Origin of the sequence: Acerihabitans sp. (assembly GCF_036398755.1) — a bacterium.
In the GTDB taxonomy this organism is placed as follows: domain Bacteria; phylum Pseudomonadota; class Gammaproteobacteria; order Enterobacterales; family Enterobacteriaceae; genus Acerihabitans.
In genome coordinates this window covers 56988-114658 of record NZ_DASWOM010000045.1, presented here as the reverse complement: position 1 = coordinate 114658, position 57671 = coordinate 56988, and the positions used below count along the sequence as shown (strand labels likewise).

Below are 57671 nucleotides of genomic sequence, written 5' to 3'. Positions count from 1 at the left end.
TAACCGCGCGCGGCCTGGGGATTGTCGATCATCGCCTGGACAGTTTTGCGCCGCGCGCCTTTTTCTCCACCCTGACCAACGTCAATTTCGATTCGCCGCGGATCGTGGCTTATGTGCATGAAGCCCTGGCGCTGCGCGACGAGCTGAAAATCCGCTGCCTGCGGGCCGATGCGGCGGCGAACACGGATCACCCGCTGGCGGAGCTGCATTTCGCCGCCCGCGCGCCGGCGGAATTGCAGCTGGAGGCGCAGCGTTTTGCCCTCGACACGGATAAAGACAGGGTAGGCGAGGATATTCACGGCCTGCGCATGCTGTGCCTATATGGACTGAAAGGGGCCGCGGCCTATATGGAGCATGCCCATGTGCTGGGGCAATACGATGATGACATCTATCGCCAGTATCATGAGATCATGGCGTGGCTGGGCACCCGGCCGTCCGACATGGACGAACTGCTGGCGCAGGCCATGCATATCGGCACCATGAATTTTGCCGTAATGGCGATTCTCGATCGCGGCGAAACGGCAACCTACGGCAACCCGGTGCCCACCAGCGTCAACGTCCGTCCGGTGGCGGGCAAGGCTATCCTCATCTCCGGCCACGACCTGAAGGATTTGCATATGCTGCTGGAGCAAACCGAGGGCATGGGCATCAATATCTACACCCACGGGGAAATGCTGCCCGCCCACGGCTATCCCGGCCTGAAAAAATTTACCCATCTGGCCGGCAACTACGGCAGCGGCTGGCAAAACCAGCAGACCGAATTCGCCCGTTTCCCGGGGCCGGTGGTGATGACCTCCAACTGCATTATCGATCCGGGCGTCGGCCAGTATAACGATCGGATCTGGACGCGCAGCATCGTCGGCTGGCCGGGCGTCAAGCATCTCGACGGCGAGGATTTTACCCCGGTTATCGCCCAGGCCCGCGAGATGGCCGGCTTCCCGTTTGATGAAATCGAACACATGATCACCGTTGGTTTCGGTCGCCAGACGCTGCTGGATGCGGCCGACACGGTTATCGATTTGGTGGCGCGCAAAAAACTGCGCCATGTGTTCCTGGTGGGCGGATGCGACGGCAGCCGCGACGAGCGCAGCTATTACACCGATTTTGCCCGCGACGTTCCCGATGATTGCCTGATCATGACGCTTGCCTGCGGCAAATATCGTTTTAACAAACTGGATTTCGGCACGCTGGAAGGGCTGCCGCGCCTGCTGGACGTCGGCCAGTGCAACGACGCGTACGCGGCCATTACGCTTGCGGTGAAGCTGGCGGAAAAACTGGGCTGCGGGGTGAACGATCTGCCGCTGAGCCTGGTGCTGTCCTGGTTTGAGCAAAAGGCGATTGTCATTCTGCTGACCCTGTTGTCGCTTGGGGTAAAAAACATCTATACCGGCCCGACGGCGCCCGGATTCCTGACGGAAAACCTGATGGCTGTCCTTAACCAGCGGTTCGGCATGCGCTCCATTACCACCGCCACCCAGGATTTACATACCATCCTGGCCGCCTGAGCCGCAGATAAGGAGACCCACCCATGGCCACCGCCTCACCGCTGTGCCCGTACCTTATGCAGGTACACCATATCAGCCAGGAAACGCCGGATGTCTGGACGCTTTCGCTTATCAACCACGATTTTTATCCCTATCTGCCCGGGCAGTACGCCCTGGTCGAGGTAAACAACAGCCGGACGGTGCGCGCCTATACGCTGTCCTCCCCGCCCGGCGGCAGCCGCTTTGTCACCCTGACCGTGCGCCGGCTGGCGGACGGTCAGGGTTCAGGCTGGCTGACGCAGCGGGTCAAGCCGGGCGATTACCTATGGCTGTCGGCGGCGCAGGGCGATTTCAGCTGCGTGAATCATGTCGATAACCGCTACCTGTTCCTGGCCGCGGGGTGCGGGGTCACCCCGGTTATCTCCATGTGCCGCTGGCTGGCGGCACACCGTCCGCGGGTGGATGTACAGGTGATCTACTGCGTGCGTTCACCCCGCGATATCATTGCCGCGGCCGCCTGGACGGATTTAGGCCACTGGCTGCGCCTGACGGTATTTGCCGAACAGGACGCCGCGGGCGATATCCGGCCGGGGCGCCTGACGCGCGACGCGCTGCGTTCACTGGCGCCGGATATCGCCGCGCGCACGGTCATGGCCTGTGGTCCCGCGCCCTGGATGGCCCAGCAGGAAACGGACGCGCGCGCGTTGGGCGCCGAGCGCTTTTGGCAGGAGCGTTTCCATACGCCGGCCGCCGAGGCGGATGCCGGCGCCGTCCGGCTGAAGATCAGCCATCCCAGGCTGGTGCAAAGCGTCGACGCGCCGGTTGGCGTATCGCTGCTGGCGTCACTGGAATCCCATGGCGTTGCGGTTAACGCCGCCTGCCGCGCCGGGGTGTGCGGCTGCTGCAAAACCCGCATCGCGCAGGGACCTTACCGCACCACCAGCGCCATGACGCTGAGTGAACAGGAGATAGCCGAAGGCTATGTCCTGGCGTGCAGCTGTTATCCGCTGGGCGATATCGTGGTTGCCTGAGCATCATGCCCGGCGTCGATGCGTCGGGCTTCGCGGTTAAAAACGCCGTCGTTCGCGACGACGACGCCCGCCGCCCCGGCGGTCAAATGGCGCGGCGGTGATACGCGTTTGTTTTGTTGCCCGCATGTTGCGGAAAGTTATCAGTTTGCGAGGCGCATCGCCTAACTCATTGGCGTCAGCGTCTATGCTTAGGGCAAAATCCGATATGGATTGGCAACCGCAATGGAACAGAACATGAAGATAATCGCCCTGGGGGAATTACTGTGGGACTGTTTTCCCGGCGGCCGCGAAATCGGCGGCGCCGCGGGAAACTTTGTTTATCACGCCACGCAGGCCGGCGCCGACGCCAGGCTTATCTCCGCCGTGGGACGGGACCAGGCCGGAGACGCGCTGGTGAGCGAACTGGCGGCGCGCGGCGTGCCCGGCCATATACAGCGCAGCGCGCGTTATCCCACCGGCACGGTGGAGGTGACGCTGGATAAGCGCGGCGTACCGCAATACGACATCATCGGCCCGGTGGCCTGGGACGATATACAATCGGATGTCACGCTGTTTAATCATCTGTTAAGCGCCGATGTGCTCTACTTCGGCAGCCTGGTGCAACGCTACGGCCCCAACCAGCGCCTGCTGAGCCAACTGCTCGGGCTGCTGTCGCCGCAGGCCAAAATCCTGGTGGATATCAACCTGCGCGCCGGCCATTACCAGCCGCCCGCCATCAATTTTTGCCTGCGTCACGCCCATCTGCTCAAGCTTAACGATGAAGAACTGCCGGTGATTGCCGCCTTGACCGGCCTGCCGCGCGATCCCGAAGCGTTCTATCAGCACCTGCGCCGCCATGAACGCCTCGAGATGCTGATGTACACCTGCGGCGATAAAGGCAGCCTGCTGTTGCGCGGCGACGACAGCCACCGGCATCCGGGCCTTAAGGTCACAACGGTGGATACGGTGGGCGCCGGCGACGCCTTTACCGCCGTTGCCGCCGTCATGGCGCTCGCCAACGCGCCGCTGGCGGAGATTAACCAGGCGGCCAACCGGGTGGCGGCCTATGTGTGCACCCGCCAGGGCGCCATGCCGGCGATGCCGGCGCATTTTGACGTCGGCCGGTGACGGGGGAAAGAGGATTAATTCACGGATTTATTAATTTTGGAAAGAAATCACGAAAAGCGGGAAGATACGTTTCTTTAACTGCATGATTGCACGGTGTATAAATTATATGTTTTATATTTGAACGGACTCACAAAATAAAAAAATCACATAAATTACACTTTTCGTAAAGTTGCCGCGTTCGATCCCCTTTTCCGACCGGCATGCCATAGCCGCAACGGTTATTACCCCCAGAGGCGTTAAAATGAAAATAGCGATTGGATGTGATCACGTCGGACTGCTGCTAAAGCCCGAAATTATCCAGTTCCTGCAATCAAAATCCATTGAGGTGATTGATAAAGGAACCCATAGCGCCGATCGCACCGATTATCCCATATACGCCGGGCGGGTGGCCGACGCGGTGCTGTCGAAACAGGCCGATCTGGGCATACTGATTTGCGGATCGGGTATCGGCATCTCCATCGCCGCCAACAAGATCGACGGCATCCGCGCGGTGGTGTGCAGCGAACCCTATTCGGCGAAGCTGTCGCGTGAACATAACGATACCAATATTCTGGCTTTCGGCTCCAGGGTGATAGGCGGCGAACTGGCGAAGATGATTGTCGAGCAATGGCTGGCGGCGGAATTCGCCGGCGGACGTCACCAGAAACGCGTGGATCTGATGAAAAAGCTCGAACATGGCGAAAAGATTGACTAGCGCGGACCCAGTCCACCTTGCGGCGCGGCGGCGTCTACTATCCTTATTAGTTCAGATAACACATATTGAACGCGAGGATCACGATGAGCCAGTTAACCAGCGATTTTTTTGTCGAACGCCTGCGAGCGTGGGGCGTGACGCGCATTTACGGCTATCCCGGCGACGGCATCAACGGGGTGCTCGGCGCGTTGCAGCGCGCCGGTGAAAAAGGCCAGGGCATTGAGTTTATCCAGGTGCGACATGAAGAGATGGCCGCGTTTATGGCCTGCGCCCATGCCAAGTTTACCGGTGAACTGGGAGTCTGCCTTTCCACCGGCGGCCCCGGCGCCACCCACCTGCTTACCGGACTCTACGACGCCAAGATGGATCATATGCCGGTGCTGGCCATCAGCGGCCAGGCGGAGGTCACCGCGCGCGGCTCCAATTACCAGCAAGAGCTTAACCTCGATCGTGTTTTTGCCGACGTGGGCAGTTTTGTGCAGGAAGCCGCGAGCCCCGCGCAGCTGCGCCATCTGGTCGATCGCGGCGTGCGCATTGCCGTGGCCCAAAACGGCGTGACGGTGCTGATATTGCCCAAGGACGTGCAGGACGAGCCTTGGCAAGAACCCAAACAGGCGCACGGATTTACCCGCTCCGGCCCCGGCTACCAGCGCCCGCGCGTGGTGCCTTATCCGGCTGATTTGCAGCGCGCGGCCGAGGTGCTTAACGCGGGTAAAAAGGTGGCCATCCTGATTGGCGCCGGCGCGCGCGCCGCCGCGGTCGAGGTGGTGCAGGCCGCTCATCTTTTGGGGGCGGGGGTGGCGAAAGCCCTGCTCGGCAAGGACGTACTGCCGGACGACGCGCCTTTTGTCACCGGCGCTATTGGCCTGCTTGGCACCAAACCCTCGTGGGATATGATGCAGCAGTGCGATACCCTGCTGATGATTGGCACCGGTTTCCCCTGGGCGGAGTTTTTGCCCAAGGACGGCCAGGCGCGCGCGGTGCAGATTGATATCGACCCGTCGATGCTGGGGCTGCGTTATCCGGTGGAGGTCAACCTGCACGGCGACGCGCTGGAAACGCTGCGGGCCCTGCTGCCGCTGTTGACCCACAAAGAAGATCGCGGCTGGCAGGAGGATATCGCCCGCAATATCAAGCAATGGTGGACCACCCTGGAACAACGCGCCATGGCCAAGGCCAACCCGGTCAATCCCCAGCGCGTGGTGTGGGAAATGTCGCCTTTATTGCCCGACGACGCCATCGTGACCTCCGATTCCGGCTCCTGCGCCAACTGGTACGCGCGCGATTATCGCGTCAAGCAGGGGCAGCGGTCCTCGCTGTCCGGCGGCCTGGCCTGCATGGGCGCGGCGGTGCCTTATGCCATTGCGGCGAAATTTGCCCACCCGACGCGGCCGGTGGTTGCCCTGGTGGGGGACGGCGCCATGCAGATGAACAATATGGCCGAGCTGATAACCATTGAGAAATACTGGCGGGGCTGGCGCGATCCGCGGCTGGTGATTTGCGTGTTTAACAATGAGGATTTAAACCAGGTCACCTGGGAACAACGGGTAATGGAAGGCAATCCCCGCTACCCGGCCACGCAATCGGTGCCGAATGTCGGCTACGCGCAATTTGCCGAGTCGCTGGGGCTGAAAGGGTTGTATGTCGACGATCCCGACGCGCTGGCCGCGGCCTGGTCGGCGGCATTGGCCGCCGACCGTCCGGTGGTGCTGGAGGTAAAAACCGACCCCGAGGTCGCGCCGCTGCCCCCGCATATCACCTGGCAACAGGCCAAGGCGTTTATGTCCTCGATGGCCAAAGGCGATCGCGGCGCGGCACAGGTGATTGCCGACACCGCCCATCAAATCTTCAATGAGCTGCTGCCGGGCAAAAAAACTGACGCCGACTGAGCGCCGATGCCATGGGACCGGCGCAACCGTGGTGGCTCAATGGGCGATCGCCGCGTCCGCGCCGCTTCTGCGCAGCCGGGCGGCCAGTCCCTTCAGGAAATAACGCAGGAACTGGTCGCCGCACGGGCGGAAGTTTTTATGCTCCGGCGCGCGCAGCATGGCGGTCAGTTCCGGTTGGGAAACCTTGAAATCCTGTGACTGCAGAATGGCCTGGATGTCGTCGGTCTTCAGCGCAAAGGCCACGCGCAGCTTTTTCAGGATAATATTGTTATCGATTTTGCGTTCCACTTTCGCCGCCGGCCGGTCGTTGTCCTTGCCCCGTTTATGGATAATCAGGCCATGAAGAAAATAGCCCATCACCACGTCAGGACAGGGCAGGTAGCCCGGTTCGTCGTCCTTTTTCACAAACGCCGCCATCTCCTGCGGCGAAATCACCATCTCCGCCTGGGCCAGGATGGCCAGTAAATGGTCATTATGCAGGTTCAGCATATAGCGCACGCTGCGCAGCACATCGTTGTTCATCATTGCCGGAAATTCCCCGCGCGTTATGTATTATGGCGGCCAGTATAAAGGGATACGCCGGCGAACGCGAAATTGTCGCGTTCGCCGCGATGAGAAGCCGTATTTGCGCCGGGAAATTCGCCCGCCGGCACGCTTGTGACAACGTAACGGAAAAAACGGGCAAAAGCCAGCCCGTCCACGCACATTGTTACAACGTCACGCTCAACGGAACGGCGGCTCGTTAAAGGTGCGCAGCTTGCGTGAATGCAGGCGATCGCCCTCGGCGCGCAGCAGTTCGATGGCGCGGATGCCGATTTGCAGATGTTCGGAAATGGCGCCCTCATAGAAGCGGTTCGCCTGCCCCGGCAGCTTGATTTCGCCGTGCAGGGGTTTATCGGAGACGCACAGCAGCGTGCCGTAAGGCACCCGGAAGCGATATCCCTGCGCGGCAATGGTCGCGCTTTCCATATCCACCGCCACCGCCCGGCTGAGGTTAAAGCGCAGCGCCGAGGCGGAATAACGCAGCTCCCAGTTGCGATCGTCGGTGGTGACCACAGTGCCGGTGCGTAAACGCTGCTTCACTTCCTCGCCCGGCATGCCGCTGACGGTTTTGGTGGCGTCATACAGCGCGCGCTGCACTTCGGCGATGCTGGGGATCGGGATATCGGGCGGCAGTACCGCGTCCAGCACATGATCGTCGCGCAGATAGGCGTGGGCCAGCACGTAATCGCCTATGGTCTGGCTTTCGCGCAGGCCGCCGCAGTGGCCTATCATCAGCCAGGCATGCGGGCGCAGCACCGCCAGGTGGTCGCAGATGGTCTTGGCGTTGGACGGGCCGACGCCGATATTGACAAGCGTAATGCCCCGGCCCTTGCTTGAAACCAGATGATAGGCGGGCATTTGATGGTTTTTCCAGGCCAGGTCCGACACCGCCTGCTCGGGATTGGGCGTGTCGGCGGTAACATAGGTGCCGCCGGCGCACGACAGCGCCTCGTAGGGGGTATTCGCATCGGCAATCTGGCTACAGCCCCAGCGCACGAATTCATCGACATAACGGGTGTAATTGGTAAACAGCACAAAGGGCTGGAAATGTTCCACCGGCGTGCCGGTATAGTGCCGCAGCCGCGCCAGGGAAAAATCGGTACGCAGCGCGTCGAAGTGCGACAGCGGATACACATTGCCGGAGGTAAACAGCCCGTCGGCGGTTTCATCGCCGATTTGCGCCAGCTCGGTGGTGGGAAAATGCTGCGCTATCCCGGCGCTCATCGAGCGGTCCAGCGCCAGGTCCGACCCATCGATAACATACGGAAAGGGGATTTCCAGCCGCGACGGGCCCACCTCGATGGTGGCGGCATATTCCCCCGCCAGCAGGGCCAGCTGCTCCGCCAGATAACGGCGAAACAGCGCGGGGCGGGTAATCGTGGTGCTGTAGCAGCCGGGATGGGTAAAGCGTCCGAAGGCGCGGGCCTTCGGATTGCCGGGAGTGACGCCGTCCCAGGTGACGCGCAGCTCGGGATAGCTGAACGCGCCCCTGGCGCGCGCCTGGTCGTCGGGCAACCTGCCGTGGCCGATATACGCCTTGATGCCCTCGCGCAGCGCCGCCACCGCGCCGTCGTACAATTCATCGAGCTTATCCAGCGCCTGGGAGGCAGTGAGGTTTTTGCCTGTCTCGTTATTATTCACCATGACTCCTTGAGTTTGCGGATGCCCACGCCGGGGCAATACCCTCCATCATAGCATCGCATTGTTGCAGACTGGCGCAAGCCGGTGAAAAGCGTAAGTGAAAACGCATTTCCCATGCCATATGATGATGACGCCATTTTTCTGTTTGTTCACGCCGGGCAATGGCATACCATATACTTCAACTTAATTAGCGTGGTTTATGGATCTCCGATGCGTTACCTGGCTACACTGCTTCCCCTGCTCGCTTTACTTTCCGCCTGTAGCAGCAAGCCGAAGCCTGCGGAAAATCTTCCCATCGGCAGCCCCGCCCAAGGCGGTTTCCTGCTCCGGCCGGAGCATACCGGCCCCCTGCTGGCGGGGGACTTTGCCTCCAACCCGGCCACCGAGGCCTTTATCGATAAAATGGTGCGCGAACACGGCTTCGATCGCCAGCAGTTGCATGACGTCCTGGCGCAGGCCCAGCGCCTGGACTGGGTGCTGCGGCTGATGGACAGACAGGCGCCGGTCGGGCTGCCGCCCTCGGGGCCGAACGGCGCATGGCTGCGTTACCGCGGCAAGTTTATCACCCCGGACAACGTGCAAAACGGCGTGGCGTTCTGGAATCAGTACAGCGATGCGTTGGAACGCGCCCGGCGGGTTTACGGCGTGCCGCCGGAAATTATCGTCGGCATTATCGGCGTGGAAACCCGCTGGGGCCGGGTGATGGGCAAGACGCGCATTATCGACGCCCTGGCCACCCTGGCCTTTGCCTATCCGCGCCGCGCCGATTATTTTGCCGCCGAGCTGGAAACCTTTCTGCTGATGTCCCGTAGCGAAGGCGACGATCCGCTGGCGCTGCGCGGGTCTTACGCCGGCGCCATGGGCTATGGTCAGTTTATGCCCTCGTCGTTCAAGAGCTATGCGGTTGATTTTGACGGCGACGGCCATATCAACCTGTGGGATCCGGTGGACGCCATCGGCAGCGTCGCCAACTATTTCAAGTCCCACGGCTGGGTCGAGGGCGGCGCGGTGGCGGTGCCGGCCAGCGGCCAGGCGCCGTTCCTCGATCAGGGATTCCAGACCCGATATTCCCTGGACACCCTGGCGGCCTCCGGTCTGAGTCCGCAGGGGACCCTGGCGGGTTACCAGGAAGCCAGCCTGCTGCGCCTGGATTTCGGCACGCAATATCAATACTGGTACGGACTGCCTAACTTTTATGCCATCACCCGCTACAATCACAGCACCCATTACGCCATGGCGGTATGGCAGTTGGGCGAGGCGGTCGGCCGGGCGCGGCAGGGCGGCGGGTCGTCCCTGGTTAGCCTGTCGGCAAGATAACCGTCACCCGTCGGCCATGGCGCAACGCCTTTTCCCTTTTAGGGGAAAAGGCGTTGCTTGCCGATCCCAACCCGCGGCCCGCCGTCCGGCGACGTGACTTTATTTAATTACAAATATTGTATTAAAAGCCAAATGCATTATTAATATTGAAATTGTTTAAAGTATATTAGGAATGCATCTTATGACTAAGATGTTAATAATTTATGAAATTATTGATTGGATAGAAGGAAATATCCATCAGCCGCTGTCAATTGACGAAGTCTCCAGGAAGTCCGGCTACACTAAATGGCATCTGCAACGGCTATTTAAACACTATTCCGGTTATAATCTCGCTGAATATATCCGGGCGCGCCGATTATCCGTCGCGGCGCTGGAATTGCGCCTCTGCCATAAACGGGTGTTTGATATTGCGCTGGCGTACGGCTTCGATTCCCTGCAAAGTTTTTCGCGGGCGTTTAAACAGCGCTTTGGTATCAGCCCCAGCCAATACCGTGATCAGCCCGATTGGCATTTGAGCGGCTTATGCCCGCCGTTAAATGTTTCTTTATCCGATATTCCGATCCAGCCGAGCGTGAAAAGCCTGCCTGACCTGTATTTGATGGGGATGAATTTTACTTATGCCTGCAGTTTTGACGACGTGGTCAGCCGCCGTGAACAACCGGGGTTCAGCCTGTGGCAGACCTTATTCAAGGACTTCAGGATTATCCCGCCGGTGGCCTTCGGCCTGAGCCAGGTAAAGTCAACGGCCGAAGGTCAACTGGAGTATCATTATTTTATGGCGGTCGGCCAGCAAGAATCAGCCGAATTACGGCATGCGGAAACCGTGCAATTGGCCGGCGGCACCTATCTGAGTTTTATTTATTGCGGCCAGGCCTCGGCGTTAAAAGATTTCATCAGCTATATTTATCTAAACTATTTACCGACAAAATGTGTTACCCGGCGCGAAGGCCCGGATATTGAATTATTTTATCTTGATCGCGACATGCCGGATAATACCATCACATCCAATCATAATATTAAATGCGACTACCTGATCCCGGTGGTTGATTTTGCATAAACCACGAGGCTATGAATGCCGCCTTGCGGGCATGCCCCCAGGATCGGATGCTGATTTTAATTACTAAAAAAAATTAAGTTATTTAAAATGAGTTGCAGCGAGAATCACAAAATATAACTTGGTTTAGATAATAAAGTTTTTTCCATTTCTACGCAATGCTACATTGCCAATGGGATGCTGCACGGCACCGTTGGCACCCTGAATTTTGTCTTTCTATTTATTTTAATTATTCAATGCGGCCCAAGGCAGGGCAATAAAACATATCTGCATATTAAGCATTTGAGTATTCATTCAATCGTTAATTTAATTATGCGCATTCAACCTGATGCCTAATTATCGACATTTACCTCTGACCAAACAATCATAGCGGGTGAGAAATGAAAAATAATCACGTGGATGAAATTTGCCTTGACGCGCATGTCGGCGATCGCGCGGTACAGCCCTGGTTCCAGCGGGCGCTCGGCTATATGGGCAACACCGAGGTCAGTAACGTGCCCTTGGCGCTCTTTATCGGTATTGCCGCCGTGGTGGCGGTTTCCGCCTGGACCGGCCACCTGCCCAAGAACATGATTGGCGGCCTGGGCGTGATCATGACGCTGGGGTTTGTCCTGGCGCATATGGGGCGCATCATCCCGGTGTTGAAAGAGATCGGCGGTCCGGCGATATTATGCCTGATGGTGCCCTCGGTACTGGTTTATTTTAACCTTTTCCAGGCGCATACGCTGGGGACGGTACAATTGCTGATGAAAGAGGCGAACCTGCTTTATTTTGTCATCGCCTGCCTGGTGGTCGGCAGTATTCTGGGCATGAATCGCATTATCCTGATCCAGGGCATGATGCGTATGTTCGTGCCGCTGGTGATTGGCACCATTGCCGCGGTGGCAAGCGGCCTGGCGGTCGGTTCCCTGTTCGGCTATAGCCTGTATCACAGCTTTTTCTTTATTATCGTGCCGATTATCGGCGGCGGCATCGGCGAAGGCATATTGCCGCTGTCGCTGGCATATTCGGCCATCCTGGGCCAGGCGCCGGATGTGTATGTCGCCCAACTGGCGCCGGCCGCGGTGGTGGGCAATATCTTCGCCATCATCAGCGCCGGCGTTCTGGCGCGTTTGGGCAGCCGCCGCAAGGAATTGAACGGCAACGGCATGTTAATCCGCAGCGCGCGGGACAATGCCCTGTTTGCCGGTGGCGAACAAACGCGGCAAACGGATTTTCATTTGATGGGCGGCGGGCTATTGCTGATTTGCGCTTTTTTTATTGTCGGCGGCCTGCTGGAAAAAGTGGTGCATATCCCCGGGCCGGTGCTGATGATCCTTATCGCCGTACTGTGTAAATACGGCAAGGTGATCCCGGCCAGGATGGAAATCGGCGCGCACAGTTGCTACAAATTTGTCTCGGCCGCCCTGGTATGGCCGCTGATGATAGGCCTGGGGATGCTGTATGTGCCGTTGGAAAGCGTCGTGGCGGTCTTCTCGGTGGGGTATGTGGTGGTATGCGGTTCGGTGGTGTTGTCCATGACGCTGGCCAGTTTTTTTATCGCCCCGTATATCAATATGTATCCGGTCGAAGCCGCCATCGTCACCAGTTGCCATAGCGGCCTGGGCGGCACCGGGGATGTCGCCATTCTGTCCGCGTCCAACCGCATGGCGCTAATGCCGTTTGCCCAGATTGCCACCCGCATCGGCGGCGCCTCGACCGTTATCGCCGCCACCCTGTTGCTGGGCTGGATCGTCTGATCGCCCGCGTCGCGTTATCTGCGCGGGTGCCGGAGAGCGCGACGGGCTGAGCGGGTCGCCGATAGGCGGGATATCGGCGACGGTTAATCAGAATGAAGAGTGTTTGTAGGGCCGGTAGCCCGCCTGCCAGAATTCCGCCGCCAGCGCCTGGCGCAGCGCGTCGTCGGACAGCGGCGGCGCCACGCCGTCGCGCTGCGCGGCGACGGCGACCCCGGCGGCAATCGCGCGCGATACCTGCTGGATATCGGCGATGGCGGGCAGGAGCGCGCCCTGGCCGGTGCAGGCGAGCGGCGACAGGGCGGCAAGGGTTTGACTGGCCGCCAGCAGCATGCCGCCGGTCACCCGGCGCGCTTTTACCGCCAGGATGCCCAATCCCAGCCCGGGGAAAATATAGGCGTTATTGCATTGCGGGATATCATAGCGCCGGTCCTTGAAATAGACGGGCGCGAACGGGCTGCCGGTGGCCATCAACGCTTCCCCCTCGGTCCAGGTAATCACGTCCTGCGGGCGCGCCTCGGCGCGCGAGGTCGGGTTTGACAGCGGCATGATAATGGGATGGTGGCAATAGCGACGCATTTCCCGCACGATCTCCTCGGTAAACAGTCCCGGCTGGCCGGAGACGCCGATCAGGATGGTGGGCCTGGCGTGGCGCACCACATCCAGCAGCGAAATATTCTGCCCATCGCCGGGCCAGGCGTCGATGGCCGCGCGGTGGGTGACCAGCCGGCGCTGGAAATCGAGCAGGTTGGGCATGTCATCGGTTAACAAGCCGAACCGGTCCACCATGAACACCTGGCCGCGCGCGTCCGCGTCGGCGGCGCCTTCGGCCACCATCTGGGCGATGATCTTTTCCGCGATGCCGCAACCGGCGGACCCCGCCCCGAGAAAGGCCACCCGGTGGTCGCTCAGGCGGGTGCCCGCGGCATGGCTGGCCGCGATCAGGCAGCCCAGCGTGACCGCTGCCGTGCCCTGGATGTCATCGTTAAAACAGCAGATTTCATCGCGATAGCGTTCCAGCAGCGGCATGGCGTTGGTCTGGGCGAAATCTTCAAATTGCAGCAGCACCTCGGGCCAGCGCGCTTTTACCGCCTGGACAAAGGTATCGATAAACGCCATATATTCACCGTCGGTGATACGCGGGTGACGCCAGCCCATGTACAACGGGTCGTCAAGCCGCTGGGCGTTATTGGTGCCCACGTCAAGCATGATGGGCAGCGTATTGGCCGGGTTGATGCCGCCACAGGCCGTATACAGCGACAGTTTGCCGATCGGAATGCCCATGCCGCCGATGCCCTGGTCGCCTAAACCGAGGATGCGTTCGCCATCGGTTACCACGATGACGCGGATATCGTTTTTCGAGAAGCTTTGCAGCATTTCATCGATACGATCGCGATCGGGATAGGCAATAAATAATCCGCGCGCGCGGCGATAGATGGCGGAAAAATGCTCGCAGGCCTCGCCTACCGTCGGGGTGTAGATAATAGGCAGCATTTCTTCCAGATGGCTGCTGACCAGGCTATAAAATAATGTTTCATTGGTATCCTGAATATTGCGCAGGTAAACATGCTTGGAGATATCACGTTTAAAAACGCAAAACTGGGACCAGGCGCGTTCGGTTTGTTCATGAATGGTTTCGACCTGACTGGGTAATAACCCCATCAGGTTTAATCCTCGGCGCTCCTCAAGCGTGAAAGCGGAGCCTTTATTCAGCAGCGGATTATCCAATAACATTGAGCCAGTATAATGAGTATAAAGTGGGCGTTGCTGTAACATCGGAGGAACCTCGTTAATTTACCCTATGCCATTGTCATCAATGACACGGACGGCTTATTTGATAGGCATGGTTATTATTTTTTATATCACGCCGATCCTGGGCTGTATGAGTTTTAAACTTATTTAACCGTTTAAATAATTAATCATCAGGCGACAGGTCAATGCACGGCGCGCGCCGCCTTTTGATCGCCGGCGCGCGCCGGCCCGGGCAAACGGATTCATGGCGACCCCGTGCCGCAGACAGTTCGCACGCCCTGGCTGCCGGCGGGCCGCAAGCCGGCGGTTAACATGGCGATAACAACTTTACATACTTTGACAATAAGGCAAAATGATAAAGTCACTCTATACTTTTGACCTATCCGCCCTTTTTGCCGAATGACGCCATTGAACACAAAATCGTCCGCGCTGCTCCTGATCCCGTGGTTACTGTTGCCGGCGGCGGTATGTGTTGCGCAAGCCGCGCCCGCTGAAACCAAAACGCCGGCCCCGGCCGGTGGCCTGCCGGCCGACACGTCCCCATCGACGCTGATGGTGGTCAAACCACGCACCGGCCTATCCGAGCTTGATACCCCGGCGGCGGTCAGCGTGGTCGACGGCCGGGATCTGCGCAACGGCAACCCGCGGGTGAACCTGTCGGAAGGGTTGGGCGGGGTGCCCGGCCTGCAAATCCAGAACCGGCAGAACTATGCCCAGGATCTGCAACTGTCGGTGCGCGGCTTCGGCAGCCGTTCGATGTACGGCGTGCGCGGCGTGCGTATCTATGTGGACGGGATCCCGGCCACCATGCCGGACGGGCAGGGACAGACCTCGAATATCGATATTGATTCGGTGGAGAAGGTTGAGGTGCTGCGCGGCCCGTATTCGGCGCTGTACGGCAACGCATCCGGCGGCGTGGTGAATATCGACACCCAGACCGGTACCCAGCCGGCGACGCTTGAGGCCGGCAGCTACTACGGCAGCTACGGCACCTGGCGCAACGGCGTCAAGGCCACCGGCGCCACCGGCGACGGCACCCAGGCCGGGGACGTGAACTACGCGGTATCCGCCTCGCGTTTTACCACCCATGGTTTTCGCGATCGCAGCGCCACGCAGAAAAACCTGGGCAACGCCCGGGTGGGCGTGCGGCTCGATGACGTCAGCACGCTGACGCTGATGTTGAACAGCGTGTCCGTCGATGCCGGCGATCCGGGCGGTTTGACCGAGGACGAATGGCGGGACAATCCGCGCCAGTCCCCACGCGCGGACCAGTACGATACCCGCAAGACCATTGACCAGACCCAGGCGGGACTGCGCTATCAGCGCGAAATGGGCGCCAATGACCAATTGACCATGACGGCCTATCACGGCGAGCGGCACACTACCCAGTATCAGTCGATCCCCCGGTCGGCGCAGCTCAATCCCAACCACGCCGGCGGCGTCATCGTGCTGGAGCGCAAGTACCAGGGCGTGGACACGCGCTGGCGCCACCAGGATGATGTCGGCCCCGTGCCGGTCGCGTTTACCGGCGGCCTGGATTATGAAACCATGACCGAACGGCGCCAGGGGTTTGAAAACTATGGCTACCACGACGACGGGATTGTCTATGGGGAAAAGGGCGCGCTGCGGCGCAACGAGAAGAACCGTATGTGGAATCTCGATCCCTATTTGCAAACCACCTGGAACCTGACCCCGCGCTGGACGCTGGATGCCGGGCTGCGCTACAGCACGGTCAGCTTCGATTCCCGTGATTATTACATCACCGGCGCCAACGGCGACGATAGCGGCAGCGCGCGCTACCATCGCCTGCTGCCGATGGGATCGCTTAACTATGCCGTCAACCCCGGCTGGAACCTCTACTTTTCCGCCGGGCGCGGTTTTGAAACGCCCACCATCAATGAACTCTCCTACCGCGCCGACGGCCAGCCGGGGCTGAACACCGCGCTTAAGCCGGCCACCAGCGATACGTTTGAATTGGGCAGTAAAACGCGCATCGGCTACGGCCTGCTCACCGCCGCCCTGTTCCAGACCAATACCGACCAGGAACTGGTGGTGGCCGAGAGCAGCGGCGGACGCACCAGCTACGCCAATGCCGGCAAAACCCGCCGCCGCGGCCTGGAGCTGGCGCTGGATCAGCAGTTTGCCCAGGATTGGCGGTTAAAGATGGCGTGGACGCTGCTGGACGCCACCTACCGTAACGCCACCTGCGCGGCCGACGACTGCGCGCCGGATGACCGGGTGCCGGCGGGCAATCGCCTGCCGGGCATCGCGCGCAATATGGGATATGCCGCGCTGGAGTGGAGGCCGGAGGCGGGCTGGCACGCGGGGGCCGAGGTGCGCTATATGAGCGCTATCCAGGCCGACGACCACAACAGCGCCCAGGCGCCGTCCTACCAGGTCGCCAGCCTGAATACCGGCTATCTGGTCAACTGGCGCAAATGGTCGCTGGATGTGTTTGGCCGGGTGGATAACCTGTTCGATCGCCATTATGTGGGTTCCGTTATCGTCAATGAGGGCAACGGCCGTTATTTCGAGCCGGCCGAGGGCCGCAACTGGGGCGGCGGCGCCACCCTGTCTTATGAATTTTAACCAGCGGTTTGTAACTAAAACCGACGTTTCAAGAGCCGATTACATAAATTGGCTTATCTTTACTTTAACGACATGACATTTTGGTAAGGTCCATACTATGCAAAAACAGGCAGGATTATCACGGATACTCGTCATCCTGACGGCATTGTTCGCCGCGCTGAGCGGCCTTTATCTGCTGCTTGGCGGTATCTGGCTGGCCCGGCTTCACGGCTCGCCGTATTACATCATCGCCGGCCTGGCGATGCTGCTGACCGCCTGGCTGCTGCACCGCCGCCGCGCCGCCGCGCTGTTGCTGTACGCCGTTTTCCTGCTCGCCACCACCCTGTGGGCGCTCTGGGAGGTCGGCTCCGACTTCTGGGCGCTGACGCCGCGTCTGGACGTGACCTTCTTTTTCGGCCTGTGGATCGCGCTGCCTTTTATCTATCGCCATCTGACGCGCAGCGGCGGCCTGGCGCGCGGTTCGCTGCTGGCCTCGCTGGCGATTACCCTGGTGGTGCTGATTTACGCGGTATTCAATGACCCGCAGGAAATCAACGGTACCCTGAGCGCCGACCAGACGGCATCCTCCGCCCAAAGCGTCAACGGTATCGCCAACGGCGACTGGCCCGCCTATGGCCGTACCCAGGAAGGAACGCGCTACTCGCCGCTCAATCAAATCAACGATAAAAACGTCGGTCAGCTTAAGGAAGCCTGGACCTTTCGCACCGGCGATATGAAAACCGCCGCCGATCCGGCGGAGCTGACCGATGAAGTAACGCCGATTAAAATCGGCGATCTGCTCTACCTGTGTACGCCGCACCAGAAACTGTTCGCCCTGGACGCGGCCACCGGTAAAGAGAAATGGCGCTTCGACCCGCAGTTGAAAACCGATCCGTCATTCCAGCACGTCACCTGCCGCGGCGTGTCCTACCATGAAACGCCGGAGGCGTCCGCGGCCAGCGCCCCGGGCCAGGCGCAGGCGCTGTGTTCGCGCCGCATCCTGCTGCCGGTCAATGATGGCCACCTGTATGCGCTGGATGCGCAAAGCGGCAAACTCTGTCCTGACTTTGCCGATAACGGCAAACTGAACCTGCAAAACAATATGCCGTTTCCCAAGGCCGGCGGCTACGAGCCGACCTCGCCGCCGATTGTCACCGGCAATGTCATCGTGATCGCCGGCGCGGTGACCGATAACTATTCCACCCGCGAACCGTCCGGGGTGATCCGCGGTTTCGACGTCAACAGCGGCAAGCTGCTGTGGGCGTTCGATCCCGGCAGCAAGGACCCCAATATCATTCCGGAAGGCGCGCAGCTTTATACCCCGAACTCGCCCAATTCCTGGGCGCCGGCCGCCTATGACGCCAAGCTGGATTTAGTCTACCTGCCCATCGGCGTCGCCACCCCCGATATCTGGGGCGGCAACCGTACGCCGGAAATGGAGCGATTTGCCAGCGGCCTGCTGGCGCTGAACGCCACCACCGGCAAACTGGCCTGGTTCTACCAGACCGTACACCACGATCTGTGGGATATGGATGTGCCGGCGCAGCCGACCCTGGCGGATATTACCGATGAAGGCGGCAATAAGGTGCCGGTGATTTACGTGCCGGCGAAAACCGGCAATATTTTCGTGCTGGATCGCCGTACCGGCAAAACGGTGGTGCCGGCGCCGGAAACCCCGGTGCCCCAGGGCCCGGCCAAAGGCGATCGCCTGTCGCCCACCCAGCCGTACTCCGAGCTGACGTATCGTCCGCAGCAAAAACTCACCGGCAAGGACATGTGGGGCGCCACCATCTACGATCAGCTGATCTGCCGCGTGATGTTCCATCAGCTGCGTTATGAAGGGCCGTTTACGCCGCCTTCCGAGCAGGGCACCCTGGTATTCCCCGGCAATCTCGGCATGTTTGAATGGGGCGGCATTTCGGTGGATACCGCCCGCCAGATTGCCGTCGCCAATCCGATGGCGCTGCCCTTTGTCTCGAAGCTTATCCCACGGGGGCCGGGTAATCCGATGGAACCGGAAGCGGGCAAGGGGGGAACGGGGTCCGAAGCCGGCATCCAGCCGCAATACGGCGTCCCCTACGGCGTCACGCTCAACCCGTTCCTTTCGCCGCTGGGTTTGCCCTGCAAACAGCCGGCGTGGGGCTATATCTCGGCCCTGGACCTGAAAACCAACGAGGTGGTCTGGAAAAAACGTATCGGTACCGTGCGCGACAGCTCGCCGCTGCCGCTGCCGTTTAAAATGGGCATGCCGATGCTGGGCGGTCCGATCTCCACCGCCGGCAATGTCGCCTTTATCGCCGCCACGGCGGACAACTACCTGCGCGCGTTCAACGTGGCCAACGGCCAGGCGTTATGGCAGGCGCGTCTGCCCGCGGGCGGCCAGGCCACGCCGATGACCTATGAGGCCAACGGCAGGCAATATGTGGTCATCGCCGCCGGCGGCCACGGTTCGTTCGGCACCAAGCTTGGCGATTACCTTATCGCCTATGCCTTGCCGGACGCGAAATAAACGTCATGGTTTCCCGACCGGCCTGATCCAGGCCGGTCGTACGGCACAAATAAAGAATGTCCGCCGGCGGGTAAATATAAAATACTCCGCCGGGCAATACTGAAATAATGGTCGACCCCTCAGTATTGTCTTATTATTTTATGTCCGCCGTCGCCTTATTTCCCGCCACTAACACAGTGTCATTTATTTCAAGCTATTAGTTAATTTGTTACGATAAATAACAACGTCGTCAAATAATCTCATTCTGGTGATAAATAATCCTAACGGCGCAAATAATAATAAAGTTTTTGCTCATTTCGCCGATGGACCTGAAGCCCAAGCGTCTAGTGATCCGCCTATTAAAGAGGTGCAGATGAGAATTAACAATCCGGTTACTCTTAATGAGTATTCGATTGACAGTGAAACAACATTGCAATCCGCCACCGATCTTCAGGGTAATATTATTTATGCCAATGCGGCGTTTGTCAGGGCGTCCGGATACCACTATCAGGATTTAGTTAATCAACCTCATAATATTGTCCGCCACCCGGAGATGCCGCCGGCGGCGTTTGCCGATATGTGGCATACGCTGCGCGCCGGACATTCCTGGTCGGCGCTGGTCAAGAACCGCCGTAAAAACGGCGATTTCTACTGGGTGCGCGCCAATGCGACGCCGGTGGCCCACAATGGCCGGGCCACGGGTTATCTGTCGGTGCGCATTGCCCCGACCCGCGAGGAAGTCAAACAGGCGTCGGCATTATATAACGACATTAATTCCGGCAAGACCAGGCGGCGTCGCCAGGCGTTATACCGTGGGTTGCTGGTGCGCACCGGTATGCTCGCGCCGCTGTCGCTGATGCAAAAAATGCCGTTGCGCTGGCGTTTACGCCTGGGGCTGCTGGTGGCCGCCGCGCTGCCGGCGGTGGGCGCCGGCGCGTTCGCCCTCGGGCCGCTCGCGCTGGGCGCCGTGACCCTGTGCGGCCTGGCGGTGACGGCCGGCTGGCTGCACCGGCAGGTGGAAAAACCGATAGTCGCCATCCTGGCGCAGGCGCAACGACTGTCATCCTGTCAGGTTGGGGAATATGTCTATTTTAACCGGGTCGATGAAATCGGCTATCTGATGCGCAGCGTTAACCAGATGGGGCTGAACCTGCGTTCCCTGACGGACGACGTCAGCGGCCAGATCAACGATATCAATAACGCCAGCGGTGAAATCGCGTTGGGCAACCGGCAGTTGAAAGTGCGCACCGAGCAGGCGGGGGATAATCTGCAGCAGATTATCAGCGCCACCGAGGAACTGATGGCGAGCGTCAGCAACAGCGCCGACAGCGTCAATGAAACCCGCTCGCTGGCGGCGATGAGCAGCAGCGCCGCCGTGGAGGGCCGGGAAAGAATGACCGAGGTCATCCATACCATGGGCACCATCAGCGATTCCAGCCGCCGCGTCGTCGATATCATCGCCGTTATCGAGGGCATTGCGTTCCAGACCAATATCCTGGCCCTGAACGCCGCGGTGGAAGCGGCCCGCGCCGGAGAGCAGGGCCGTGGCTTCGCGGTGGTGGCCGGCGAAGTGCGCCTGCTGGCGCAGCGGTCTTCCATGGCGGCCAAGGAAATCAAGGACCTGATTGAAACCAGCGTGGAGCGCATCAAGGACGGCAGCAAGCTGGTGCAAAACGCCGGCGACACCATGGATAATATCGTTCAGCAGGCGGGCCAGGTGGCCAGTCTTATCGGCGAAATCAGCACCTCGTCGCGGGAGCAGACCAAAGCCCTGACGCTGATAAGCCAGTCCATCGGCCAATTGGATAATACCACCCAGCAAAATGCGGCCATGGTGGAGCAATATGCCCAATCCGCCGAAGAGTTGTCCCATAGCACGGTACGTCTGGCGGCGGCGGTAAACGTCTATCGCCCGTAGTCGGCGCGGCGCGCGGTGTTCGCCGGGGCGCCATGGCCGCGCTTGGGTTAACCGCTTGATTATTTTGTTCCCGCCAGCGATATTGTAAGCGTTGCCGGAGGATTTTTTCGCCTTCTCCACGTTTGGCGATGCCGATGTCGGTATCGCCGGTATTGCGCCGGGCAAATTTATAACGCTGTTTCATTATACAACCGCTGATTAAACTCCCCGCATTAACCGATCCGGCCATGGGCCTTCCCCGCGGCCGGGTCCGTTTGTTGATTACCGGATAACAGGATTGGCTATGCATTCTTCCGCTCCCGCCCGCCCGGACTCGCTGCTGCGACATCCGTCGTTTGTCGCTTTCTGGCTGGCCCGCACCGGCTCCAGCTTCGGTTTTCAGATGCTATCCATCGTGGTGAGCTGGCAAATCTATACCATGACCGGGCGCGCGTTTGATCTCGGCCTGATTGGCCTGGCGCAGTTTCTGCCGTCGGTGCTGCTGGCGCTGCCCGCCGGCCATGTGGCCGACCAGTATGATCGCCGGCGCATCGTGCTGTTCGGCCAGGTGGCGGAGTGGCTGGCCATTGCCGCGCTGGCGGCGCTGACCGTGACGCATCTTGCCAATGAGCTGGTGGTGCTGGGGCTGGTGTTTTTTATCGCGATAGCCAAAACCATGGAGGCGCCGGCGCTGCAGTCGATGCTGCCGGCGCTGGTGCCGCCGTCCATGCTGGCGCGCGCCATGGCCGCCAACGCCGCTTCCGGCGAGGCCGCGATGATGGTGGGTCCCGCGCTTGGCGGTTTCCTGTATGTCGCCGGCGCGGGCACGGTCTATATCGCCATCATCGCGCTGTATCTGGTGTCGATCGCCATGGTCGCCCGGCTGCGCTACGAGCAGGCGCCGCCCAAACGTGTGCCGGCCAGTTTTGCCACCCTGTTCGCCGGGGTGCGTTTTATCCGCGCCCGGCCCGATGTACTGGGGGTGATTTCGCTGGATCTGTTTGCCGTGCTGCTGGGCGGCGCCACCGCGCTGCTGCCGATCTTCGCCAAGGATATCCTGCACACCGGCCCCTGGGGGTTGGGGCTGCTGCGCGGCGCGCCGGCGCTGGGGGCGCTATTGGTCGGCTTCTGGCTGAGCCGCCGGGCGCTTGAGCGGCACGTGGGCATGATAATGTTTCTGGCGGTGGCCGGCTTCGGCATCGCCACCCTGGTGTTTGCGCTCTCCACCGCGCTCTGGCTGTCGCTGCTGGCGCTGTTCGCCCTTGGCGGCTTTGATATGGTCAGCATGGTGATCCGCGGCGCGCTGGTCCAGCTGGACACGCCCGACGCGATGCGCGGCCGGGTCAGCGCGGTCAATTCGATATTTATCAATACATCCAATCAGCTGGGAGAGTTTGAATCCGGCCTGCTGGCGGCATGGCTGGGCGCGGTGCCGGCCGCCGCGCTGGGCGGCATCGGCACGCTGGTGGTGGTGGGGCTGTGGATGGCCTGGTTTCCCAATCTGCGCCGGCGCCAGCGGCTGCATAACGAGGAAACCTTCCAGGAGGGGGCCGCCGGTACCCTGTAGAAACACGGGTGGCCGTTAAACGGCGGCCATCCGGCATGGCCGGGGGCCGCGGTGTTATCCTGCCAGCAGGACATCCAGTTCGGCGAGATCCAGCTCGGCGCTGAGGTTTTTCAGCCGGTCGAACAGGGCGGCCGCCTGCGCAACGCCGGTGCAGCAGTCGATAAATTTTTGCCTGCGTTCGCCTTCGCTGAAAGGCTCGAGGTTGCCGCCCTTCGCCAGGCGGCGCTCGGCCGTCAATCGACGTCCATCGCGCAGGGTGAGGGTAACGCGGTGCGGCAACTTCCCGCCGGCCTCGGCCTCTTGCTGCGCGCTGTAGGCGCGCATGCCGACGCGGGCCAACCGTGCCGGTTCTGTTTGTTGCGCCACGCGCGCGGGGGTGAAATCCAGTACGCCCAGCGCGCCGTGGCGCAGCCAGGTATCGACGCAATAGTGCATGGAGAAACGCGCCTGCATTTCATTTTCCGGCACGATATAAGCCAGGTTGCGCTGGTTGGCGATGCCGACCAGCGTCTCCACCGCCAGCACGTCGGCGTCGGCGAAGCCATGGGCCGCGCGCAGGTCGGACAGCGTATCGATAATCAGATGGGTAGAGCCGCAGCAGGGGTGGCGCTTGGGCATTACCCCCACGCTTTCCATCACATGCGGCCCGGCGCCGAGGATAGCCGGAATATCCCAGCCGGACGGCGCGGCGCCGCCGAACATCTCGCCAAATCCCTGGGGCGCCTCGAGGATATCGATCCTGCCGCGCATGCCGTGGCGCGCCAATACGGCGGCGTCCACCGCGTTGCGTGCCGCCCAGCCCGCATGCAGCGGCTTGATGGGCGTGCCGAACTGGCCTTTGGTGCCGGAGGCGAAACTCACGGCGTTGCTTAATGCGCGGGCGATGCCATCCTGGTCCATGCCCATCAGCCAGGCGACGCCCGCCGCCGTGCCGATGCAGCCGACCGTGGACGTGCCGTGCCAGCCGGCGGTATAGTGCGAAGGCCCCACGCCCGCGCCGATAAACGCCTGCGCCTGCAGGCCGATCAAATAGGCGTCGATCAGTTGCCCGCCGCCGGCGTTAAGCTCATCCGCCACCGCCAGCAGCGCCGGCACCAGGACCGCCGAGGCGTGGCTCATGCCCGGCCCGAAATTGTCGTCATAGTCGATGGCGTGCGCCGACGTGCCGTTGATAAGCGCGGCAATCGCCGCCGGGGCGCGGCCGCCGCCGATAACGCGCGCCCGGCAGTCGGGGCGCAGGTAAGGCTCGCCGGCCGCGCGCACTGCGCGCGCGGAAAAATCGTCCCGTCCGGCGTAAAGGCAGGCCAGGGTATCGACAATTGCCTGGCGCGCCAACTCCCGCGCCGTCGGGCTGAACCCGGTTTGGGCGCGGCTCCAGGCGGCAATGGCTTCAATGACATTCATGCTTGTTCTCCCGAGGTTGCGGTTAGGAATGCCAGCGCCAGGTTAATCAGCTGGCCGAACTGGAAACGGTTGACGGCGCGCCCGGCGATGTCGGTATTCACCCGGTGCGCCACCACGGCGTCAAGGGCCGGCAGTATCAGGCAGTAATGGCCTCCCGCGCCGTAGGCGAAAAAACTGCCGTCGGGGAGGTCGCATCCGGGCAGCGCCACGCCGTCGCGCGCCAGCCACCACATATAGCCGTAGGCGCCGCGTTCGCCGGCATGGGAATAGGGCATCAGGCTCTGGCGCACCCATGGCGCGGGGATGACCTGCGCGCCCCGCCAGGCGCCCTGTTGCAGGAACAGTTGGCCGAAGCGCGCCAGATCGCGGGTCGACAGGCGAAACGGATAGGCCGCATGCCGCGAGTGCGCTCCCGGCTCCATCCAGCCATCCTCCGGCCTGAAGTCGGTCATCCCGATCGGCTGGGCTATTTGTTCGAAAAACGCCTGGTGGATATCCAGGCCGGTCAACTGGCGGTAAGCGCTGCCCAGGGCATTGAAATCCCAATTGTTGTAACTCCATTGGCAACCCGGCGGCTGGCTGTGGCGCGGGGGTTTGATGCGCGTCATCCACGGTGTTTCATAGTTGGCGGGATGGTAAATCCCCGAACGCGCCGTCAGCAGGTCGTAAAGCGTGGCGCCGCGCTCGATGTCGCTCAACGGGCTAACGTCGCTGATATCCAGCTCGGCCAGCGTCAGCGATAAATCGACATCGCCCCGCGCCGCCTGGATGCCGATAAGCGCGCTGAGAAAACTTTTACGCATGGAATGGCAGAGAAAACGCTGCTGCATATCGCCGTATTCCAGCAGGATGTCGCCCCCGCGCAGGATCAGCAGCGCGTCGCTGTCCAGGCTGTCGCAGCGCTGCAGCAGGGCATCCCTTGCCCGGGCGGCGCAGGTGTTTTGCATAATGGTCGGCTCCTGTGACTTAGTCATTGCTGGCGGCGAGAAACTGCCGGGTATAGGGCTCGGTTGCCGCTCCGCGCCGGATTTCATCGGCGGTCATCTCCTCGAGCAGTTTCCCCTGGTGCATGATGGCCACCCGATCGCATAAATGGGCCACCACCGCCAGGTTGTGCGTGACCATCAGGTAGGTCAGGTTGCGCTCGCGCCGCAGCGTTTTCAGCAGGTTGAGGATTTCCGCCTGCACCGACACATCCAGCGCCGAGGTCGGCTCGTCGAGCAATAACACCTGCGGCTCGATGATCAGCGCCCGGGCCAGCGCCACGCGCTGCCGCTGGCCGCCGGAGAGCTGGTGCGGATAGCGATAGCGAAAGGCGTCCCCCAGGCCGATCGCGGCGAGTATGTCGGAGATACGCGTCTCGCGCCGGTCCATGCCGTGGATAACCAGCGGCTCCAGCAGGGTGTGGTATACCATCTTGCGCGGGTGCAAAGACGCATAGGGGTCCTGGAACACCATCTGGATCTGGCGGTAAAACGCCTTGTCGCGCACCGGGTGCTGCTCGCGGTTTTGATATAAAATGGCGCCGGCATACCCTGTGTTCTGACCGGCCAACGCCCGCAGCAGGGTGGATTTGCCGCAGCCGGATTCGCCGATCAGGCCGTAGCTTTCGCCACGCGCGATGCTAATCGATACGCCATCCACCACCCGCTTGCGCAGGCGCCCTTTGCCGAAGGCAATGGTTAAGTCGACGGTTTCGATCATCCGCTCGATGGCCAGCGGCGGCGTTTTATCCGTCGCCCCGGCCGTTGCCGGGCGGACGGGGTCGTTTAGCGTGGATGTCATCAGCAGGCTTCTCCATTTCGATAGACCGGGCCGGTCAGCCATGCCGGATCGCGCGCCGGGATCGCCAGCATATCCACCGGATGACGCAGATCCGGCTGGCTGGCGAGCAGCGCCCGGGTATAAGGGTGTCGGGCGTTATGCAACTGGTCGGCGGCAATCTCCTCCAGGATGCGCCCGCCGTACATCACCAGCGCCCGGTCGCAAAATCCCGCCACCAGCCCCAGGTCATGGGTAATGAACAGCAGGCCGGTTTTACGCCGCGCCAGCAGGGCGTCCAGCACCCCCAGCACCTGCCGGCGCACGGTGACATCCAGCGCCGATGTCGGCTCGTCGGCGATGATCAGATCCGGTTCGGGGATAAGCATCATGGCAATCATGATGCGCTGGCCCATGCCGCCGGAAATTTCATGCGGATACAGCCGGAACACCCGCTGCGGATCGCGGATGTTCACCGCCTCCAGCATCAGCAGGGTCTTGTCCCGCGCTTCGCGCTCGCTTACGTTAAAGTGGGTACGGTAGGCTTCATTGATTTGCTGCCCGACGCGCATCAGCGGATTGAGGGAAAATTTAGGGTCCTGCATAATCATCGAGATACGTTTGCCGCGGATTTTGCGCATCCCGCGTTCGCTGGTGTTCATCAAATCGATATCGCCCAGGCGCATTTTTTCGGCGCTGGCGCGGGCGCCCCGCGGCGTGAGTTTCAGCAGCGCGCGCCCGGTCAGCGATTTACCGGAGCCGGATTCGCCGACCAGGGCCACTTTTTCGCGGCCGATCGAGAACGAAATATCGCGTACCGCATGGTTCTCGCGATGACGGTCTTTGAACAATACGTTCAGACGGCGTACTTCAAGCAGGTTATCAGTCATGGCGCAGGTCCAGAACGTCGCGCAGGCCGTCGCCGAACAGATTGAAGGCCAGGCTGGTGAGAAGGATCGACAAACCCGGAATGGCGGCAATCGTCCAGTTGGTCATCATGAACTGACGGCCCGAGGACAGCATCGCCCCCCATTCGGGACTGGGCGCCTGGGCGCCAAGCCCCAGAAAACCGAGGCTGGCGGCGGTCAGGATAATCCCCGCCATGTTCAGCGTCAGGCGCACCACCACCGACGGCAGGCACATCGGGATGATATGGCGCAGGATAATACGCATTTGCGACGCGCCCTGCAGGCGCACGGCGGCGACATAATCCATTTTGCGGATCGACAGCGCTTCGGCGCGCGCCAGCCGGGCGATGGGCGGCCAGGCGGACAGTGAAATGGCGATAATGGCGTTTTCGATGCCGGGGCCGAGCGCGGCGACGAAACCCAGCGCCAGGATAAGGCTTGGAAAGGCCAGGAAGATATCCACGATGCGCATCAATACGGTATCGACCCAGCCGCCGACCGTGCCGGCGATGGTGCCGACCAGCAGGCCAATCGGCCCGACAATCAGCGCCGACAGGCAGGTAATATACAGCGTGATGCGCGCGCCGAAGATCAGGCGGCTGTAGATATCGCGCCCCAGTTCGTCGGTGCCGAGCCAGTATTCGGCGCCGGGCGCCGCAAGGCGCAGCTGCAGGTTCTGGGTAAAGATGCCGTGGGTCGCAAGCCAAGGGGCGAACAGCGCGGCGGCGGCGATGATGATAATGACCACCAGGCCGAACAGCGCCGAGGTATTGCGGCAAAAACGGCGCCATTGGCTCATGCTTTGCTGCATACGCGCCTGCCAGGGCGTCGCGGGAACAGGCGCCTCCAGCCAGTCGCGCAGCGAACGTCGGTTCAGCCAGTCGCGCGGCGAACGTCGGTTCAGCCAGTCGCGTAGCGAACGTCGGTTCAGCCAGTCGCGCGGCGAGCGCCGGGTGGAGCGGGGTTTAGCCGAGTCGGTCATGATTGCTCCTGGCGGGTGCGTGGATCGAAGAGGCGATAAAGCAGATCGCAGATCAGGTTAAGGCCGACAAATATGACGCCTATCAGCAGTGAACAGCCGACCACCGCGTTCATATCGCCGGCCAGCATGGCGTTGGTCAGGTAGCGGCCGAAGCCGGGCCAGGCAAAGACCGTTTCAGTCAATACCGCGCCTTCCAGCAAAAAGGCGTAGGAGAGCGCCACCACCGTCACCACCTGCACCGCCACGTTGCGAAAGGCATGCACCCAGACGCTGCGCGCCCAGGACAGCCCCTTGACGCGGGCGGTTATCACATACTCCTGCGACAGTTGTTCAATCATAAAGCTGCGGGTCATGCGGCTGATGTAGGACAGGCCGCTAAGGCCCAGAATCGACGCCGGCAGGATCAGATGGCTGAATACATTGCCCAGCGCCGCCCAATTGCCGGCGAGCGCGGTATCCACCAGGTAGAAACCGGTCACGTTCCTGATGTCGAATTCGTAGATAAAGTCGATGCGTCCCGGCCCGCCTATCCAGCCAAGCGTGGCGTAAAACAGCACCAGACCCATCAGGCCCAGCCAGAAATTCGGCGCGGAATGGCCGAGCAGGCCGATAAAACGGATACAGTGATCGAACCAGGTATTGCGGTACATGGCGCTGAGCACGCCGGCCGGAATACCCAGGCAGGTGCCGATGATGGCCGCCAGGCTCGCCAGTTCCAGGGTGGCCGGAAAGACCCGGCCGATATCCTCGATAACCGGCCGGCCGGTGGTCAGGGCGTTGCCGAAGTCCAGCACTGCGACGTTTTTCAGATACAGTAAAAATTGTTCCCACAGCGGTTTATCCAGCCCCAGCAGGTGATACATTTTCTGATAGGCTTCCTGGCTGGCGTTGTCGCCCAACACCGCCACCACCGGATCGATGGGCAACAGGCGGCCGATAAAAAAGGTCAGCGCCGCCAGCCCCAACAGCGTGCAGCACACGGAAACCAGCAGCTTGCCCAGACGCGCGCCCTGTTCGCCCAACCTGCGCCAGAGCGGGTCGGCGGGATAGTCGCCCGCGGCGATCGGATCGGATAGCGACATCGGTAACTCCTTCTATGAAGACAATCTTGCCCGGCAGGCCCGTGAGCAGGGTACTGTCATCGGCCTTAGCCGGCCTTGGCCGCCACGGCGTAATAAACGCGAAAGCCGTTCCAGGTCCAGTTTTTCACCTGTTTGCTCAAGCCGGCGGTGTTGTACATTTGGAACATAATGGCCATCGGCCCCTCGCGCATTTGCTCTTCCTGCAGGCGGTGATAGCGCGCGATGCGTTTTTGCTCGTCCGGCTCCAGTAACGCGTCGGTGACCTCCTGGTTCATCGCCGGGTCAAAATAGGCCGCGCGCCAGCTGGGATACTGGGTATTTTTAGCCTCTTTGCCGTTGTCCGGATTAAAAACCAGGCGCGAGGCGTTGCCATGGGCGTCCGGCACCGCGGTCTGCCACGCCATCATGGCGCTTTGGAACTCACGTCCGCGCACGCGGCTGAACAATTGCGCGTTGGCCATGCTTTCGATAGTCAGTTTTACGCCGATTTTCGAGGCGTTTTCCTGGGTGCTTTGCGCAATGGGGGCCGAGTGCGGCAGGGTGCCGATAATCAGCTTGGCGGTGAAGCCGTTGGGGTATCCGGCTTCGGTTATCAACTGTTTTGCTTTGTCGAGATCGAGCTTGAACGGCTGCCCGGCCTCTTTATCCAGCGCGCCGTAGGCGCCGAGCTGCGCGAAGCTGGCGCGGGCACGCCGAGGTAGGGCATGACGGTGGTCGCCAACCCCTGGTAATCAATCAGATAACGCATCGCCAGGCGCACCTTGGGGTTTTTAAAAATGGGATCTTCATTGTTAAAGGTCCAGAAAAACAGCTGCGGCTTGAGCACCTTCTCCACCTTGACCTGGCCGCTCTGGTCTAAATCGCGCAGATCGTCCGGCGCGAGATCGCGCGCGATGTCCACGTCGCCCTGGGTCAGCAGCAAACGCTGGGTGCCGGTTTCCGCCACGTGGCGGATCAGGATGCGCTGTAGCGTGGGGGCCTTGCCCCAATAGCCCTTGTTCGCCTGCAGCATCACGCCTTCGCCGGCGTTCCAGCGCATCAGCTGGTAGGGTCCGACGCAGGCGGTATGGGTGGTCAGGTATTTATTGCCCATATCGCCGTTAACGGCGTTTTGCTCCACCAGCGCGCGATCAAGGGTGGTGGAGACATTATTGGCCGCGATCGCCTGCAGTACCAGGTTGACCGGATAGGACCGATCGAAGGTCATCACCAGGGTATCGTCGTCCGGCGCCGTGATGCTCTGGTTAACGTTGCCCTTGTTAAAGCCGAATTCGGTCAGCGTGGCGGAGTTGCCGAAGCCCAGCAGCACCACCCGCTGCAGCGACCAGGCGACATCCTTCGCCGTGGCCTTGTTACCCGACGGGAATGACAGGCCGCTGTTCAAATGGAAGGTGATCTGCCTGCGGTCCGGCGAAATGTCCCAGCTTTTTGCCAGGCGGGGAATCACCTTGGCTTCATCCTTGGGATCGAAATCGACCAGCGTGTCGCAGGTATTTTTGATGATTTCATTGGTGACCACCTCACCTATCTGCGCCGGGTCGAAGGTGCTGATGGCATCGATATTCCATGCCATCACCAGCGAATCCGGCGGCGTTTGCGCCTGTGCCGCCAGGGGCAGCACGGCGCAGCCCAGCGCCAGTCCGATCAGGTTTTCCAAAGCACGTTTCCGGGTATGACGCATAAATTCCGCTCCTGTGAATAAACATGGCGAAGTGCCGAGTAAGTGCCGCGCACCCCGTGCTGCCCGCGGCGCAGGCAGCACGGCAAAGACGCGGCCGAAAATGGCGGCAAAGCGGGCGATAACCCGCTACCCGGCCGGGCGCGGTTGCAGCGGCGGCCGCACGTCGGCGGGAATAGGGCAGACATAGGGCGTTTGCGCGGTCAGTTCGTAGTGGGCGGTTTTCGCCTGCGCCAGCAGGACCTTATCGGTCAGGGTGTCGATGGCGGTGGCGGCCATGACCTTGGCGGCGTACGCCAGCCCTTTATGCGCGGCGGGCAGTTTGCCCTGGGCGGTCAGCTGCCACGAATGGCCCGGCGTGCCGATGGCGTAGGTGGGAACATGGGCTTGCACGGTGGGCAGTTTCCAACTGATGTCGCCAACGTCGGTGGAGCCGAGCATCAGCTCGCCGGCCGCGTCCAGGGGCACGATAAATTCACATAGCGCGGCGGCCTGCGGTGGTTTTTTCATGCCGATGCGGCGATAGGCGCTCTGTAGATCCTCCGGCGACAGCGTGGCCTGTATTTCGGCGGCAAAGGCTTTGTCGGCGTCGTCGAAAGCAATCGGGCCGAGCAGATGGTAATTACGCTGCATGGCTTCTTCCAGCGGGCCGTTGCCCAGCAGGTTGGCGACCGCGCTCATGATGCTGATGTCCACTCGGGTCTCGGTCATCATCGCCGCGCCCGCCGCCACTTTTTTCACCCGTTCATTCAGGGCGAACATGGCGTGGACGTCCCGCGAGCGGATAGCGTAGCGTACCGCCGCGCGCGCCTGCACCACGTTCGGCGCAATGCCGCCGGAGTCGAGCATGGCGTAGTGAATGCGCGAATCGGACGGCACATGCTCGCGCAGGTAGTTAACGCCGACGTTCATCAGCTCGACGGCATCCAGCGCGCTGCGGCCCAGGTGCGGCGACGCGGCGGCGTGGGAGGCGCGGCCGTGGAACACGAAGTCCATACGGGTATTGGCCAGGGATTCGGCGCGCGCCACTTCGCTGAAGGCCGACGGATGCCAGGTAATGGCGATATCCACGTCGTCAAACGCGCCGGCGCGGGCCATAAAGGATTTTGCCGCGCCGCCTTCTTCCGCCGGACAGCCGTAGTACCGCACGCGACCCGGCGCGCCCGTTTGCGCCAGCCAGTCTTTAATCGCCGTGGCGGCGAGCATGGCGGCGGAGCCGAGCAGGTTATGACCGCAGCCGTGGCCGTGTCCGTTGCCGGGGATCGGTTCCGGTCGGGCGATGCCGGCCACCTGGCTTAGCCCAGGCAGCGCGTCGTATTCACCCAGAATCGCGATAATCGGACCGCCCTGGCCGGCTTCGCCCATCACCGCGGTGGGAATGCCGGCGACGTTTTCGGTGATGCGAAACCCCTGGGTCTTGAGCATGGCGGTATGTTCGGCCACCGAGCGGTATTCGGTATAGGCGATTTCGGGCATGCCCCAGATGCGGTCGCTCAGGGCGGTGAACAGGTTTTCCTTAACGTCGACCAGGTTCCAGACCAATGCTTTCTGCTGCGCTATTGCGTTATTCACCTGAATATCCTCGTGCCGTTGGATGAAGTCGTCGGTGGCGCGCCGGGTTGGGCAACACCATGGGAACCTGTTCAGGATGTGGGCGATGGCGGCAAAGATCCAATGAGACTTCTCACTGGCCTATTCCAAAATTGCATAGTTTGTCGCGGCATGACGTTTTGGCGTGGTTAATGCGGCTCAGGCCGCCGCGTGGCTGCGGTGCAGCAGGCTGGCCCTGTTCCACAGGCGCTCGGCCTGGATATTGCGGAATTTTTCCAGCCGGTAGAGGCGGATGCCGGCCAGAATATCCCAATCGCGATCGCCGGCGCGAACCAGGGTGCCGGCGGCGATGTCTTCATTGATCAGGCTCGACGGCAGCCACGACGTGCCGCAGCCGGAAATCGTCATGGCCTTCAGGCCGCTGGAGATGGAATTTTCATAAATGGTCTTGAGCGGCAGCGGGCGGGTGGCAAACAGCGCGTTGAGCGCATGGGCGAAAAAGGAGCGTTTGCCATAGCTGAGATAAGGAACGGGCGCGGTGCCGCTTTCGGCGGCGCGGTCGATGGGATACAGCGGCTTGCCGTCGCTGTCCGGCGCGCAGACGGCGATGGCCCGTTCCTCGCCCAGATCGATATAGGGAAAACGTTGCAACTGTTTCATCAACGGCACGGAGTCGTGCGCGTAGGTCAGCAGGAAATCGGTTTCACCGTCGAGCAGGAGGGAGATATTACCGCTGAAGGACGGTTGCTGGTCGCACAGCCGGATATAGCCGTATTGATGGGACGGATCGACGGCGTTAATCCAGGCCGGGAAAAACGTCAGCGACAGCGTGTTCAGCGTGGCGAAGTGCACCACGGCGTGCTTTTGCGCATGCCGTTCGCGGATATCGTTGCGCAGCTGGGTCATGGAAAACACCATCTCAGACGCGGTTTGCAGGAAATCCCGCCCCTCGGCGGTCAGGCGGATGGGGTAGGCGGCGCGATCGAATAGCGGCACGCCAAGCCATTCCTCGAGCTGTTTTATCCGTCGGCTCAGCGCTGACTGGGTGATGTTTCTCTCATTAGCCGCCCGCGTAAAGCTATTGCACTGAGAAACGCTGAGAAAATCTTCCAACCACTTCAGTTCCATCGGATAACCCCTGGCTAGTTATGATCAACATATCTAAGGGATAAAGCGCATCGCGCCCGGGTCGTTTCTTGATTAGCCACATAGCGGCTATAAACACAGCAAGATCCAAGCCAACACCAAAAAATAGTGTTAACTTTATGATTTTATTTAGGTTATATCTTAAGGTGGGATGTGATGCCGGTAACCGCGCCGGGCCGCGGCCCGCATGTTGCCTAGCGCTGCACCGCGGTGGGGCAAACCGCCACGCCCGGCGACCGGCCGTTATCACCCGCGGCGGGATAAGGGGTCATTACCTCATGGGCATAGGATAACGTGACGCACCAGACGGTGGTGCGTGCCAGCGCGGCGAAGGACACCGTAAAAGACCGGGCATAACGGGAGAAATATGAGGGGGAAGATAACGCGCCGGCCAGATGCCGGCGTGCCGGGCGCCTTGACCCCTATGGGCCGCGATCGCCTTATCATCAATCCTGGCGCATTCCCCGGTTACGGCGCCAGCGTGCCACGCATCCGTTGCATAAACAGATTGATATCGGTCACCTGTTCGAACGTCCAGCATTGTTCCAGCAGCGCCTCCGCGCTTGCGGCGTCCATCATGCCGGCGCAAGCGTCGGTCAGCTTATCCGACAGGTCTTGATCGCGTAGCGGCACGGCCGGGGTGCCCCGGTTGCGCCATACGTCGTAGCGTGATATTTCGCCATTGGTCCACTGGAGGACCAGCTGGCAGCCGCGTTTGTCGATTGACGGATCCGCGATGATGGTTATCCGCCCGCGCAATTGCGAGATCAGCGTATCGTTTAACGTGGCGTCGTCAAAATCGCCCAGCCCCAAACCACCGCGCGCCAGCGTTACCGCCACGCAATGCGGCGTGCTGAACCTGGCTTGCGGACCGGTATGCGGATGGACCAGCGCCGTCACCGCGGCGGAAAAAGGATGCATATGGACGGTGATATCGGCAACCTCATGCCGTTTGTCGGCAAAATCCTGCGCCGCGGCGTGCGCCGCCTCGATCGCCGCATGCGTGAGCGAGGCGGTGGGATAAAGCTTGTTGCCATTGTCCAACAGGTGCCAGCGGGTGTTCAGCCCTTCGGTCAGCAGCGCGTCATCCGGAGCCTGGCTGACCGCGCGCAGCAATCCGCGCTCGCCCTCGATAGCCGTAGCGGTGGACGTAAAACCCTGTTCGGCCAACAGCGCCGATAAGACGCCGTCCATGGCCGCTTTCGCCGGCGGCAACGTTTTACTGTCGCTGCCGTAGACCTCGCGTATGCCGGCTGACTGCGTGGCGCTGCATCCCAACGCATGGGCGGCGGCGGCGGGCGACAGCCCCAGCGCGTTGGCGGCGGCGGCGGCGGCGGCCACATGCCCCATGGTGCCCGTGACCTGCCAGGCGCTTTGATAGTGGGTGGCCCCGGCGGCGCGGGCCACGCGCGCGCCCGTTTCAAAACCGGCGACATAGGCGGCGATCACGGCCTGTCCGCTCAATCCGCGCCATTGCCCGATGGCCAATACCGCCGGCCAAATGCATGAGCTTAAGTGGATCGTCGTTTCGATGGGATTAAACACATCGTCGTAATCCAGCAGATGCGAGGCAAACGCGTTGCCGAGCGCGGCGAACGCCGCATTGGCGGTCAGCGGCGTGCCGATGAGGGTGGCCGGCCCCGCCTGATCCAGGGCGGCAATCACCTGGCGCACCTTGATCGCGGCCGGTTGGCCCGCGCCGGCAATCGCCGCCGCGCTCCAGTCCACCAGCGCGCGTTTACAATAATGCGCCACGTCCGGGGGCAATTTCGCATAGGTGAGCGAGGCGGCAAACAGGCCGAGTTGACGCGTTTTGGTGAGCGGTTCGGCTGATTGGTTCAGATTAACGGACATATCAATGTTTCCCCTTGAGCAACGTGATCAACTGTTGAATATCCTGGCTGTACTGGCTCATTTTCTGCGCCAAATCACCGCCGGTGACGAATTGTGTCCTGTCGCCCTCTTCCTGCATATATTTTTCCCAGTCGGGGGTCTTGACCAGTTTGGCGAAGATATCCCGGTAATACGCCACGGTCTCCGGCTTCATCCCCGGGGGCCCCGCGATGCCGCGAAATTGCAATTGATCGGGAATGCCCTGCATCGGTATCCCTTGTTCGGCAAGCGTCGGGACATCCGGATACTGTTTGCTGCGCGCGTCGCCGAGCACGCCGATTAACCTCATTTGTCCGGCGGCCACCTGCTCGGAAAAATCGGTTTGCGCGCCTATCATGATCTGGGCGTCGCCACGCAGCAGGGCGGTGATGCGCGGACCGCCGTCGGCGAAGGAGAGATATTTCCAACTCGTGCCGGTATTTTCCTGGATTTTCAGCGCGGCGAGATTATCCACGGATTGATACGCGCCGCCCACCTGTACCAGTTGCCCCGGATTGTTTTTCGCCGCCGCGATAAAATCCGTGAAACTGTGATACGGCGAATTGGCCGGGACCGCCACGATCTGCTGCTCGTCGGCCAGCATGGCAATGATGGTTAAATCCTTGACGGTGGTGGTTGCATTAGGCTCCGTAAAGCTGCTTGAGACCCATTTGGAGGTAAACGCCGAAATGAAATTGGGCTGCCCCTTCTTTTCACCCATAAAATTCATCGCGCCCAATCCGCCGCCCTGCGGACGGGACAGCACCGGCCAGTTCTCGGTCAGGAGGTTATCCTGGCGCGCAATCTTCACTATCTGGCGGGCGAACAGATCGCTGCCGCCGCCGGGTCCGGTGTCTACGACAAATTGCACGTTGCCGGGTTTCGTCGCATCCTGCTCGTCGTTACACGACGCCAGCAGTGTCATCAACGCCCCCACGACGGCTAGCCATGCCAACCGGTGTGATACCTTCGTTACCATATATCCTCCTGTGTTGCTGGTTCGCCGTGAACACCCGCGTATCCGCAGCGATGTTTCAGCGCGTGGACATCACTTTGCGCCGCTGTTTTATCCTGCTGTACACCGCAAACAGTATGACGACGACAATCGCGCAAAGGATGCCGGCGGAAATCGGGCGTTCAATAAAAATCGAGAGTTTATTGTTTGACAGCATCAGCGACTGACGGAAGGCCAGTTCCGCTTCGGGACCCAGTACAAACGCCATCAGCATGGGCGCCGCCGGCACCGATAACCGCCGGAAAAGATAACCAAAGGCGCTGAAGCCCATCAATAACCAGACGTCGAAGATAGAACCGCGCACGCTATACGCGCCCACGACCGCCAGCAGCAGGATAATCGGATACAGCAGCCAATAAGGAATGCGCAGTATCTGCACCCACAACGGGATCATCGGCAGGTTGAGGACCAATAACGCAACGGTGCCCAGGTACAGGCTGGCGATGACCGGCCAGACGATTTCGGGATGGTTGGTGAACAGCAGCGGCCCGGGCTGGATACCGTACAACAGCAGCGCCGCCAGCATCACCGTGGTGCTGGCGCTGCCCGGCAGGCCAAGACTGAGCAGCGGGATCATGGTACCGCCGCATTCGGAATTATTCGCCGCCTCGGGCCCCGCCACGCCCTCGATGGCGCCGGTGCCGAATTTATCGGGATTCTTCGAGGTATTCTTGACCATGGCGTAGGACACAAACGAAGCGATGGTCGACCCGCCGCCCGGCAGCGCGCCGATAAAGAAGCCGACCAGGGTGCCGATGGCGATGGCTAAACGCGACTGCTTGATATCCGCCCAGGTGGGCAGATATTCGCGAAAGTGTTTTGGCGCCGGCAGCGGTTTTGACTGCTCCATTTTTTTCCCGGTGTTAATCAGCACTTCCCCCACCGCGAACAGTCCAAGCGTCACCACCAGAAACTCAATGCCGTCGTATAAATTCACGCTGCCAAACGTAAACCGCTGGGCGCCTGAAAAAATATCCGCGCCCACGGTGGAGACCAGCAGCCCGCAAAACATGGAAATCAAGCCTTTGACGGGCGACTTCCCGGCCATCGAGATCACCAGCAGCAGGCCGAAAATCATCAGCATGGCGAATTCCGGCGGTCCGAACTGCACCGCCATCCTGGCGGCCAGGGGCGCGGCGAAGGTGAGTCCTATCACGCCAATGGTACTGGCGATAAAGCCGGAAATGGCGGACATCCCCATCGCCACGCCGGCCCGCCCCTGCTTGGCTAACTCGTGGCCGTCGTAGCAGAGCACCACCGAGGATGTCTCGGTGGGAATATTCAGCAAAATGGCGGTGGTGGCGCCGGCGAACTTGGCGCCGTGATAAATGCCGGCCATCATGATAAGGCCGGTGGTCGGCGGCAAGCGTAATGTCAGCGGCAAAAGGATGGCCAAGGTCGCCGCGGGATTGCCCAGCCCCGGCAGGATACCGATCAGCGTGCCGAGGAGCGCGCCTACCACGATCCAGAGCAGGTTGGTAAAGGATAGCGCCGTCACAAAGCCGTCGAGCATGTTATAGAACAGGGACATGAGAGTTCTCTCTTTTTTATGGCGTCGGATTCGCTAAATTCAGAAACGCAGCATGCCTGGCGGCAGTTCGATATTCAGCACCTGGACGAAGAGGAGATAAATCGCAATGGGAACGGCTAGCAAAGCGATGTAAGAGGCGACATTGCGCCGTTTTTCCACGAAGAGAAGCAGATAGGCCATCAGCAGTATTCCGGTCAGGACAAAGCCAATGACGGCAAACAGCGGAACCGCCGCCACATAGCCGATAAATACCGCCACGGTGCGTTTCGGGAAAAAATGCGGCGTGACCTCTTTGGGATCGGGTTTGCCGTGGGTTTTCGTTTCAATCGGGGTGACGGCGCCCACCGCGCGCACTTCGGGCGCCCCGGGGGTCAGGCTTTGCCACACGAGGAGTATGCCCAATACCACCAGCACGGAGGCAATAATCCTGGGCAGGAAGCCGGGACCTGGAATGTTGCTTTGGTAAAAAGGCATTTTTAATGAAATGACCAACACGGCGGACGCCACGATAATCACTCCGGTGCCAAATAGCATATCGGCACGACGCATTGCACACCTCCGCATGACAGACATATTTTCTTTATTACAGACAATATGGGCAGATATAAGAGATTACGAATAGGGTGTCAAGAACAGTTGCAATTGGGGTGCCGACAATGTGATGGATATGTCTTTTCCAGCCCGTTTCAGCGTGAAACCGGACGCGGTAAAGGGCATTTTGCATAAAAAAACGGCATGACCGGCGCTAAAACCGGTCATGCCGTCCGGAACGAAGGGGGAAAAAGACGGGCAGGCGGCTAGGCAACCGCCCGGTAGCGCGTCAGGAAGCGCTGCGAAACTCTTGGCGCACTTCCTTCAACACCTTGACGATATCGGTCTGGATCCCCGGCAGCAGCCGGTATTCCGGCATCGCGACGGCGATAGAAGCTACCGGGCGATCGACGGCATTCACCAGGGCAATCGCCACCGATCCCACGTTTTCGTCATTTTCCCCATGGTTGACCGCATAGCCATGGGTACGCACCTCAGCCAGGACTTTTTCCAATGTTTCCAGGGAGCTGATGGAGTTGGGCGTGATCTGGACCAGCTCCTTGCCGTCATAAATCATGCGCACCTGCGCCGGCGACAGCTCCCCCAGCAGCGCCTTGCCCGCGGAGGTGCAGTGGGCGGGCAGGACTTGCCCCGTGCGGGCGATAACCCGCAGGGCGTGACCGCTTTCAATCGCATCGATATAGCGCACCTGATCCCGTTCGAGCGCCACCAGATGCACGGTTTCACCGAAAGCGGCCGCCAGCTTTTCCAGAAACGGCCGCGCCTGCATGCGCACGTCCATTTTTTGCACCACCGCAAGTCCGATGTCCACCAGCATCGGGCCCGGCCGGTACACCCTGCTCTCATCCTGGCAAACAAACCCCCGATGGATAAGCATCGCCAGCAGCCGATGGGCCGTGGAATGCGCCACCCCTAAATAATTACAGGCGTCGGTAAGCCGCAAACTCTGCTGCTCCCGAAAAAGCAACAGCAGGCGCAGCGCGTTGTCTACCGAAGCAATGGGATAACTGGGCGGCCTGCCTTCGCCGGGAGTATGAACCTCGCGCAAATATAACCTCGTTGTTGATTTTCTGTATGGCAGACAATAGTGGCAACTTTACGCTCTTTTGTCTACGGGCAGAATCAGGGAATTATGCCCGGCGTCGTGGACGGCCAGGGTGGCCGGCGCTTTTGCTGATGGCCGCCGCCATGGCGGTGGGGTGGTAAGAAATGTGATCTGCGCCAAGGGACCGACATACGCGTCTTGATCGGTATTGACATCATTTTAAGTCCGGAGCACACTCATTTTTGTCTTTATACAAGACATAATTTCTTCATATAAGACATAGTCACTATAGAGGAGAAGTGGGATGCGAATTCGCCATATGGGTGTGGTCACAAAAGACCTCGAAAAAGCAGCGACTTTTTATGAAAAAGTGCTCGGTTTTAAACGACTGGGCCCCGCGCGGACTCCCGGACATTATCCGGGCAAAGCGATTGACATGAGCGATGGAGAAGTGAACTACTCGTTGTTATGCCCCGATGAACGTGTGGAGATGGCGCCCTGGGCGCAGGGGACGTTAGGTCCCAACCACATTGGCGTCGAGACCGACAATATTACCGGCGTCATCGAAGCCCTGAAAGAATACGGCATCGAAATTTATGGCGAGGATAAGCAGCAGGTGCCGCCGCGTTTCTTTAAGTTCCTGGACCCGGATGGCGCCGAAATCGACGTGGCCACCATCGAACGCAGCTGGAAATTCTGAGTTCCGATAACATCCACACCAACGCGCAGGAACGGTGGCAATGCATGCGACCCACTCGGCATTGCCACCCTTTGCGCGGCCATGGTCATTAATGAATTTTATTCATAAGAGCATTTTGTCCGCGTTGCTAACCCTCATGCCTTCGTTCTGCTAACGTTGCGTATCAGCTGCGGTTTACCGGCGGGTAAACGGTCAAAAAAAGGCGTACCCAAAACGCAACCGATAACACACACCGCATGACAACGCCTGATGGAGAAAAAAATGCAAACACGAACCCTTGGCAACAGCAAGCTTAACGTATCGGCCCTTGGCCTGGGCTGCATGGGCCTGAGCCATAGCTACGGACCCGCGAAGGACCGGCAGGAGGCCATCGCGCTTATCCGCGCCGCCGTGGAACGCGGCGTGACCTTTTTTGATACCGCGGAAGTCTACGGCCCGTTCACCAATGAAGACGTGGTGGGCGAGGCGCTGGCGCCGTTTCGCGATCGGGTGGTGATCGCCACCAAGTTCGGTTTCGAACTGCCGAGTCCCGATGGGAAGCAACACCTCAACAGCCGGCCGGAGCATATCAGGCAGGTGGTCGACGCTTCGCTTAAACGCCTCAGGACCGACGTTATCGACCTGTTGTATCAACACCGCGTCGACCCCGCGGTGCCCATTGAGGATGTGGCCGGCACGGTCGGGCAGCTTATCCGGGAAGGCAAGGTGAAGCATTTCGGCCTGTCCGAGGCGGGCGCGCAGACCATCCGCCGTGCCCACGCGGTGCAGCCGGTAACCGCCTTGCAAAGCGAATACTCTTTATGGTGGCGGGAGCCGGAGAAAGAAATCCTGCCGACGCTCGAGGAACTTGGCATCGGTTTTGTGCCCTTCAGTCCGCTGGGAAGAGGGTTCCTTACCGGCGCCATCAATAAGGATACCACGTTCGACAGCAATGACTTTCGTAACGCCGTGCCGCGTTTCAGCCAGGAGGCACGGGACGCCAACCAGGTTCTGGTCGACGTGCTCGGCGAACTGGCGGCCAGCAGGCAGGTGACGCGCGCGCAGATAGCCATCGCCTGGCTGCTGGCGCAAAAACCGTGGATTGTGCCGATCCCGGGCACCACCAAAGTGCATCGCCTGGAGGAAAACCTGGGCGCCGTGGCGGTGAAGCTCACGCCGGACGATCTGCGCGACATCGAAAACGCCATGGCGAAAATCACGGTACGGGGAGACCGTTATCCGGCTCATATGCAGCAGAACGTCGGCCGCTGAATACCGGACGGCGGCTTAATACACCAGCGCCTGGCCGTCCTTGCGGCTTTCGGTCGCGGCGATATACACCCCCTGCGCATCGCGCGCAATCGCCTGGGCGCCGCCGAAGCTGTGGATCTGCATCGGATCCTCCACGCCGATGTGGTGACCCATGGCGCGCAGGGCGGCGAGGGTATTGCGGTCCAGCGACGGCTCCACCATCACCTCGCGTCCTTTCACCACCCGCCAGCGCGGCGCGTCAATGGCCGCCTGCGGGTTTTGCCGGTGCAGCATGACGCGCAGCGCCATCTGGACATGCCCCTGCGCCTGCATGGAACCGCCCATGACGCCGAACGACATTAACGGCTGACCGTTACCGTCCAGGGCAAACGCCGGGATAATGGTATGAAAGGTGCGTTTGTTGCCGGCGAGGCAGTTGGGATGTCCCGGCTCCAGCACAAAACTGGCGCCGCGGTTTTGCAGGCTGATGCCGGTGTCCGGCACCACGACGCCGGACCCGAAACCCATATAATTGGACTGGATAAACGACACCATCATGCCGCCGGCATCGGCGGTGGACAAGTAGACCGTGCCGTTTTGCCGTGGCGCCCCAAAGACAAAATCGCCCGCCCTGGCGGGATCGATTAACGCGGCGCGCTGTTGCAGGTACGCATCGCTTAACAGATGTTTAGCCTCGAATTCCATATGATCGGCATCGGCCACGTAACGTTCCAGGTCGGCCAGCGCCAGTTTCATCGCCTCGATGGACAGATGCAGCGCCGCCACCGAATCGGGATGATAACGACCGATTTCGCAGTGTTCCAGGATGCCCAGGGCAATCAGGGTGGCGATCCCCTGGCCGTTCGGCGGGAGTTCATGCACCGAGCCGCCGGCAAAGGGACGGGACAGCAGGTCGACCCATTCCGGCCGGTGATTATGCAGATCCGCCAGCGCAAAGCCGGCGTTATGCCGGCGGGCGAAATCGGCCATTTTCTGCGCCAGTTCACCGCGATAAAACGCCTCGCCCCCGGTGCGCGCAATCAGCTCCAGCGTCCTGGCCTGGGCCGGATTGCGGAACAGTTCGCCGATGGCCGGCGCGCGTCCGCCGGGCGCAAAACAGGCCATAAATCCCGGCTGGCCGCCAAGACGCTCGACGCCGCGCTGCCATAACGTCCCTATCAGGGGCGATACCGCAAATCCATCGCGGGCATAGTCAATCGCCGGCTGCGCCAGCGTGGTCAGCGGCAGGGAGCCGAAGCGCCGGGCCAGTTCCACCCAGCCGGACACCGCGCCGGGTATGGTTACCGCCTCCCAGCCCAGTTCCGGCATGGCCGGTAAATGAGCGTAATCCTCATATTTCCAGGCGGCGGGGGAACGGCCGGAGGCATTTAAACCATGCAGTTGCTTGCCGTCCCAGACAATGGCGAACGCGTCGCTGCCGATGCCGCAGCCGGTGGGTTCCACCACCGTCAGGGCCATGGCGGTGGCGACGGCGGCGTCCACGGCGTTGCCGCCCAGCAACAGCATGCGCAGCCCCGCCTGGGCCGCCAGCGGCTGGGAGGCGCAGACCGCGTTGCGGCCCATCATCGGCGGGCGCAGGGACGGGTAGGCTACCTGGAAATCCAGTGGTGATGTCATCGTATTATCCTGTGTTTAATTAATTGTCGCGCGGATCCAGCGCATCGCGCAGCCCGTCGCCCAGCAGGTTAAAACCCTGGACGGTAAAAAAGATCGCCAGTCCGGGAAAAATCGACATCCAGGGAGCCTGCTCAAGGTAATTTTTCGCGGTGTTCAGCATCGCGCCCCAGGACGGCGAGGGCGGCTGCTGCCCCAGTCCCAGAAACGACAGGCTGGCTTCGGTAATAATGGCCGAGGCGATGGCCAGCGTCGCCTGCACCATAATGGGCGACAGCACATTGGGCAGCACATAACGCAACACGATCCAGCGGTCGGGCAGGCCGATGGCCCGGGCGCCCTCGATATACTCCTCATTGCGGATACTCATGACCTGCCCGCGCGTCAGGCGGGCGAAAATCGGCATTACCGATAAGCCGATGGCGATCATCGCGTTACCCAGGCTTGGGCCGAGAAACGCGCCCAGCGCGATGGCCAGGATCAAAAATGGACAAGACAGCAGCGCCTCGATAACGCGAGAGATAATGCCATCCCATATTCCCTGCCAATAACCGGCGACCAGCCCCAGCGGCACGCCGATGAAGATGGCGATAATGACCGAAATACAGCCGGCCATCAGCGAGGTGCGGGCGCCCCAGATCAGCCGGGAGAGAATATCGCGGCCCAGTTCGTCGGTGCCGAGCCAGTAGAGTTCCGACGGCGGTTTGCGTACCGCCAGAAAATTGGCTTTGATCGGATCGAAAGGCGCCAGCCAGGGCGCCAGCAGGGCGATCACCACAAAGATCAGCACGATAACCGCGCCAATCACGGCGCTTTTATTGGCCATGAATTTTTTTATCGCCCGGCTGCCGGTCCTGGGCAGCGCCTGCGCGGCCGCGCCGGTGAGCACCTGTGACATATCATTCTCCTCTCATGCGCGGATTGATCAGCACATACAGCACGTCGGCCAGCAGGTTAAGCAGCAGAAAACCCATCGCCACCACCAGCACCACCCCCTGAACCACCGCGTAATCACGGTTGAACACCGAATCGACGATCATTTTGCCGAAACCCGGGATGGTGAAGACCTGCTCGGTAAGCACCGCGCCGCCGAGCAGTTCGCCAAAAAGCAGCGTCGTGAGTGTGACAATGGGCACCAGCGCATTGCGTAGCGCGTGTTTAAGGATCACCCGCCTGGGCAACAGACCCTTGGCCTTGGCGGTGCGGATATAATCCGCCTTCAGCACCGCAATCATCGCCGCCCGGGTATGGCGCATCAGCGTCGCCGCCAGCCCGGTGCCCAATACCAGCGCCGGCAGCAGCAGGGTGCGCAGGTTTTGCGATACATCCTCGGTCAGCGGCACAAATCCCGAGGCCGGCAGCCATTGCAGCTTGACTGAAAACAGCAGGATCAGCAGCACCCCCAGCCAGAAGTTGGGGATCGAGATGCCCGACAGGGCGACAAAGTTGGCGCTGTAATCCACCCAGGTTCCCCGGCGCACCGCCGCGATAATGCCGGTGGTGATGCCGAGCGCCATGGCGATGATCATCGACAGCAGCGTCAGCTCGATGGTGACCGGCAGCTTGCCGGCGATAAGCGTGGTCACCGGTTCCTGGGTGCGCAGCGAGATACCCAGGTCGCCGTGCAGCGCATCGCGCAGCCAGTAAAAATATTGCGCCGGTATGGGGTCGTCCAGGCGGTATTTATCGCGCAGCATGGCGATCACCGCCGGGTCGCGCTCTTCGCCGGCCATCGCCACCACCGGGTCGCCCGGCAGCAGCTTTTGCAGGGAAAACACCATAATGCTGACCAGGAACAGGGTGGGTATCGCCAGCAATATTCGCTTGCCAATCAGTTCTAACATCATCGCTCCCGGATTCTCGACGCGCTACTGCGCCAGTTGCATGCCCGCCAGACGGATCAACCCGTCGGGATAGGGCTTGAATCCCGATATTTTTTTCGACATACCGAAAATGCGCGGCTCGAAATACAGATAGGCCAGCGGCATATCCTGTTGCAGCTGCGCCACTATCTGGTTATACAGGGCCTGGCGCTTGGCGGGGTCGGAGGTGCCCCGGGCCTGCTGTAGCCAGTCGTCCACCTGCGGATTGCCGTAACGGCCATCGTTCAGGTTGCCTTTGCTATGAATAAACGAGTAGATGCTGCCATCCGGATCCGGGCGGCCGGACCAGCCCGACATGCTGACCTGGAAATCGCCACGCTGCTGGCGATCCAGCAGCGTGGCGAATTCAGTGGTTTGCAAATGGACATTAAACCCGGCTTCGCCGGCCAGCGCCTGGATGACCTGGCCCACCTGCTGGGCCTGCGGGCTGTTGGCCACCAGGATGGTGGTTTCCACCGGCGTGGTAACCCCGGCGGCCGCCAGCAGGGATTTGGCTTTCGCCACATCCCGCGGCGACACCGGTAAATTCACATGGTAAGGGCTGACGGGCGAAAAGGGCTGGTTAGCCGGGGTGTACTGCCCCTCGAAGGCCACCTGGTTGATGGCGTCGCGATCCAGCGACAGGGAGAACGCTTCGCGCACCCGCGCATCCTTGGCAAACGGATCGTTGGGGTTCGCCTTACCGTTGGCGATATTAAAGGTCAGTCCCATATACCCCAGCCCGGTCACCTTGGCCAGGGTGAGCTTGGGATTGGCCTCGACGGTTTTCACATCGCTGGCGGCAATGCCTTCGGTCAGGTCCAAATCGCCGGCGCGCAGGTTGGCCAGACGCACCGAAGCGTCTGGAATGGGCATAAATATCACTTTATCAAAGTGGTAGGCCTGTTTATTCCAGTAATTTTCATAGCGCGTCAGCACAATACGATCCTGCTGGACCCGGCTGTCGAACCGGTATGGACCGGAGCATACCGGGTGCGCGGCGAAGTTGTCCTTGGCGGCGGCTTGCGGCGCCAGCATGGTGCCAGCACGGTCGGTGAGCTGGGAGAGCAGCGCGGCGTCGGGATTCTTCAAATGAAACGTGACGCTAAAGGGACCGGTGGCCTCGACGGACGCCACCGAGGACAATTCGCTTTTGCGCAGCGACCCCGGCAGGGTCAGCGCCCGCTCGATATTAAATTTCACCGCCTGCGCGTTAAAGGCTTCGCCATCCTGGAAGGTTACGCCCTGGCGCAGGTTCATGGTCAGGGTTTTGCCGTCATCGCTGTATTTCCAATCGGTGGCGAGGCCGGGCACCACCTGCAGTTTATCATCCACATCCACCAGCCGGTCGCACATGGCGGCGAAGACAAAACGACCGTAATAGGTCCGCGCCAGATGGGGATCGAGCATGTCGGGGTCGCTGCCGAGACCGATACGCAAAACGCTTTCGGCATACAGCTGGCCGCTGGCGCCGAGCAACACCAATCCACTCAGCGCGGTATAAAGCTTGTGACGGGAGTTCATGAGCATTAATTCCTTGAGGCAAGTTAGGATTTACGGGCCGCGGCGTCGACAAACAGCGCGCGCCGCCGCAGGAAAGCCGCCGACGGCGGCGCCATCACGATAACGCTGCGATCGCTGTTCAGTTCACGCCAGCGGTGGCAGGCCACCTGGCGTTGGTCGCTGGCGGGTTCCAGCGGCGGTTCATGCTGCCGGCAGAGGTCCTTGACATGGGGACAGCGGGTATGGAAACGGCAGCCGGACGGCGGCTGGGACGGGTTGGGCAAATCCCCGCTCAGCAGCGGTCCGGCGCGTCGCCCGCCCGGGGTCAGCTGGGGGGCGGAGGCGATCAGCGCCCGGGTGTAGGGATGCAGCGGCTGATCGAACATATCATCGGCGCCGGCGATTTCGACGATTTGCCCCAGGTACATCACCGCGACGCGATCGCTCATATGGCGGATCACCGCCAGTCCGTGCGCCACCACGATCAGGGTCAGGCCAAACTGCTCTTTGAGGTTTTCGAGCAGGTTGACCACCTGCGCCTGCACCGACACATCCAGCGCGGAAACCGGCTCGTCCCCCAGCAGCAGGGTAGGCTTGGACGCCAGGGCGCGGGCGATGCCGATGCGTTGGCGCTGTCCGCCGGAAAATTCATGGGGAAAACGGCGGGCGTACACGGCCGGCAGCCCGACGGTGCGCAGCAGTTCGGCCACCCGCTCGCGCCGCTCCGCCCGGGTGATTTGTTCATGCAGCCAGAGGGGCTCGCCGACAATGTCCTCCACCGTCATCCGGGGATTGAGGGAGGCGAACGGATCCTGGAAAATAATCTGCAGCTCGCGCCGCAGCTGGTTTAACTGCCCGGCGGCCAGCTTGCTGATATCATTACCCTGGTAAAAGACCCGCCCTTCCGTGGCCGTCAGCAGGCGCAGCAGCAGCCGGCCGAGGGTGGATTTACCGGAGCCGGATTCGCCGACGATGGCCAGGGTCTCGCCCGGCCATACCTTCAGCGATACCCGGTCCACCGCGAGTACCTGGCGCTGGCGGGTAAACAGGCCTTTGGGCCCCTGGAAAATCTTGGTCAATGCCATGCTTTCAAGGATGGGTTGGCTCATAGTCCGCCTCCCGGCGCGAAATGGTGTTCAAGCGGCGCGTAAAAACAGGCGACCTCATGGCGGGCGGCGACCTGGCGCAGTTCGGGCCGGGAACCGTGGCACCGATCGTCGGCGAACGGACAGCGGGTGGCGAAGCGGCACCCGGCGGGCATGGCGTCGGCGGTGGGCACCGAGCCAGGAATGGTCGCCAGCCTGCCGATGCGGGCCGACAGGCTGGGCATCGAGGCCATCAGCCCGATGGTATAGGGATGCTGCGGATCGCTGAAGATATCGTCCACGCTGCCGGTTTCGACAATCTGGCCCGCGTACATTACCGCCACCTGCTGCGAGACTTCCGCCACCACGCCGAGATCGTGGGTGATCAATAGAATGGCGGTGCCGGTGTCCTGCTTGATTTGGTTAAGCAGGCTGAGGATGCCGGCCTGGATGGTGACATCCAGGGCGGTGGTGGGTTCGTCGGCAATCAGCAACTGCGGGCGGTTGATCAGCGCCATGGCAATCATCACCCGCTGGCGCATGCCGCCCGAGAGCTGGTGCGGATAGGACTTCAGGCGCAGATCCGGCGCCGGGATCTGCACCAGGTCCAGCATCTCCCTGGCGCGCGCCATGGCCTGGCGATAGCTGACGCCCTGATGACGGACCACCGTCTCCGCCAACTGATCGCCTAAGGTAAACGCCGGATTGAGGGAGGTCATCGGCTCCTGGAAGATCATGGCCAGCTGATTGCCGCGCAGATTGGCGTATTGCCGCGGGGACAGGGCGCGCAGGTCATGCTGGTTAAAATGCAGCTCGCCCTGGTCGATGCGCGCGCTGTCGGGCAGCAGCCCCATTAGCGCCAGCGAGGTGACGCTTTTACCGCAGCCGGATTCGCCCACCAACGCCAGGGTTTCCCCCGGCTGGATATGTAACGAGATATCGTCGAGCACGCTGGCCGGCGAGCCGTGGAACCGCACCCGTAAATGGGCGATATTCAGCACCGGCTGCGCGGGGGATAGGGGTATCGTCATCAGGCTCGTGGCTCCTCGTTGGCGGGCAGAACGTCGATCAGCGCCTGTTGCAGCGCCTGCAGATGTTCGGTCATAACGGCGGCGGCCTCCTCGGGCCGGCGCGCCTGGAGATGGCGGATCAGGCGTTGATGCTGCCGGTTATAATTTTCCAGCCGCGCCGGATTGCGCGCCCGCTCGCGCACATGGCGCCAGCTGTCGTCGCGGCGGATGGCGTCCAGGGCGTCAAACAGGCCGAGCAGCAGCCGGTTGCCCGCCGCCTCGGCCAGCGTGCGGTGAAAGGCGCTGTCCCACAGTTCGTGCTGATCGCTGTCATCGGTTTCCAGTACCTGCATGCGCTCCTGTAGACGTTCCATCAGCGCCAGCTGTTCCGGGGTGGCGCGTTGGGCGGCCAGGCGCGCCAGCCCCGGCTCCAACTGCAGGCGGGCTTCCATCACCTCCAGCAGCGTTGATTGACGCGGCAAGGCTTGCAACACCAGCGGCTGCGACGGGGCATCGGGACCCAGGAACGTGCCTTTACCCTGTTTGCGCCACACCCTGCCTTCCATCTCCAGCACGTCCAGCGCGCGGCGGATTTCCCGGCGCCCGACCTGATAGCGCTGCGCCAGCTCACGTTCGGTGGGCAGCGGCAGCTCTGGCGTGGAATGCTCCAGTATCAGGGCGCGCAACTGTTCCAGCGCGGAGAAGGATGACGACTGCTTTACCATGGTAAAAGTCCTGATTTGCCGTGATTGTGTGGGTAACAGCCATGATTGCTCATTGATCCGGCGGGATTTTCCCCACCGCATAATCCAGCTGTACAAGTATCAAGCACAAATCGAACCAATTTTTTATTGGTTCAGCGTTTTTTTTAGCCAGGCAATGCAGGCGGCTGGTTTTACAGGGAAATTGTTTCGGGCGCGTGCGCGATCCGGCGCCGATGCCGGTGGCAACGGCGCAGCGTGGCGGGATTTGCCGGGCGTGATGCACCACGGGCGGGCACAATCCGCACCGCGGTGTATCAGGGTATTAACGGGGATAGACGGGGGGGGCACATCATGGCGGCGCCTGGCACGGCGCCGCCATGGGTATCAATAGCGTTCGAGCCAATGGGCGTAAGGCGCGGGCAGCGTCCAGGACGGGCGCTCGATCTTCAGCTCGCGGGCGGCGAAGTAGCTCCAGTGCGGGTTGGCCAGATGGGCCTTGCCCACCATCACCAGATCCAGCTGCTGGTCGCGGACGGCTTTTTCGGCCAGCTCCGGCGTGCCGAAACCCCAGGCGGAGGACACCGGAATGTCCGCTTCGCCGCGCACCCGCTTGGCGATCGGCCCCATAAACGCCGGCCCCCAGGGAATAGTGGCGTTGGGTGTGGAGAACCCGATGCTGACGCTAAGCATATCCAGGCCGGCCTGTTTGAAGCGCCTGGTCAGGTCAATGGATTCGGTCAGGGTCTGCTCATCGCGTCCGTCAAACTCAAGCACGCCGAACCGGGCGGTCAGCGGCAGATGCTCCGGCCAGACTTCGCGTACCGCCGCCAGGGTTTCCAGCAGGAAACGACTGCGGTTTTCCGCGCTGCCGCCGTACTGGTCGTCGCGCTGGTTGGAATGGGCCGAGAAGAAGCTCTGGGCCAGGTAGCCGTGGGCAAAATGCAGCTCCAGCCACTCGAAGCCGGCGTCGCGCGCCCGGCGGGCGGCGGCGACGAAGTCGGAACGCACCCGGGCGATATCTTCAAGCGTCATGGCCCGCGGTACTTTCGGCAGATTGGCGCCAAACGCGATGGCGGACGGCGCAATGGTTTGCCAACCGCGCGCGTCGTCCGCGGCGATATGGTCGTCGCCTTCCCAGGGCCGGTTGGAGCTGGCCTTGCGCCCCGCATGGCCGATCTGGATGCCGGGCACCGCGCCCGCCGCCTTGATGGCCCGCACCACCGGCACAAACGCCTGGGCCAGGGTATCGTTCCAGATGCCGGCGCAGCCGGGGGTGATGCGGCCTTCCGGGGAAACCGCGGTCGCCTCGACGATAACCAACCCGGCGCCGCCGCGGGCGAGGGCGGCCAGATGAACCTGGTGCCAGTCGTTGATCAGGCCTTCATCGGCGGAATACATGCACATGGGCGGAACCGCAATGCGGTTGCGCAGCGTAACGTCCTTGAGTTTAAACGGCTGAAAAAGTGCGGACATGGGGGGTTCCTGTATTTTTAGGGTCGATGGGTCACTGTTGCTTTATTCTGTAATTCGATAATATTCGAATTATAGATTTTTGACAACCGGTTTGCTATAATCTTGCCATGCGTCCATTCAAACATCCCACCGTCAATGAATTCGCCCTTGAGCGCGTGCTTTACGCCTTGAGCGACCCGCTGCGCCTGGACATTGTGCGGCGCCTGGATGTGTTGGGCCAGGCCAGCTGCGGCGAGTTGGACGGCGGCCGCCCCAAATCCAGCGTATCGCACCATTTTCGCGTGCTGCGCGATGCCGGGCTGGTCTATACCCATAATGTCGGCACCACGCATATCAATACCCTGCGCAGCGGCGATTTGCAGGACCGTTTCCCCGGCCTGCTGGCGGCCGTCCTGTCGCAGCGTCCCTGACACCGTAGCGCCCGCCACCGGCCCTTTCCCCAGGGTTGACAGGGGCCGGCGGGTGCTTGGCCGGTCAGATGACCCATGGCATCCAGACTAAACCGGTCAGCAATAACAACACCAAAAATACGGCGCCAAAAATGGCGCCCAAACGCCAGTAATCGGCGGTGGGCAAATAACCGCTGCCATAATAGATAGGGCTTGGGCCGGTGGCGTAAGGGGTGGTGATGCTGCTTAAACCAATGGCGGCGCCGATCATCAGGCTGAACGTCGGCAACGGAATTTGCGGAATTGCCAATGCGGCCGCAATCATCATCGGCGCCAGCGCGGAGGTAAACGCCGTGGCGCTGGCAAAGAAGTAGCGCAGGCCATAAAAAATGGTGACCAGGACCATCATGATCAGGGTCGGGGATAATCCGGCCAGGCTGCCGGCGATATGATGGCCGAACCAGGCAATAAATCCGGTTTGATTTAACCCGGTCGCCAAGGCAATCAGGGACGCCAGCCAGAAGAACACGCTCCAGGCGGATTTGTTGCTGATAATATCGTCCCAGGTAATCACTTTGGCGAGCAGCATCACCGCCACCACCGCATACCCCACCATCGCCGCATCGATAAACCCGGCGCCGAAGATCCACAGCGCCAGCGCGGTAATCATCAGTCCCAGCAGGATTTTTTCGCGCCGGCACAGTGGCCCCATGGCCTCAAGTTCCTTTTTCGCCCACTGGGGGACCTGGTTGCCCTGCTTGATTTCGGGGGGATAGAGCACATAGGTTAACCAGGGGACCAGCGCAATCAGCAGCAGACTCAGCGGCAACATGCCGATAAACCAAACCCCCCAGGACAGGGACACACCCGAGGCGGATTTAAGCAAGCCGGCCAACAGCAGGTTAGGCGCCATGGCGGTGAGGAATATCGCGCTGGTGACACAGTCCGCGCTGATGCCCATCCACATGATATACGAACCAATCTTGCGTATCCCCGGCGTATTGGGCTGGGAATCGTACAGCGGCGGCAGGTTGCGGATAATGGGGTAAATGATCCCCGCGCCCCGCGCCGAGTTGGACGGGGTAACCGGCGCCAGCAGCAGTTCTGAAAACATGATGGCGTAACCGAGCAACAGCGTTTTGTGCCCCATTTTCTTGACTAATAATAAGGCGATACGCCGGCCCAGGCCCGTTTTTTCGTAGCCGGTCCCGAACATGAACGCGGCGAATATCAGCCAGATTACCGAGTTGGAGAAACCGGAGACGACCCAGGCAAGGGCGGTTGCGGTAAACTTAAAACCGGGCGCCGCCAATTGTTCGGGGCTGAACAGCAGCCAGGGCGAAAAAATGCCGATGATCGCCAGGCCGGTCATGGCAACGACGGCGCCCGGTACCGGTTCCAGGATCAGGCCCACGATAACGCCAAAAAACAGGGCGAAATAAAGCCATGCGTGTTCGGGAAGTCCGCTGGGGGAAGGGAATAAAGCGATAATAACGGCAACCGCAATCGGGGTAAATAATCGCCATGACAAATGTAACTTTGTCATAATAATATCCTTTTTAATTATGGAGGGTGGGTGGCCCTCCTTTTATTTTATTTGATATAATGAACGTGCTCGCAAATTTCCGCGACAATGTCGTCACGTTTATCGGCAAATATTTTTTTATTGGTTTCTATCAGATTGTTCCCATGCGTATCGATAGACACGATCAACGGGCCGAAGTCTTTTACCCGGCACACCCAGAGTGATTCCGGCATACCGAGTTCAGTCCAGTGGACTTCTTCTATTTCCTCAACCTGGGTGGCGGCTAATACGGCGCAGCCCGCCGGGAAAATAGCGTGCAGCGCTTTATATTGCCGACAACCCGCTTCGGTCTCGGGGCCCATTCCGCCTTTACCGATAATGAGTTTCACGCCGGTTTGGGCAATAAATTCCTTCTCAAAACTTTCCATACGCATGCTGGTGGTCGGGCCGATAGAGATCATTTCCCATTTGTCGCCGTTCTTTTTGACTATCGGTCCGGCATGGAAAATAGCTTTGCCTTTCAGGTCCACCGGGATTTCGCGCTTGAGCTCTATCAGCCGGCGATGGCACACGTCCCGGCATGTCACCAAGGTGCCGTTTAAATAAATAATATCTCCGGCTTTAATATCAATTAAGTCTTCATCTTTAATGGGTGTGGTTAATGTTTTTTTCATAGCCGGTCACCTCTGGTATGGGAGATGCTCTCGAAAGAAAGGTCGGAATTTACCAGCAGGGTGCCGCGCCGATGGGCCCAGCAGCCGGTGGAGACGGCCACGCCGATGGTCGAGGGATGGCGCGCCGCCGATTCGATGTGCACGCCCATGACCGAGGCCTTGCCGGTTAATCCCTGGGGGCCGATGCCTAATTTATTCAGGCCCTCTTCCAGCCGCAGTTCCAGATCCGCGGCCGCCGGGTTGGGATGGCGGGTGCCTATCGGGCGCAATATGGCTTTGCGCGACAATACCGCCGCCGTCTCGACGGACGTGGCGATGCCCACGCCCACCAATACCGGCGGACAGGCATTGACGGCCAGCGTCGATATATTTTCAAACACGAATTTCACGACGCCTTCGTAGCCCTCCGAGGGCATAAGCACTTTTGACCGGCCCGGCAAGGTGCAGCCGCCGCCGGCCATATACACTTCTATTTCGGCGCCGTTATCATCAGGGATGATATCCCAGGTGACCCAGGGAACCCCGGTGCCGGTATTGTTGCCGGTATTGATCTCATCGAATATTTCCACCGCGTTATGGCGCAGCGGCGCCTTGATGGTGGCCTGTTGCACCGCCGCTTTCAGGATGCCCTGCAGCTCGCCTAATAAGGGGAATTTAGCGCCGACCTTGACATAAAACATAATCTCCCCCGTATCCTGGCAAGCGGGTCGGTTGAGTTTTATGGCCTTTTCCATATTATCAAACATGGTGTGGTAAATTATTTTCGCCATGCCCTCATTTTCTAAATCACGTAATTTTTTTAATTTATCAACAACATCATCCGGCATTCGAGTTGATATCATCGCGGTGAAATCAGCGACGATATCAGTGAGTTTTTTCACCGCGTCACTTTGTTCAACTATGCTCATAAATAACGCTCCAGCATCAGACATGGCGAAACGTACCGCCATCATAAGGAGAATAAAATAAAGAGGTGATCTTTATTTGTATGGTTTTATGGCTCTGCCGGCAGCAGTAAAAAAGTACCACAAAAAATAGGGGTATTCTATTTTTAAAGCGTGATTGTTAAATTAACAAAACGTTAATTGGCGGTGTCGCTTGAAAATTGGCGTTTTATTCTGTTATTCTTAAAATAAGGCAAAGAAATTAATTACATTTTGATTTAAAATAATAACAAATAACCAACACCAGGGTAACCAAAAAATAAAATCAGTGAAATATATGACACATGTATAAAATTGATGGCTAATCATTATCGTAATGCGTCATAACGGGTTAAAATTGGCGGCAGGCACTATTAATGCAGGAATAGCGTAATGAGTCTCGATCACTATCCTTTGCCAAAAGATCTTCAGGTATTAACCGCCGTGGTTAATAGCGGCAGTTTGCTGGCCGCCGCTGAAAATCTAGGGCAGACACCGGCGTTCGTCACCAAGCGCATCCAGCAGCTGGAGTTACAGCTTGGGGTGAAATTACTGCATCGATCATCGCGCGGGGTGGCGCTGACCGAAACCGGCAAGCTTGCCTATCATTGCGCCATTGATGTGCTGGAACGATTAACCGTACTGAAGAATACGGTTTCCCGGATAAAAGAGCAGCCCTCTGGCATGGTGCGCATTGGCTGCAGTTTTGGTTTTGGCCGTCATTATGTCGCGCCCGCGATTATTGAGCTGATGGAGGACTACCCCGAACTGCAGATTCATTTCGAGTTGTTTGATAAACAGGTTGATTTGATTAAAGATAATATTGATCTCGATATCCGCATCAACGATGAAATCCCCGATAGCTATATCAGCCGGATGCTGGCGAAAAACCAGCGCATTATTTGCGCCGCTCCCGCTTACCTGCGTCGGCAGGGCACGCCCGCGACCTTGACGGCGTTGCAACAGCATGATTGTCTGTTTACCAAAGAACGGGACCAGACTACCGGGGTATGGGAGCTGGAAGGCGGCGAAGGCCGGAAATCGGTCAAGATATCGGGGCATTTATCTTCCAACAGCGGCGAGATTGTCCTGCAGTGGGCCTTGAAAGGCCGCGGCATCATGCTGCGCTCTTTATGGGATGTCGCGCCGTTGCTACAGAACGGTTCGCTGGTGCGGGTCCTGCCGGAGTATGCGCAAAGCGCCAATATCTGGGCGGTTTACCATACTCCGCTCTCCCTTTCCGCAAAACTGCGGGTATGCGTGGAATTCTTTTCCGGTTATTTCCAGAAAATAGCGTTTTAGCCTGCCGCGCATCCCGGTCATGACCTATTGCGGGTCGGCGGTTCAGGTAAATTGCCCGCGCGCCTCGATGGCCACCCGTTTTCCATTATACGCATCGTCGCGTAATACATATTCATCGAACATCGCCATGACGGCGCAGGCGTGATTGGGAAAGATGCGCATCAGGCTGCCGATTTCCGGCTTGACGCCGTTATGCAGGATAAAACCGTGCTCTTCCGACAATTTTATCACCTGGTATGTCAGGGGCAGATGCTGGTTAACGGCAATCCCCCAGCCGCTGCCGCCGGTACCGTGCGGACCCAGGTCGGAGCTGAGCGCCTTCGAGCCGGCGTCGACGATGGCGTAATCGTCATTGACCGCCACCACGCGCGCCACGACCGTCATTGCCATATCGTCGGGGCGGCAAATGCCCAGGCGCACGCCGGTCAGATCCAGTAAAGCGTAATTGCCCGGACGGATTTCATCCAGGCCGGCGGCAATCGGCGCGCCGAGCGCGGTCGGCGTGGCCCCGGTGGAGAGGGCGCAGGCCGGAAAGCCGGCCTGGGCGAGGCGCTGGCGCGCCGCCAGCAGAAGCCGGGCCTCCGCCGCGGCCAGTTGGGCAAGCTCGATGGCCGAGCCGGCGCTATACGCATGGCCGGCATGGGAGAGCAGGCCGGCAAAGCGCAGCCCGTGCTGTTGCAAGGCCGTTGCCAGCCTGAGCGGCGCGGCGCCGGTTGCCGATACGCCGACGCGCCCGAGGCCGACGTCGATTTTAATATATACCCCCAGGTCCGGCATGTTCTGGACGCGCGCCGCCTGCGCGATCGCCTCCACGCCCGCGGCATCGGCGGTGATAAGCGTTACCCTCGCCTGATGCCGTTTGGCTTCCGCCAGCAACGGCTCAAGGGTGGCGGCGCGGATCACCGGATAAGCCAGCAGCACATCCCGAACGCCGCCGCGGATAAAGACCACCCCCTCGCTGGGTTTGGAGACGGTGATGCCGACGGCGCCCAACGCCAGCTGGCGATGCGCGATGTCGAGGCTTTTATGGGTTTTGACATGGGGGCGCAGCGCCACGCCCGCCGCCGCGGCTTTTTGCTGCATCCGCTGTAGATTGCGTTCCAGACGCCACGCGTCGATTTCGATAAAAGGCGTGCGGCGGTCGTCGCGCCAGGGCCGGATAAAACCGGGATCCATTTCGTTTAGCATAAAAATCTCCTTAGCGTCAGGCATCGACGGCAATAAAATGGCCGGGAGCGATCTCTTGCATCCGCTGCGGCGCGACCTGGTAATCGACGGCCCGGATGGGGCTTTTCAGTTCGGTCGCGTCGCGAAACAGTTGCGTGCGCTGATGCCGTGGGTCGGCCACCGGCACGGCGGCCATCAATCGTTGGGTATAGGCGTGGCCCGGCCGGGCAAATACCGAGGCTTTCGGGCCGATTTCCACGATGCGCCCCATCTGCATCACCGCCACGCGATGCGCCACGTGTTCCACCACCGCCATATCATGGGAAATGAACAGCCAGGCGATACCCGATTGTTCCTGCAGTTCCAGCATCAGGTTGACCACCTGCGCCTGGATGGATACATCAAGGGCGGACACCGCTTCATCGGCGATAATCAGCTTCGGCCGCAGCGACAGCGCCCGGGCAATGCATAAGCGTTGCCGCTGTCCGCCGGAAAATTCATGGGGAAAGCGGTAGCGCATTTCCCGGGTAAGTCCGACGCGGCTAAACAGTTCATCGACCTGCTCGTCACGCTCGGCGGCGCTGCCCAGGCGATGGATATCCATCGGCTCGCGCACCTGGCTGCCGGCGTCAAGGCGCGGGTTAAGCGAAGCGAAGGGGTCTTGGAACACCATTTGCACCTGCTTGCGCACCGGCCGCATGCCATGCCTGTCGAGGCGCGTCACGTCATAGCCGTCCAGCCAGATATCGCCCGAGGTTGCCTTCTCCAGACCGATAAGCGAGCGGCCGGTGGTGGATTTGCCGCAGCCCGACTCGCCCACCAGCGCCAGCGTTTCAGCCGGATAAAGTGTAAACGAAACGCCTTCAACCGCATGGACGCGCCCTTTCAGACGACGCAACACCCCCTGGCGCACGTCGAAACGCACATGCAGATCCTTCACCTCCAGCAACGGCCGCGGCGGCGCGCCCGATGCGGGCGGCAATATCACCGGCGGGGCGGCGAGCGCCTCTCCCTCCAGGCGAAAACGCACCGGTCCGGCGGCGCCGCCGGTTTCCCCCAGCCGGGGAACGGCGCGCATCAGCGCCTGGGTATAGGGCTGGCGCGGCGCGAGAAACAGGCTATCGACGTCGCCTTGTTCAATCATATTGCCCTGGCGCATCACAATCACTCGATCGGCCATCTCGGCGACGACGC

The 57671-nt window shown here is 60.6% G+C and carries 46 protein-coding genes and 1 pseudogene (2 of these 47 cut by a window edge); 16 read left to right on the top strand and 31 right to left on the bottom strand.

Annotated elements, in window-relative coordinates; translation table 11 throughout:
- The 5 genes from hcp to VGC33_RS07930 form a co-directional block, all read left to right on the top strand.
- Nucleotides 1-1505, top strand: the 3' portion of a protein-coding gene (gene hcp, locus VGC33_RS07950; RefSeq protein ID WP_331120212.1) for a hydroxylamine reductase. The gene continues 148 nt to the left of window position 1, outside the view; the window shows 1505 of its 1653 coding nt (coding positions 149-1653); its start codon lies beyond the left edge, outside the window; its stop codon occupies nucleotides 1503-1505.
- Nucleotides 1506-1528: 23 nt separating this feature from the next.
- Nucleotides 1529-2515, top strand: coding sequence for an NADH oxidoreductase (gene hcr, locus VGC33_RS07945; RefSeq protein WP_331120211.1), 987 nt, complete (start codon nucleotides 1529-1531; stop codon nucleotides 2513-2515).
- A 234-nt stretch (nucleotides 2516-2749) separates the two neighbouring features.
- Nucleotides 2750-3622 carry a carbohydrate kinase family protein gene (locus tag VGC33_RS07940; protein ID WP_331120210.1) on the top strand — a complete coding sequence of 291 codons (873 nt, stop codon included), beginning with the start codon at nucleotides 2750-2752 and terminating at the stop codon, nucleotides 3620-3622.
- 241 nt (nucleotides 3623-3863) lie between these two features.
- Nucleotides 3864-4316, top strand: a complete 453-nt coding sequence (gene rpiB, locus VGC33_RS07935; protein WP_331120209.1) for a ribose 5-phosphate isomerase B — start codon at nucleotides 3864-3866, stop codon at nucleotides 4314-4316.
- An 83-nt stretch (nucleotides 4317-4399) separates the two neighbouring features.
- A complete protein-coding gene (locus VGC33_RS07930) occupies nucleotides 4400-6205 on the top strand; it encodes a thiamine pyrophosphate-requiring protein (RefSeq protein ID WP_331120208.1) in 1806 nt (601 codons plus the stop codon).
- Between the two features lie 36 nt (nucleotides 6206-6241).
- Here the strand turns inward: VGC33_RS07930 and VGC33_RS07925 are convergent, their stop codons facing one another.
- Both VGC33_RS07925 and VGC33_RS07920 read right to left on the bottom strand, forming a co-directional pair.
- Complete coding sequence (locus tag VGC33_RS07925; RefSeq protein ID WP_331120207.1) at nucleotides 6242-6730, bottom strand: YehS family protein; 489 nt, start codon at nucleotides 6728-6730, stop codon at nucleotides 6242-6244.
- Nucleotides 6731-6928: 198 nt separating this feature from the next.
- The gene (locus VGC33_RS07920) at nucleotides 6929-8392 is read right to left on the bottom strand and encodes an AMP nucleosidase (protein WP_331120206.1); all 1464 of its coding nucleotides are present in this window, start codon (nucleotides 8390-8392) and stop codon (nucleotides 6929-6931) included.
- Nucleotides 8393-8599: 207 nt separating this feature from the next.
- Between VGC33_RS07920 and mltB the strand changes: the two genes are divergently transcribed.
- The 3 genes from mltB (at nucleotide 8600) to VGC33_RS07905 (ending at nucleotide 12499) form a co-directional block, all read left to right on the top strand.
- Nucleotides 8600-9706: a lytic murein transglycosylase B gene (gene mltB, locus VGC33_RS07915; RefSeq protein WP_331120205.1), complete on the top strand. Its 1107-nt coding sequence runs from the start codon at nucleotides 8600-8602 to the stop codon at nucleotides 9704-9706.
- Between the two features lie 181 nt (nucleotides 9707-9887).
- Nucleotides 9888-10763, top strand: coding sequence for a helix-turn-helix domain-containing protein (locus VGC33_RS07910; RefSeq protein ID WP_331120204.1), 876 nt, complete (start codon nucleotides 9888-9890; stop codon nucleotides 10761-10763).
- Nucleotides 10764-11230: 467 nt separating this feature from the next.
- The gene (locus VGC33_RS07905; RefSeq protein ID WP_331120248.1) at nucleotides 11231-12499 is read left to right on the top strand and encodes a 2-hydroxycarboxylate transporter family protein; all 1269 of its coding nucleotides are present in this window, start codon (nucleotides 11231-11233) and stop codon (nucleotides 12497-12499) included.
- Nucleotides 12500-12586: 87 nt separating this feature from the next.
- Here VGC33_RS07905 and VGC33_RS07900 read toward each other — a convergent pair whose 3' ends face one another.
- The gene (locus VGC33_RS07900; RefSeq protein ID WP_331120203.1) at nucleotides 12587-14272 is read right to left on the bottom strand and encodes an NAD-dependent malic enzyme; all 1686 of its coding nucleotides are present in this window, start codon (nucleotides 14270-14272) and stop codon (nucleotides 12587-12589) included.
- Between the two features lie 375 nt (nucleotides 14273-14647).
- On the opposite strand from VGC33_RS07900, the gene pqqU reads away from it, so the two are divergent.
- The 4 genes from pqqU (at nucleotide 14648) to VGC33_RS07880 (ending at nucleotide 22768) form a co-directional block, all read left to right on the top strand.
- A complete protein-coding gene (gene pqqU, locus VGC33_RS07895; protein ID WP_414636907.1) occupies nucleotides 14648-16837 on the top strand; it encodes a TonB-dependent receptor PqqU in 2190 nt (729 codons plus the stop codon).
- Nucleotides 16838-16934: 97 nt separating this feature from the next.
- Nucleotides 16935-19325 carry a glucose/quinate/shikimate family membrane-bound PQQ-dependent dehydrogenase gene (locus tag VGC33_RS07890; RefSeq protein WP_331120202.1) on the top strand — a complete coding sequence of 797 codons (2391 nt, stop codon included), beginning with the start codon at nucleotides 16935-16937 and terminating at the stop codon, nucleotides 19323-19325.
- Nucleotides 19326-19677: 352 nt separating this feature from the next.
- Complete coding sequence (locus VGC33_RS07885) at nucleotides 19678-21222, top strand: methyl-accepting chemotaxis protein (RefSeq protein ID WP_331120201.1); 1545 nt, start codon at nucleotides 19678-19680, stop codon at nucleotides 21220-21222.
- 283 nt (nucleotides 21223-21505) lie between these two features.
- On the top strand, nucleotides 21506-22768 hold the full coding sequence (locus VGC33_RS07880) for an MFS transporter (protein WP_331120200.1): 1263 nt from the start codon (nucleotides 21506-21508) through the stop codon (nucleotides 22766-22768).
- A gap of 54 nt (nucleotides 22769-22822) precedes the next feature.
- Here the strand turns inward: VGC33_RS07880 and VGC33_RS07875 are convergent, their stop codons facing one another.
- The 15 genes and pseudogenes from VGC33_RS07875 to VGC33_RS07805 all read right to left on the bottom strand — a co-directional run bounded on the left by VGC33_RS07875 (nucleotide 22823) and on the right by VGC33_RS07805 (nucleotide 39298).
- Entirely contained in the window at nucleotides 22823-24172 is a 1350-nt protein-coding gene (locus tag VGC33_RS07875; RefSeq protein ID WP_331120199.1) for an MmgE/PrpD family protein, read from the bottom strand.
- Nucleotides 24169-25119: a serine hydrolase domain-containing protein gene (locus VGC33_RS07870; RefSeq protein ID WP_331120198.1), complete on the bottom strand. Its 951-nt coding sequence runs from the start codon at nucleotides 25117-25119 to the stop codon at nucleotides 24169-24171. Before VGC33_RS07870 ends, VGC33_RS07875 begins: the two co-directional genes overlap by 4 nt.
- Before the next feature lie 19 nt (nucleotides 25120-25138).
- Complete coding sequence (locus VGC33_RS07865) at nucleotides 25139-25876, bottom strand: ABC transporter ATP-binding protein (RefSeq protein WP_331120246.1); 738 nt, start codon at nucleotides 25874-25876, stop codon at nucleotides 25139-25141.
- Nucleotides 25877-25956: 80 nt separating this feature from the next.
- Nucleotides 25957-26823: an ABC transporter ATP-binding protein gene (locus tag VGC33_RS07860; RefSeq protein WP_331120197.1), complete on the bottom strand. Its 867-nt coding sequence runs from the start codon at nucleotides 26821-26823 to the stop codon at nucleotides 25957-25959.
- Nucleotides 26816-27652 (bottom strand): ABC transporter permease, encoded by an 837-nt coding sequence (locus tag VGC33_RS07855; protein WP_414636909.1) that lies wholly within the window; start codon nucleotides 27650-27652, stop codon nucleotides 26816-26818. The genes VGC33_RS07860 and VGC33_RS07855 overlap by 8 nt, the downstream gene beginning before the upstream one ends.
- 167 nt (nucleotides 27653-27819) lie before the next feature.
- Nucleotides 27820-28905: an ABC transporter permease gene (locus tag VGC33_RS07850; RefSeq protein ID WP_331120195.1), complete on the bottom strand. Its 1086-nt coding sequence runs from the start codon at nucleotides 28903-28905 to the stop codon at nucleotides 27820-27822.
- 65 nt (nucleotides 28906-28970) lie between these two features.
- Nucleotides 28971-30586 (bottom strand): annotated as a pseudogene (locus VGC33_RS07845) (ABC transporter substrate-binding protein).
- Nucleotides 30587-30712: 126 nt separating this feature from the next.
- A complete protein-coding gene (locus tag VGC33_RS07840) occupies nucleotides 30713-32155 on the bottom strand; it encodes a M20 family metallopeptidase (protein ID WP_331120194.1) in 1443 nt (480 codons plus the stop codon).
- A gap of 177 nt (nucleotides 32156-32332) precedes the next feature.
- Nucleotides 32333-33262 carry a LysR family transcriptional regulator gene (locus tag VGC33_RS07835; RefSeq protein ID WP_331120193.1) on the bottom strand — a complete coding sequence of 310 codons (930 nt, stop codon included), beginning with the start codon at nucleotides 33260-33262 and terminating at the stop codon, nucleotides 32333-32335.
- A gap of 212 nt (nucleotides 33263-33474) precedes the next feature.
- Nucleotides 33475-33618 carry a hypothetical protein gene (locus tag VGC33_RS07830; RefSeq protein WP_331120192.1) on the bottom strand — a complete coding sequence of 48 codons (144 nt, stop codon included), beginning with the start codon at nucleotides 33616-33618 and terminating at the stop codon, nucleotides 33475-33477.
- 130 nt (nucleotides 33619-33748) lie between these two features.
- Nucleotides 33749-35134, bottom strand: coding sequence for an MmgE/PrpD family protein (locus VGC33_RS07825; RefSeq protein WP_331120191.1), 1386 nt, complete (start codon nucleotides 35132-35134; stop codon nucleotides 33749-33751).
- A 1-nt stretch (nucleotide 35135) separates the two neighbouring features.
- A complete protein-coding gene (locus VGC33_RS07820) occupies nucleotides 35136-36131 on the bottom strand; it encodes a Bug family tripartite tricarboxylate transporter substrate binding protein (RefSeq protein WP_331120190.1) in 996 nt (331 codons plus the stop codon).
- Nucleotides 36132-36186: 55 nt separating this feature from the next.
- Complete coding sequence (locus VGC33_RS07815) at nucleotides 36187-37698, bottom strand: tripartite tricarboxylate transporter permease (RefSeq protein ID WP_331120189.1); 1512 nt, start codon at nucleotides 37696-37698, stop codon at nucleotides 36187-36189.
- 39 nt (nucleotides 37699-37737) lie between these two features.
- Nucleotides 37738-38247, bottom strand: coding sequence for a tripartite tricarboxylate transporter TctB family protein (locus tag VGC33_RS07810; protein ID WP_331120188.1), 510 nt, complete (start codon nucleotides 38245-38247; stop codon nucleotides 37738-37740).
- Between the two features lie 271 nt (nucleotides 38248-38518).
- Nucleotides 38519-39298, bottom strand: a complete 780-nt coding sequence (locus VGC33_RS07805) for an IclR family transcriptional regulator (RefSeq protein WP_331120187.1) — start codon at nucleotides 39296-39298, stop codon at nucleotides 38519-38521.
- A 301-nt stretch (nucleotides 39299-39599) separates the two neighbouring features.
- On the opposite strand from VGC33_RS07805, the gene VGC33_RS07800 reads away from it, so the two are divergent.
- Nucleotides 39600-39995 carry a VOC family protein gene (locus VGC33_RS07800; protein WP_331120186.1) on the top strand — a complete coding sequence of 132 codons (396 nt, stop codon included), beginning with the start codon at nucleotides 39600-39602 and terminating at the stop codon, nucleotides 39993-39995.
- A 261-nt stretch (nucleotides 39996-40256) separates the two neighbouring features.
- Complete coding sequence (locus tag VGC33_RS07795) at nucleotides 40257-41246, top strand: aldo/keto reductase (protein ID WP_331120185.1); 990 nt, start codon at nucleotides 40257-40259, stop codon at nucleotides 41244-41246.
- A 15-nt stretch (nucleotides 41247-41261) separates the two neighbouring features.
- On the opposite strand, the gene VGC33_RS07790 is transcribed toward VGC33_RS07795, so the two are convergent.
- From VGC33_RS07790 to VGC33_RS07755, 8 genes are all read right to left on the bottom strand, one after another.
- Nucleotides 41262-42863, bottom strand: a complete 1602-nt coding sequence (locus tag VGC33_RS07790) for a gamma-glutamyltransferase family protein (protein WP_331120184.1) — start codon at nucleotides 42861-42863, stop codon at nucleotides 41262-41264.
- Between the two features lie 19 nt (nucleotides 42864-42882).
- The gene (locus tag VGC33_RS07785; RefSeq protein WP_331120183.1) at nucleotides 42883-43758 is read right to left on the bottom strand and encodes an ABC transporter permease; all 876 of its coding nucleotides are present in this window, start codon (nucleotides 43756-43758) and stop codon (nucleotides 42883-42885) included.
- A gap of 1 nt (nucleotide 43759) precedes the next feature.
- Nucleotides 43760-44704, bottom strand: coding sequence for an ABC transporter permease (locus VGC33_RS07780; protein ID WP_331120182.1), 945 nt, complete (start codon nucleotides 44702-44704; stop codon nucleotides 43760-43762).
- A gap of 24 nt (nucleotides 44705-44728) precedes the next feature.
- On the bottom strand, nucleotides 44729-46246 hold the full coding sequence (locus VGC33_RS07775; protein ID WP_331120181.1) for an ABC transporter substrate-binding protein: 1518 nt from the start codon (nucleotides 46244-46246) through the stop codon (nucleotides 44729-44731).
- A gap of 23 nt (nucleotides 46247-46269) precedes the next feature.
- Nucleotides 46270-47334 carry an ABC transporter ATP-binding protein gene (locus VGC33_RS07770; protein WP_331120180.1) on the bottom strand — a complete coding sequence of 355 codons (1065 nt, stop codon included), beginning with the start codon at nucleotides 47332-47334 and terminating at the stop codon, nucleotides 46270-46272.
- Entirely contained in the window at nucleotides 47331-48344 is a 1014-nt protein-coding gene (locus VGC33_RS07765; protein WP_331120245.1) for an ABC transporter ATP-binding protein, read from the bottom strand. Before VGC33_RS07765 ends, VGC33_RS07770 begins: the two co-directional genes overlap by 4 nt.
- A complete protein-coding gene (locus tag VGC33_RS07760; RefSeq protein WP_331120179.1) occupies nucleotides 48341-49045 on the bottom strand; it encodes a FadR/GntR family transcriptional regulator in 705 nt (234 codons plus the stop codon). The genes VGC33_RS07765 and VGC33_RS07760 overlap by 4 nt, the downstream gene beginning before the upstream one ends.
- A gap of 363 nt (nucleotides 49046-49408) precedes the next feature.
- Nucleotides 49409-50497, bottom strand: coding sequence for an NADH:flavin oxidoreductase/NADH oxidase (locus VGC33_RS07755; RefSeq protein WP_331120178.1), 1089 nt, complete (start codon nucleotides 50495-50497; stop codon nucleotides 49409-49411).
- A gap of 107 nt (nucleotides 50498-50604) precedes the next feature.
- Between VGC33_RS07755 and VGC33_RS07750 the strand changes: the two genes are divergently transcribed.
- Entirely contained in the window at nucleotides 50605-50907 is a 303-nt protein-coding gene (locus VGC33_RS07750) for an ArsR/SmtB family transcription factor (RefSeq protein WP_331120177.1), read from the top strand.
- 64 nt (nucleotides 50908-50971) lie between these two features.
- Here the strand turns inward: VGC33_RS07750 and VGC33_RS07745 are convergent, their stop codons facing one another.
- From VGC33_RS07745 to ttdA, 3 genes are read right to left on the bottom strand one after another with little or no spacing between them, the layout of a single operon-like run.
- Nucleotides 50972-52432 (bottom strand): anion permease, encoded by a 1461-nt coding sequence (locus VGC33_RS07745; protein WP_331120176.1) that lies wholly within the window; start codon nucleotides 52430-52432, stop codon nucleotides 50972-50974.
- Nucleotides 52433-52479: 47 nt separating this feature from the next.
- Nucleotides 52480-53085 (bottom strand): L(+)-tartrate dehydratase subunit beta, encoded by a 606-nt coding sequence (gene ttdB, locus VGC33_RS07740; protein WP_331120175.1) that lies wholly within the window; start codon nucleotides 53083-53085, stop codon nucleotides 52480-52482.
- Nucleotides 53082-53993, bottom strand: a complete 912-nt coding sequence (ttdA, locus tag VGC33_RS07735; protein WP_331120174.1) for a L(+)-tartrate dehydratase subunit alpha — start codon at nucleotides 53991-53993, stop codon at nucleotides 53082-53084. The genes ttdB and ttdA overlap by 4 nt, the downstream gene beginning before the upstream one ends.
- Nucleotides 53994-54401: 408 nt before the next feature.
- On the opposite strand from ttdA, the gene ttdR reads away from it, so the two are divergent.
- Nucleotides 54402-55310 (top strand): L-tartrate utilization transcriptional activator TtdR, encoded by a 909-nt coding sequence (ttdR, locus tag VGC33_RS07730; RefSeq protein ID WP_331120173.1) that lies wholly within the window; start codon nucleotides 54402-54404, stop codon nucleotides 55308-55310.
- A 42-nt stretch (nucleotides 55311-55352) separates the two neighbouring features.
- On the opposite strand, the gene VGC33_RS07725 is transcribed toward ttdR, so the two are convergent.
- The gene (locus VGC33_RS07725; RefSeq protein WP_331120172.1) at nucleotides 55353-56498 is read right to left on the bottom strand and encodes an alanine racemase; all 1146 of its coding nucleotides are present in this window, start codon (nucleotides 56496-56498) and stop codon (nucleotides 55353-55355) included.
- A gap of 16 nt (nucleotides 56499-56514) precedes the next feature.
- Nucleotides 56515-57671, bottom strand: partial view of an ABC transporter ATP-binding protein gene (locus tag VGC33_RS07720; RefSeq protein ID WP_331120171.1) — the 3' portion only. The gene runs 664 nt beyond the window's last position; only the last 1157 of its 1821 coding nucleotides appear in the window; its start codon lies beyond the right edge, outside the window; its stop codon occupies nucleotides 56515-56517.

What these genes read in the sequence shown, in the direction of transcription:
- VGC33_RS07815 (WP_331120189.1), bottom strand. Translation starts at nt 37,698, where the DNA reads ATGTCCCTGTTCTATAACATGCTCGACGGCTTTGTGACGGCGCTATCC.
- VGC33_RS07775 (WP_331120181.1), bottom strand. Translation starts at nt 46,246, where the DNA reads ATGAACTCCCGTCACAAGCTTTATACCGCGCTGAGTGGATTGGTGTTG.
- ttdR (WP_331120173.1), top strand. Translation starts at nt 54,402, where the DNA reads ATGAGTCTCGATCACTATCCTTTGCCAAAAGATCTTCAGGTATTAACC.
- VGC33_RS07835 (WP_331120193.1), bottom strand. Translation starts at nt 33,262, where the DNA reads ATGGAACTGAAGTGGTTGGAAGATTTTCTCAGCGTTTCTCAGTGCAAT.
- ttdB (WP_331120175.1), bottom strand. Translation starts at nt 53,085, where the DNA reads ATGAAAAAAACATTAACCACACCCATTAAAGATGAAGACTTAATTGAT.
- pqqU (WP_414636907.1), top strand. Translation starts at nt 14,648, where the DNA reads ATGACGCCATTGAACACAAAATCGTCCGCGCTGCTCCTGATCCCGTGG.
- VGC33_RS07875 (WP_331120199.1), bottom strand. Translation starts at nt 24,172, where the DNA reads ATGAATGTCATTGAAGCCATTGCCGCCTGGAGCCGCGCCCAAACCGGG.
- mltB (WP_331120205.1), top strand. Translation starts at nt 8,600, where the DNA reads ATGCGTTACCTGGCTACACTGCTTCCCCTGCTCGCTTTACTTTCCGCC.
- VGC33_RS07920 (WP_331120206.1), bottom strand. Translation starts at nt 8,392, where the DNA reads ATGGTGAATAATAACGAGACAGGCAAAAACCTCACTGCCTCCCAGGCG.
- hcr (WP_331120211.1), top strand. Translation starts at nt 1,529, where the DNA reads ATGGCCACCGCCTCACCGCTGTGCCCGTACCTTATGCAGGTACACCAT.
- VGC33_RS07905 (WP_331120248.1), top strand. Translation starts at nt 11,231, where the DNA reads ATGGGCAACACCGAGGTCAGTAACGTGCCCTTGGCGCTCTTTATCGGT.
- VGC33_RS07780 (WP_331120182.1), bottom strand. Translation starts at nt 44,704, where the DNA reads ATGTTAGAACTGATTGGCAAGCGAATATTGCTGGCGATACCCACCCTG.
- VGC33_RS07800 (WP_331120186.1), top strand. Translation starts at nt 39,600, where the DNA reads ATGCGAATTCGCCATATGGGTGTGGTCACAAAAGACCTCGAAAAAGCA.
- VGC33_RS07930 (WP_331120208.1), top strand. Translation starts at nt 4,400, where the DNA reads ATGAGCCAGTTAACCAGCGATTTTTTTGTCGAACGCCTGCGAGCGTGG.
- VGC33_RS07865 (WP_331120246.1), bottom strand. Translation starts at nt 25,876, where the DNA reads ATGATCGAAACCGTCGACTTAACCATTGCCTTCGGCAAAGGGCGCCTG.
- VGC33_RS07925 (WP_331120207.1), bottom strand. Translation starts at nt 6,730, where the DNA reads ATGATGAACAACGATGTGCTGCGCAGCGTGCGCTATATGCTGAACCTG.
- VGC33_RS07900 (WP_331120203.1), bottom strand. Translation starts at nt 14,272, where the DNA reads ATGTTACAGCAACGCCCACTTTATACTCATTATACTGGCTCAATGTTA.
- rpiB (WP_331120209.1), top strand. Translation starts at nt 3,864, where the DNA reads ATGAAAATAGCGATTGGATGTGATCACGTCGGACTGCTGCTAAAGCCC.
- ttdA (WP_331120174.1), bottom strand. Translation starts at nt 53,993, where the DNA reads ATGAGCATAGTTGAACAAAGTGACGCGGTGAAAAAACTCACTGATATC.
- VGC33_RS07770 (WP_331120180.1), bottom strand. Translation starts at nt 47,334, where the DNA reads ATGAGCCAACCCATCCTTGAAAGCATGGCATTGACCAAGATTTTCCAG.
- VGC33_RS07760 (WP_331120179.1), bottom strand. Translation starts at nt 49,045, where the DNA reads ATGGTAAAGCAGTCGTCATCCTTCTCCGCGCTGGAACAGTTGCGCGCC.
- VGC33_RS07850 (WP_331120195.1), bottom strand. Translation starts at nt 28,905, where the DNA reads ATGTCGCTATCCGATCCGATCGCCGCGGGCGACTATCCCGCCGACCCG.
- VGC33_RS07910 (WP_331120204.1), top strand. Translation starts at nt 9,888, where the DNA reads ATGACTAAGATGTTAATAATTTATGAAATTATTGATTGGATAGAAGGA.
- VGC33_RS07745 (WP_331120176.1), bottom strand. Translation starts at nt 52,432, where the DNA reads ATGACAAAGTTACATTTGTCATGGCGATTATTTACCCCGATTGCGGTT.
- VGC33_RS07810 (WP_331120188.1), bottom strand. Translation starts at nt 38,247, where the DNA reads ATGCGTCGTGCCGATATGCTATTTGGCACCGGAGTGATTATCGTGGCG.
- VGC33_RS07890 (WP_331120202.1), top strand. Translation starts at nt 16,935, where the DNA reads ATGCAAAAACAGGCAGGATTATCACGGATACTCGTCATCCTGACGGCA.
- VGC33_RS07820 (WP_331120190.1), bottom strand. Translation starts at nt 36,131, where the DNA reads ATGGTAACGAAGGTATCACACCGGTTGGCATGGCTAGCCGTCGTGGGG.
- VGC33_RS07855 (WP_414636909.1), bottom strand. Translation starts at nt 27,652, where the DNA reads ATGCAGCAAAGCATGAGCCAATGGCGCCGTTTTTGCCGCAATACCTCG.
- VGC33_RS07940 (WP_331120210.1), top strand. Translation starts at nt 2,750, where the DNA reads ATGAAGATAATCGCCCTGGGGGAATTACTGTGGGACTGTTTTCCCGGC.
- VGC33_RS07725 (WP_331120172.1), bottom strand. Translation starts at nt 56,498, where the DNA reads ATGCTAAACGAAATGGATCCCGGTTTTATCCGGCCCTGGCGCGACGAC.
- VGC33_RS07750 (WP_331120177.1), top strand. Translation starts at nt 50,605, where the DNA reads ATGCGTCCATTCAAACATCCCACCGTCAATGAATTCGCCCTTGAGCGC.
- VGC33_RS07870 (WP_331120198.1), bottom strand. Translation starts at nt 25,119, where the DNA reads ATGCAAAACACCTGCGCCGCCCGGGCAAGGGATGCCCTGCTGCAGCGC.
- VGC33_RS07860 (WP_331120197.1), bottom strand. Translation starts at nt 26,823, where the DNA reads ATGACTGATAACCTGCTTGAAGTACGCCGTCTGAACGTATTGTTCAAA.
- VGC33_RS07755 (WP_331120178.1), bottom strand. Translation starts at nt 50,497, where the DNA reads ATGTCCGCACTTTTTCAGCCGTTTAAACTCAAGGACGTTACGCTGCGC.
- VGC33_RS07790 (WP_331120184.1), bottom strand. Translation starts at nt 42,863, where the DNA reads ATGACATCACCACTGGATTTCCAGGTAGCCTACCCGTCCCTGCGCCCG.
- VGC33_RS07825 (WP_331120191.1), bottom strand. Translation starts at nt 35,134, where the DNA reads ATGTCCGTTAATCTGAACCAATCAGCCGAACCGCTCACCAAAACGCGT.
- VGC33_RS07785 (WP_331120183.1), bottom strand. Translation starts at nt 43,758, where the DNA reads ATGTCACAGGTGCTCACCGGCGCGGCCGCGCAGGCGCTGCCCAGGACC.
- VGC33_RS07880 (WP_331120200.1), top strand. Translation starts at nt 21,506, where the DNA reads ATGCATTCTTCCGCTCCCGCCCGCCCGGACTCGCTGCTGCGACATCCG.
- VGC33_RS07885 (WP_331120201.1), top strand. Translation starts at nt 19,678, where the DNA reads ATGAGAATTAACAATCCGGTTACTCTTAATGAGTATTCGATTGACAGT.
- VGC33_RS07795 (WP_331120185.1), top strand. Translation starts at nt 40,257, where the DNA reads ATGCAAACACGAACCCTTGGCAACAGCAAGCTTAACGTATCGGCCCTT.